This is a genomic window from Nesterenkonia sp. K-15-9-6 (assembly GCF_052656005.1).
Genome location: NZ_JBQYEY010000022.1, coordinates 1 through 54975, shown reverse-complemented (window position 1 = coordinate 54975; position 54975 = coordinate 1). Strand labels below are relative to the sequence as shown.

The window sequence follows — 54975 nt, the reverse complement described above, 5'->3', positions numbered from 1 at the left end:
GCGGGGGTCATGGCATGTGGGTGGGGCGCCCGGGGGGTTAAGCAACCCCGCCGGGCCCGGGACGACGCGTCGTCCCGGGCCCTGCGTGTTCCCGGAGCCGCATGCCGGGTGCCCAGCGGTGCTTACGTCACACAACCATCCCGTGGGCGCAAGGACCTGCGCGTGTCAGTGGTGGTCTATAGACTCATGTGCGATCGCTGAGAATCGCATGACGAGGGGGACGATCATTGATGAAGCCTGCGTTGAGAAAGTCTGCAGGGCAGACGAAGAAGAGGACTGATCTGCGCCGTCGTGTCGCCGGACTCGGAGCCGGGGCGGCGTCATTGGCCCTGGTGCTCTCCGGCTGCGGGGGTCTCACGGGCAGCGGCGGCCCGACCACCGAGGACGGGGACCCGCTCGAGAACGCCGCTGAGTTCCTCCAGCAGGCCTCCGCGGAATGGGAGGAGTCGCGCCCGACGCAGAACGTGGAGGTCAGTGAGGACGCCGGGTGCTTCTTCGTGCTGGGTGAGGACGAGGACGTGACGGGCGAGCTCGCCTGCGGAGGCGTGCGCACCAGCACGGCTCAGGAGGGTGAGGTCTGGGACATCGGAACCTTCGAGATCCGCCCGAACTCGGACAGTGAGATGGAGGCCCGTCTCCCGGAGGGATGGACCGCCGGTCTGGAGCGTGGACGGACCCGGCCGGAGGGTCCCGTGGTGGATGCCGACGGCGACGAGGCCCCCGACTCCATCGACGCCCTGGCGGCGCCGCCGATGCCGCAGACCGATTCGGGGTTCATCCTCAGTGGGGAGTCCCTGCCCGGTGACCTTGTGCAGCCAGGTGACGAGCAGGTCAGCCCGGGCGACGACGGCCTGGTCATGACTCCCGGGGGGCGCGTGACGATCACCTCTGTCGCGACGCTCGAGACCGTCCCGGTCGCCGGCGCCCCGACTCATGAGGAGGGTATGGAGGATCATCTCGACGGCGACACGGATGACGGCGACATCGGAGTCAGCCTGGACGGGGAGCCCCATGCTCCCGCGGACGGTGAGACCTTCGTGTTCGTCGAGTACGACTACCAGCCCACGGAGCGGCCCGGCGAGGACGAGACGTCCACAGCGGCGTTGGCGCTGAACGCCGGCGGTCAGCAGAGGACGCTGGCGGAGTTCGGCGAGGACGACGGCTGGAGCGGACCCAGCGAGCAGTCGGGAAGCTTCCTGGCCTCCGTCCCGGAGGACGACGCGCACCTGGTCGTCTCGTCGGCGGGCCGGGACCAGGTCGTGGACCTGCCGGAGGGCCAGCGCGAGGCGGACCCGGTGACCCGTGCCTACTACCGTGACGTGACCCAGCAGGACACGAACCACGAGTTCTCGATCGCCGACCAGCCCTTCGCGCTGGATGAGAGAGACTATGAGGCCTCGATGTATCTGAGCCTGCAGTCCGCCTGGCTCACGGCCTACTCGGAGGTCGGCGGCGCTGACGGCTGGGCGGAGGAGGACGAGGCCTGGCTGCTCCTGGAGTTCGACGCGATCCTGGACAGCGATGACTTCAACCCCCGATTCAAGGAGCTCACCCCCAGCCTGACGGTCACCGATGGGGCAGGAGAGACGTACTCCGCTTCGCGGACGATCGACATCGACACCCGCACCTGGAACTCGACCTATTGGATGGCGGTGGCGATGCCCGCCGACGTCACGGAGGTCACCCTGAGCCAGACTTTTGAGACACGGGTCGAGGATTGGGATGACAACATCGCCACCCTGACCTTGGAGACCGACTCCTCGACGGTGGATTTCCCGCAGTCGGAGCCGGAGGCGTCCGACGACGACTCCGACGACCCTGACGAGGACGATGACGCCGACGCTGAGGCCGACGACGCCGACGACTCCGACGCTGACGCCGACGAGGACTCCGACGCTGACGACGAGGCCGACGAGGACGAGTGACTCGCCGCCCGGCCGGTCCCTCGTGCTCGTCAGGGATCGGCCGAGGCGACGGGGATGAGCAGATGGCTGGCTGCCACCGGCGGCCGGCTGTGGACGACACACACCTATGAGGGGGAGGCCGATGGATACGATGACGACGAAGCGAGGGCGCGTGCTGCGCGCCGCAGGGGCGAGCGCGGTGCTCACGCTGGCGGTGACCGCCTGCGGGAACGACCTGCCGAGCGGGCCGATGGACGAGAACGAGCTGGAGACGGTCTTCCTGACCGGACGGGCGGTGCCCGAGGGGTGGGACCTGCAGGGCAGCCCGTCATCCCGGGACAGGTTCGGCGAGACCCTCGACGGCTTCGGTCCGCTCGACGGCCAGCTCGGTGACCCCTCGGAGGGCTGCGTCGAGGCACGAAGCGCCGGCGACGAGGAGCTGGCCGAGGCGGGGATGGTCGCCGGTGCCACCGCCACCTACGTCACGGACCAGGCGATGACCGAAGTGGAGGTCTTCTCCACCGAGGACGACGTCGAATTCGCCTCGCTGACGCATGACATGCTCGAGGCCTGCGAGAGCGAGATCGTCGAGGACCTGGGGCGCAGCACCGGACTGGACGGCGACGACTTCGAGGTGTCCTCTCCGGACACCTCTGGAGAGGGGATGCTGCTGGTCAACGATGGTGCTGACGGCGGCGTTGTGCTCCTGGTGATCGAGAGCTACGGCAACAACCACTTCACCGCCGTCGGCTTCTCCGCTGACCCGCGGGATGTCGAGACCCTGGAGGGGTTCATCGACGAGGCGCAGGAGCGCTTCGAGCAGGGCCCGGACGAGACCGCTTCGGAGGAGGAGTCCGAGGACTGATCACCGGCCGGGCCCGCGGCGGACGCTGACGGCCCCTGACCTGCAGGACACGAGTCCTCAGGTCAGGGGCCGTCAGCATGTCCGTCGGGCTGCTGCGGAGGTCGGCATGACTCCGGCCGGCCGGCGGCAGCGTCGGCTTCCCCCGCCGGAGTGCCTCAGCCGGCGCGCTTCGGGCGCGTGCCGGAGTCGAACTCCACCTGCACCTGGTCGAGCTGCATGAGGGTGCGCTCGTAGACGATCTGCGCCGAGCGCATCCGGTTCTGAGACTTGTGCTCGGTGTACTCCTGATACTGCTGGGTGACCCACTCCGGGTCGCCGTCGGCCAGGAGACGTCCCTGCTCGATCCACAGGACCCGAGAGCACATCTGCTTGATGGTTCCCAAGGAGTGCGACACCAGGAAGACGCAGCCGGCCTGCTGCCGGACTTCGTCGAGGCGGCGCTTCGTGCGCGCGCGGAACTGCGCATCACCGGTGTTCAGGGCCTCATCGATGATGAGGATGTCGGGGTCCACCGCTGTGGCGATCGCGAACTGAAGGCGGGAGGCCATGCCCGAGGAGTAGGACTTCAGCGGCAGGTTCAGCGAGTCCTCCAGCCCGGAGAGCTCCACGACCATGTCATACTTCTCCGCGGCCTCCTTGGGCGTCAGCCCCATGGCCAGGCAGCCCAGTTTGATGTTCTCCCGGCCGGAGAGCTGCTTCACCAGTGCCGCGTTGACGCCGAGCATGATCGGGGTGGAGGTCGCATAGATCTCCCCCGTGGTCGGGCGGATCTTCCCGGTCAGCAGCTTCATCAGGGTGGATTTGCCCGACCCGTTGGTGCCGATGACCCCGACGGATTCGCCCTGACGGACCACGAAGCTGAGGTCCTGGAGGGCCGGGACGTTCGCCCACCCGGAACCGGTGATCCGCCGCAGCTGCCGGGAGAACCGGCCGGTGGAGTTCAGGTACTCGGTGGAGGAGCGGATCCGGTAGATCATCGAGGCGTGGTCGACGGCGACGGCGATGTCCGAGGAGTCGAGGCGCTCGACCACGGGCGCGGAGTCCTCCTCCGCCCACGAGATCTCCTCGAAGAGCTGCTCATCCTCCAGAATGTCCAGCTCGCCGGTGGCGGTAGGGGCGGGAGCCTCCGTGGCCGGTGCTCCGGAGGACCGCCAGTTCACGCGTCGGGGCGTGTAGTTGCGCACCGGGGTGCTCATCGCTCCCTCCCGTACTTCTCCTCGCCGTGCCAGAACACGAGGAATCCGATGATGAAGATGCTTACCGAGGAGACGGTCAGCACGACCCAGCGATACGGGTCCGCCATCTCGCCGTAGAGCCACGTGGAGCGGATGATGTCCAGCACGCAGAACATGGGGTTGTGGTACATCACGAACTCGATGTACTCGCCTCCCGGCGACCCGGCGAAACGGTCCACGGTGAAGAACACGGCCGAGGTGTAGAACCAGATGCGCATGCCGAAGCTGATCATGTGCTTCACATCGGTGTAGGCCGAGACCGCGCGGGCCAGCAGCATGCCCAGACCCGTGCTGAGCAGGAAGTTCAGCGCCAGCACCGGGAAGATGAACAGCCACAGCCAGTCCACGCTGACCGGAGTCGGAGGAGTGTCCGCCAACGGGATGTCGCCGATGGTGATGACCAACAGGGCCATCACGATCAGCATGGGCACATTGGCGAAGAGCTCGCGGACGTTGATCGCGAACGGGAGGCTCGCCCGGGGGAAGTTGAAGGCTTGGACGACCGACTGGTTGCTGACCATGGAGCTGGCGCCGGAGGACACCGCCGAGGTGGTGTACCGGAACATGAACACGCCGATGATCAGGTAGCCGATGAAGTTGCTGATCCCGCGGGAGAGGTCCAGCAGCAGCCCGAACACCAGGAAGTAGGCCAGGCCGCTCAGGATCGGGTTGACCACCATCCAGACACGACCCATCGCGTCATTGGAGTTGGCGGTCTGCACCTTCGAATGGGAGTCGTAGATGATGAAGTGCCGGAACGCCCACAGCCGCTGGACGTAGTCCAGGAGCCGGGGGCGCGCGCCCACGCGGACCAAGGAGCTGCCATCCAGCTGCACCACGTGTCCGGCCTGGCGAGGCTCGTCCACGTGCGTCGGGGCGGCCGAGCGCTCTGCTGTCGGGGTGGCCATCACCACGTTCCTTCCAGGGGCGTCGTCGCGGGTCCGGCCATCCGCCGGGTCCGTTGTTGCGGGGCGTTCACAGGGAGTCTTCTTCCCGCGGAGCGCCAGCCATTGTATCAGCGGGGTCCTCGGCGCCCGGCGGTCGAACCGCCTGGGCCTCCGGCTCGAACAGATGCGGCATGACCTCGCGCACCCGCTCCTCGAGGTACGGAGCCGCCGTCTCCACGTATTCGTTCGTCAGGTGGTGGCTGTCCCGATAGACCACCACGTTGCCGATGACGGCCGCGCATCGACCCGCAGGGCAGAACAGATCCGTGAGGTCCACCGTGGAGGCTCCGGAGGGCAGTTCCAGCGTGCTCAGCGGGTCGACCTCCGCGAACTTGGAGCCGTCGGGGGCGCAGCTGTGGGCATCCCCGCCCGAGGCCAGACAGTCGGGGACGTCGTCGAGCTGGCGAGGCGTGCCGCGCATCAGCAGCAGCTCGGCACCGGCGTCGGTGATCTCCTGCCACCGTTCCGGGGCACCCTCGACGACGAACTCCTCTCCCGGTTCGCGGGGGATGCGGGTGCCGGGAGTCACCACGACGTCGGGTTCCCGGTCCGCGACCACCTCGGCGAAGCCGGCGTTCCACTGGGCGCACTGGTTGTCCTCGACGTCCTCGATATGACGGAACACGCACCCGCCCTTGGTGGCCACCAGGATCTCCCAGTCGTGCGTCTCGGCCAGCATGAGCCAGGCGTGCTGCCAGTGGCCCGCATGGGAGCCGCCCGCCAGCATGATCGTGGCCCGGGGGTCCTCCGGGGCGTCCAGGTCCTCACAGACCAGCACCTCAGAGGTCCCCGGCCGGTTCCCGGTGCGCTGATGGCAGTCCCGGGTCGCGTACTCGGGAACTCTGCGGCTCAGGCCCGTGAGCTCGGGGAAGGCCGGGACCTCGTCGAGCTCCGGAGTCCCGGCGACGGCGGCCGAGGAGCCGGACACCGAGGCTCCCGGGTAGAGCGCCCGGTCCATGCCCTGCATCGCCAGACCGTCCTCCTGCGGGGCCGTGGTCAGGTGGAGGTGGGCCGTCGTCGCCGCCGCTCCCAGGGACAGGGTCGTGGCGGCCAGCGCCAGGGTGACACGCTGGGACCGGGACGCGCCGCGACCTGCAGACGGCCCATGCGTGGGGTGCTGGCCCGGCGTGCTCCGGCCGAGTCGGGCCAGCGGCCGTTCGACCCAGCGGTGCGTGGCCCAGGCCGCCGTCAGGGAGAACGCGAGAACCGCCAGCGCCCCCGGCAGCCCCAGGGACTCCGCCCCGGTGGCCTCGAGGAAGAGGATCAGGGCCGGCCAGTGCCACAGATACAGCCCATAGCCCAGGTCGGCGACTCGGGCCAGCGGACGGGAGGACAGCAGCCGCAGCGGCGCAGGCTGTGCGATCGCGGAGGAGGAGCTCTGCGCCGCCGCGAGGATCAGGGCGAGCCCGAAGAGCGGCCACAGCGCCCACGGACCCGGGAACAGCGCGGCGCCGTCGAGGACGAACCCGCAGCTGACCACCAGCCCCAGTCCCGTCCAGGCGGCGGCGGAGCGGAACCGATCAGGCAGCCGGAACCGGACGGCCAGCAGTGCCATCAGCCCGCCCAAGGCCAGCTCCCAGGCACGGGTGCTGGAGGACAGATAGGCCTCAGCGGGGTCCACGTGCTGACGGTGCGCGGCCCACAGGAACGAGGCGATGAGCACACCAGCAGTGAGCACCCCCATCGTCGCGGCGGCCGAACGGCCCATACGGCGGGCGAGCAGCACCGCCGCCACGGCCACCAGCGGCCAGAGCAGATAGAACTGCCCCTGGACGGACAGGGACCAGAAGTGCTGGAACGGACTCGTCTCGGGCCCGGCCGCCTCATAGGAGAGCTGGGACCGGATGAGCTCCAGGTTCTCCAGCCACAGCAGCGAGGCGCGGGCTTCGGTGAGCAGCTGACCGTGGCGGGTGACCGGCAGGATGAGCAGTCCGGCCACCGTGGTCGTTGTGATCACGAGCGCGGCCGGGGCGAGGATGCGCCGCGCCAGGCGGCTCAGGTAGGGGCCGAGGGCGATGCGGCCCGTGCTCGCCGCCTCGCGCAGCAGCATGCCGGTGAACAGGAAGCCGGAGACGGCCAGGAAGATGTCGATGCCGCCGGAGACACGCCCGGCCCCGAACAGGTGGAAGAGCACCACGCCGAGGATGGCGAGGCCTCTGGTGCCCTCCAACGCAGGCAGCCGACGACGATCCGGAAGGCCCTGAGTCAGCGACGTCGTCGCCCCGCGGCCCGCAGCCGGGTCCTCGCAAGAGCCCGACGTGGATGGGGAGGGCGGAGATGCAGAAGGTCCCACGGGGCGCACGGGTCAGCGCCTCGCGCGCCGCATCATCTGTTCCACCACGGCGTTGGCCGGACGGCGCAGGCTCCCGTGCGAGGGATAGCGATGCAGAGAGATGTCAGCGTCGTCGGCGACGTCGACGACGACCGCGCCGTCGTCGCCGTCGAGGTCGGGGATGAGCAGGTCCACTCCGGCCGCGCGCAGCCCCGGCAGCGCCCACATCGCCTCCACGGCCAGCTCGGCATGGGCCTCGCGCAGCTCGGCCGTGATGTCCACGGTGATCCCGCCCTGCAGCGGATTCGACGTGCCGCTGACGTCACGGTGCTGCCCCCGGGGGAGCACCTCGGAGGCGCGGAGTCCGAGGTCGGCGAGGGCGTCGTCGTCGACCTCCGGCGGGTGCTTGGCCAGATGGGCGTTGCGGGCCCGGGCCGCCACGGCGTCGTCCACGAGGCGCCGCACCGTGGCGCGCCCGTCACCGACGATGAACAGCGGCAGCCGGGCGACGGCCGCCACTGTCTTCTCCCCGACCACGTAGGCGCGCACATCGATGCCGGTGGCCTGCTCCTCGACGAGCAGCGAGAGGCTCCGGTACAGCGGATTGGTCCGGGCGGCTCCGGCGTAGGCCCAGGCCGCGCGGAACTCCTCCTCGGTCCGGACTCCCCAGGAGACGCCGACGCCGGCTGACCCGGTGGCCGGTCTGATCACCACCGGCCCGTCGAGCTGCGCCCGGTGGGCCAGTGCTTCGTCCAGCTCGCGCACCCGGAATCCCCGGCCGTCCGGGGTGGGGACCTCCACGGCCTGCAGGTGCTGTTTGGCCAGCGGCCGGGAGCGGCAGGCACGCTTGGCCTGATCGCTCACCAGCGAATGCGTGCGGTGGTTGAGTCCGCCGATGACGTCTCCGTTGAGTGTGAAGGTCCGGAAGGCGTGCTGCACCTCATGCTTGGTGACCTTCTTGCGCCGAGCGGCGGCGAACATCTGCCGTGTGGCCGATGGGGCGCCCTCGAACTCGCGGGGGGCCGCCCAGTCCACGTCGGGGAGGCGCGTGATCAGGCGACGCGGCGGGGAGTCGGGGTCCCGGAAGGCCGCGGCGTGGCGTGCGCGCTGAAGTCGGCGTCCCTGGAGGGCCTCCCCGGAGAAGTCTGCTGAGCTGCTCATCGCCACCACAGTAGCGCAGGGCCGCGCCCGTCCCCGGCCCGGAGGGTCTCCGCCCGCGGGCGCGTCGCAGGGGATAGGCTGGAGTCGGCGACTCCGGCAGCGACGACGCCCACGAGCGAGCAGACGAGAATCACCATCAGAGGGGAAGCACACCGGCGATGAAGCGCATCATGCCGATCTACGGAACCCGGCCGGAGGCCATCAAGATGGCCCCGATCGTGAAGGCCCTGCAGGCCAGCGAGCACTTCGAGTGCCGGGTGACCGTCACCGGCCAGCATCGCGAGATGCTGGACCAGGTCAACGAGCTCTTCGGGATCGTCCCGGACCATGACTTGAACATCATCCAGCAGCGGCAGACCCTCAACGGGGTGCTCACCCGGACCGTCTCCGGCCTCGACGCCCTCTTCGCCGAGGACCGGCCGGACGCGGTGATCGTCCAGGGCGACACGACCACGACCACCGCCGGCGCCCTGGCGGCCTTCTATGTCGGCATCCCGGTGATCCACGCCGAGGCCGGCCTGCGGTCGTTCAACCTGTTCTCTCCGTTCCCGGAGGAGGCCAACAGGAAGATGACCTCGCAGATCACCTCGCTGCACCTGGCGCCGACCGGCCAGTCCCGCGCGAACCTGCTGCGGGAGGCCGTCGCGGAGGAGGACGTCGTGGTGACAGGAAACACGGTCATCGATGCGCTGCTGGAGGTCGCCCAGAAGCAGGTGCCGTTCTCCGACAGTCAGCTCGAGGATGCCGCCGCCTCCGGTCAGGAGGTCCTGCTGGTCACCACGCACCGGCGGGAGAACCAGGGCTCCGCCATGGAGGGTGTGGGCCGCGCGCTGGCCCGGCTCTCCGAGCGGTACCCGGAGAAGCTCATCGTGCTGCCGGCCCACCGCAACCCGGTGGTGCGTGAAGCCATCCTGCCGGCACTGGCCGGCCACGACAATGTCATCGTCACCGAGCCGCTGCCCTACGGGGAGTTCACGCGCCTGATGAGCCTGGCCACGGTGGTGCTCACCGACTCCGGCGGCGTTCAGGAGGAGGCTCCCAGCCTGGGCAAGCCGGTGCTGGTGATGCGCGAGAACACCGAGCGACCGGAAGCGGTCGACGCCGGCACGGTGCGGCTCATCGGAACAGATGAGGACCGTGTGGTGGACGAGGTGTCCACGCTCTTCGACGACGCCGCTGCCTACCGGGCGATGGCCAACGCCGTGAACCCCTACGGGGACGGCCAGGCGGCCGCCCGCACTGTCGCCGCCGTCGAGAAGCTCTTCGGACTCGGTGAGCGCATGCCGGACTTCGCCCCGCAGGGCTGAGCAGCCCGCGGCACGCGGCTGCCGAGAGCCGACTGTGTGACGGAGACGATGTGACCCAGACGATGTGACCCAGACGATGTGACGGAGGAGGACCGGGCGTGCACCTGAAGACGCTCACCATCCGGGGCTTCAAGTCCTTCGCCTCGGCCACCACCTTCGAGTTCGAACCTGGCGTGACCGCTGTGGTGGGACCCAACGGCTCCGGAAAGTCCAATGTGGTGGACGCGCTGGCCTGGGTGATGGGGGAGCAGGGGGCGAAGTCTCTGCGCGGGGGGTCCATGGAGGACGTCATCTTCGCCGGAACCGCCGAGCGGCAGCCTCTGGGACGGGCGTCGGTCAGCCTCACCATCGACAACTCCGACGGCGCGCTGCCCATCGAGTACACCGAGGTCACCATCAGCCGGACCATGTTCCGCACCGGCGGGTCCGAGTACACGATCAACGGTCAGAAGTGTCGGCTCCTGGACATCCAGGAGCTGCTCTCCGACTCGGGGCTGGGCCGCGAGATGCATGTCATCGTCGGCCAGGGCCAGCTGGACCAGATCCTCCACGCCACCCCGGAGCAGCGGCGCGGGTTCATCGAGGAGGCCGCCGGGGTGCTGAAGCACCGACGGCGTCGAGAGCGCACCGTGCGCAAGCTCGAGTCCATGCAGGGCAACCTGGACCGGCTCGAGGACCTGATCTCTGAGATCTCCCGTCAGCTCGCGCCGCTGGGCCGTCAGGCCAAGGTGGCCCGACGGGCGCAGCGCATCCAGCACGACGTGCGGGATGCTCTGTCCCGGCTCATCGCCGACGACCTCGTGCAGGCCGCCACCGCGCTCCATGAGTCCGGGCGCGGCGAGGAGGAGGACAGGGCGCTGGCGGAACGGCTCCGGGCCTCCCTGCAGGGCCAGGACGAGCAGATCACAGCATGGGACGAGCAGGCCCGTGCCCTGCGTCTGCGGGGGGAGAAGCTGCTGGCCGGACACCACCGGCTGGCCCAGGTGCAGGAGCGGCTGCGGTCGGTCGCCTCCGTCGCGGCCGAGCGGGCACGCAGTCTCTACGCCTCCGCCACGGTGGACACCTCCGGCCGCGACCCCGAGCAGCTGCGCGCCCAGGCCCAGCAGGTCACGCAGGAGGCCGAGACCGCCCAGGCCGAGGTGGACCAGGCCCGGAGCCGGCTCGAAGAGACCAGTGAGCGTCGCGCCGCGAGCGAGGACGCGCTGAAGACGGAGGAGACCCGCCTGACGGAGCAGCTGCGCGCCGTCGCCGACCGACGCGCGGGCCTGGCCACGCTGCGGGGCCGCGCAGATGCGGCCCAGGGGTGGATCGAGGCAGCAGAAGCGCGCCGCCGTCGAGCCGAGGAGCAGAGCGAGCAGGCTCGCCAGGCGCAGCAGCGTGCTCGAGCGGAGTTCTCCGACCTGGAACAGCGTGTCGCCGGCATCGAGACCGGTGAAGAGGGCCTCGACGCCGCCTATGAGACGGCTCAGAGCCGCTACGAGACCCTCCGGGCCCGTCACGACGAGCTGCAGGCCCAGCGGCGTCGTCTCGAGGCCGCCGTGAGCGAATATCGGGCCCGGCTCTCGGGACTCTCCGCGGCGCGGGCGCCGCGAGACGGTGCCGGCGCCCTGCGGCGGGAGCACGACGACGTCGAGCCGCTGGCAGACCGCCTCAGCGTCACCGGGGGCTGGGAGAAGGCGCTGGCCGCCTGCCTGGGGTCCCTGGACACGGCATTGGTGGTGGCCCACGCCGACCGGGCCGCTGAGGTCCTGGCGTGGCTGGCGGATCACGACGGCGGGCGCGCCCACCTCGTCCACCCGGTGGATCGCTCGGCGTCGCCTCCCGTTTCCGAGCCCGTGACCGCACCGCAGCTGCCTCCGGGCAGCGTGCCGGCCGCGGAGGCCATCACCGGGCCCGAGGACCTCTCCGTGCCGTTGGCGCATGCCCTCGGCGGCGTCGTGCTGTGCCCGGACCTGGAGGCGGCCCGGCAGTGCCTCGCCGTCGAAGGGGTGCACACCGCAGTGACGGCCTCCGGGGATGTGCTGCGTCTCGGAGAGCACATCGGCGGCACCGCACTGGAGAACTCCGATGTGGCCATCTCGGCTCAGATCACGGAGCTGACGCAGACCGCGGAGACCTCCGAGCGGGAGCTCGCGCAGGTGTCTGCCGAGGCGGACGCCCAGGCCTCCGAGGTCCGCGCCGCGGAGCTGGCGGTGGAGGAGAGCCTGGAGGCCCTGCACGCCAACGATGCCGAGATGACCGCCACCACGGAGCAGCTGGGACGGCTCAGCGCGGAGGTGTCTCGCGCCGAGGAGCGCATCGCCTCCGCACAGACGGAGATCCTCGAGGCCGGAGAAGCCCGGGATGAGGCCCAGGAGCAGCTCGACGAGGCGAGCGCCCGCCTGGCCGCAGCCGAGAGCGACGACATCGATGAGGACCCTTCCACCGCGGAGCGGGACCGCCTGGCGGAACTGGCGTCGACGCATCGTCGTGACGAGGTCGAGGCGCGACTGGCCCTTCGTGCCGCAGAGGAGCAGCTCAATCAGCTCCAGGAGCGTGCCGCCTCACTGCGCCGCAGCGCTCAGGCGGAGGAGTCCCGACGTGAGGAGGCTCGGCGCGTCGCGGAGGCTCGGAACCATCGGGCTCAGGAGGCCGAGGAGGTCCAGGCGGAGGCTGAAGAGGCCGTGGATCGGCTCGCCTCCGTGCTGGCGCGTGCCCAGGACGCCCACGACGAGGCTCAGCAGAGGCACCGCGAGGTCTCTACGGAGATCCAGCGCCTGCGCACCGCGCGCAGCGCCGAGGCTGAGCAGCTCGACACGGTCACTGCGCGTCTGCACCAGGCGGAGCTGACCCGTACGGAGCTGCGGCTCAGCCTGGAAGCCGCGGAGCAGCGGGGCCACGAGGAGCTCAGCCTCAGCCCCGAGTATCTGATCGAGAACTACGGCCCGGACCAGCCCGTGCCCGACCCGGAGGACGAGGAGGCGGAGCCGCGCCCCTACGACCGCGGGGAGCAGGAGGTCCGGCTGCAGCGTGCCCGCCGAGACCTGAAAGCGCTGGGCAAGGTGAACCCCCTCGCCCTGGAGGAGCACGCCGCCCTCGAGGAGCGGCACGCCTACCTGCAGGAGCAGCTTGCGGATCTGAAGGCCTCCCGGCAGGACCTGTTGGACATCATCTCAGACGTGGACCAGACCGTGGAGCAGGTGTTCACCCAAGCCTGGGGCGACACCAAGGAGCAGTTCGAGCGGGTCTTCGCTCGGTTGTTCCCCGGCGGGGAAGGGCGGCTGGAGCTGACCAACCCGGAGGACATGCTCAACACCGGCATCGAGGTCCACGCGCGTCCTCCGGGCAAGCGCATCCGTCGGCTCTCGCTGCTCTCCGGAGGGGAACGGTCCCTGACCGCAGTGGCCCTGCTGGTGGCGATCTTCAAGGCCCGCCCGAGTCCCTTCTACGTGATGGACGAGGTCGAAGCGGCGCTGGACGACACGAACCTCTCGCGTCTGCTGGTCATCTTCGAGGAGCTGCGGGAGTCGTCGCAGCTGATCGTCATCACGCACCAGAAGCGCACCATGGAGATCGCCGATGCCCTCTACGGGGTGTCCATGCGCCAGGACGGCTCCACCCGGGTGGTGTCCCAGCGGTTGGCCCGCGCCCAGGACACCGAGTCCGTGGCACTGCAGAACGCCACGTGACGGCCAGGTCAGCGGCCGGACCCGGCTAGGCTGAGACCATGGTTGTCGATCGTCATGTCCTCCCCGGTTCCTCGGATCCCACACGACGCCTGATGGTCATCCTGGACAGGCTCGTCTCGCGGTTCCCGGGCCAGGGCTGGGGCGTCAGGGAGCTGGCCGAGGAGATGGGCGCCAGCCGCACCACCGTCAACCGGGCACTTCAGGCGCTCGCCGACCTCTCCTTGGTGAGGGCCGAGGGTGGGGGGACCTACGCCGTCGGCCCTCGGCTGCGGGTGATCGCGGGCATGGCTCACCGCAGCCATGGCGTACTGCGAGAGGGCCCCGCGGTGCTGGCCGAGCTGACCCGGGACACGGGCGCGACTGCCATGGCCGTCATGCAGGGACCCCGCCCGACAGAGGCATTCGTGGCGGCCGTCCACCAGGCTCCTGGCGGGATCCAGTATCGCCTGGCTCCCGGTATGGGGCTCCCGCTTCACGCAGGGGCCGCGGGCCAGGCGATCCTCAGCGAGCTGGACCCGGCTGTGCTCGCCCAGATCGCCCCTGAACGGTTCACCGAGGCCACACACGTGGACGTCGCCGAGCTGAGGCAGATCCTGGATGAGGCCGGGGCGCGCGGGTATGTGACCAGCATCGGTCAGCACATCCCGCTGGCCGCCGGAGTGGCGGCTCCCTTCCGTACCCCGGACGGACAGATCGGGGCTGTCTCGGCCACACGTCCACGCACTGAGACCTCCACGACGGACCTCGAGGCGATCGCAGCCCAGGTGATCGCAGCCGCGCAGGCACTCGGATCCTCCGCCGTGACGACGCCGGTGGCGCCGTCCGCGGAGCCGCCGACACCGCGGGACGGCGCGTCTTCGGCGGCAGGCCGCGTGGAGCGGCTCATGACTCTCCTGGCGGCAGGCGCCCCCGGGCTGGGCTCTCCGACAGCGGCCGCCCGGTCTCTGCAGGCCCACTCCGCGACGGCCAAGAAGCTGCTCGCTTCAGCCGCAGACTATGGGCTCCTCCGGTACGCGGAGCCGTCGAACACTGCCGCGTGCGGATCCCTGCTGCTCCGGTGGGCCGCACAGCTGGGACCCCGACCCGGGCTCGGAGACCTGCTCCGCCCCCGTCTCCGCGAGTTGTCCCAGGCCACCGGCGAGACCACGGCGCTGGTGGTCCTCGCCCCGGAGGAGCGGACCGCCACCATCGCTGAGGTCGTGGACGGTCCGAATCCCGTCCGTTACGGGGTCGTCACGGGTGCTGAGGTCCCGCTGCACGCCGGAGCCTCGGGCAAGGCGCTGCTGGCCCACCTGCCGACGAGTACGGCGGAACAGCTGGATCTGCCGCGCCTGGCACCTGGCACATTGGTCACGCGCGATGCCCTCAGAGAGGATCTGGCCGCGATCCGCGAGCGGGGATGGGCCGTGGGGGAGGGCGAGCGCTTCTCCGACGCCTTCGGCTTGGCCGCCCCCGTGTTCGAGGGGGGCTCCGTGGTGGCGTCGATCGCGATCACGATCCCGCGGTTCCGGAAGGACCAGGTCGACGTCGACACGTTGGTCTCAACGCTGCGTCGCACCGCCACGGAGGCCTCCGTCCTGATCAGCGTCGGGTGACGCCGTCAGCCTCAGAGGAGGGACCCGGCGAACAGAGACGCCGTGATCAGGACGATGGTCCCGCCGACGCGTGAGGCGATGGCGGCATAGGGCATCAGATGCAGTCGGCCAGCTGTGCTCAGGGTGATCACGTCGCCGCCGGCTCCCATGTTGGCGGTGCACAGACCGGCCGTCAGGGACGCCTCGAGGAAGTGCATCTTCATCAGGTATCCCACGCCTCCGGCCACCACGGCGATCACGACCACGGTCCCGGTGATGACGACGAGGTACGCGGGCTCCTTCACGACCTCGATGACCTGGGCGAAGTCGACCACGGCGACGCTGACGGCCACCAGGACGGCCGGGGTGACGTACTTCAGGGTGATGTCGAACCACTCCACGGCGCCGTGCTGCACGTAGTCCGGGCAACGCCCGCTGAGCTTGAAGACGACCGCCAGGATGCAGATCCAGGCGAAGTAGTGCAGTCCCGGGGTGAGCGTGGAGTGGATGACCACGCTGACGATGTAGATCGTTCCGGTGATCATCAGACGTGTCAGGACGGATCCCGCACTCGTGGCGGGGCGAGAGTCCTCCTGCTCGAGGGCGCCGTCCCCACCGCGCATGATCGTGCCCTGGCCGTTGAAGCCTCGGAAGGGACGGTCGGGCTTCTTGGCCAGCCAGTTGTAGAGGACAGCGATCATCACGGCGACGAAGTTCGCAAAGATCACGGCGGGGATCATCACGGCGAGGAAGTCGCCCGCCGGCGACCCCGTGGCGTCGCTGTAGATCTCCGCCATCGGGATCGCGCTGGATCCGGTCCCGGCGCCGGCGATGGCGAGACCGACGTTCAGGATCCCGGTCATGAGGCCGAGCCCGAGCACCCAGGCCAGGAAGCCGGCCGTGGCGATGCCGGCAGCGATCGCCGAGAGCAGGGGCACGAGGAACCTGAGGATGGACTTCTTCAGCACGTCGGCGCTGAGCCCCAGGATGCTGCCGACCATGAGGGTGGCGATGAAGAGGTCGAGCACCTGGTAGCCGGAGAGGAAATTCCCGAGCATCGTCCCCAGGGTCTCCGGGATGAGCCCGAAGTGGTTGAGGATCGAGGGGACCAGGATGGTGAACAGGGTCGGGGCGCCGAGGGTGCGCAGCACCCGGGATTGGCGGCCGAGCCACATCAGGACCATGCCGACCAGGGTCGCGAAGACTGCCCCCGGCAGGATGCCGTCCTCGGGGAGGACCCCGGTGAGGGCGGCCAGGACGAACGCTGCGGCACTGATCAGGAAGAGCGGCCAGGACAGGCCGGCCACCTTCGGTGCGGCGGTGGTCTGGGTCTCGGTGGTCATGGTGGGCACCTACTGTCGGTCGAGGGGTGTGGGGCCGGCCGTCGAGGCGAGCGTGGCCGTGGCATCGAGCCGGACGGCCTCCCGGATCCGCTCCTCGGCGGCGTGGATCTGGGGGAGTCGCTCCAGGGCGTGGTCCACCTGGTCCGCGGGGATGACGGCGACGCCGTCGGCGTCGGCGACGATGATGTCCCCCGTGGCGATGGACACGCCCCCGACGGCGACCGGTCGACCCACGGCGCCGGGACCATGTTTGAAGGGTCCAGCCGGTGTGGTGGCGCGGGCGTAGATGTGCAGGCCCTGCTCGCCGAGGGCCGCGGCGTCGCGCACAGCACCGTCGACGACAGCACCGATGACGCCGGTGGCCAGCATGATCTCCCCGATGAGATCGCCGATCACGGCTCGACTGATGTCGCCCTGACCATTGATGACGAGGATGTCCCCGGGGCGGGCGACGTCCAGGGCCATGTGGATCGCCAGATTGTCTCCGGCGCGGGTATGGACGGTGAGGGCTCGTCCGACGACGGTGTCGGTGGACGAGGTCAGGCTCCGGATCTCCCCGTCGAGGACCAGCATGCGCTGGAAGACGTCGCCCACATGGGCCGCGGGGACGCCACGGAGCCTGTCCGCGGGTGCTGGGGAGGCTGCGTGCTCCGGGAGGTCCACCGTGACGGAGGACGTGTCAGGGACTGAGATGTACATGGTCGGTGACTCCTGGGTCGTGGGGATGCGGTATCAGGATGAGGTCTGCAGCGCGGGACCGACGATGACATGGTCGGGGGTCTCCCCGGCCAGCGCCTGGTTGATGCAGGTGATCGCGATCTCGGCGACCGCGTCGAGGGACTCGAGCGTCTGTCCACCGATGTGCGGGGTCAGGATCAGGTTCTCCGTCGCGGCGACGTCGAGCCGAGTGTGGGAGAGCGGATCCGTCGCGTCGACGGCCTCGTGGTGGATCACGTCGAGCGCCGCTCCGCGGAGGCGCTTCTCCTGGAGGGCGCTCTGCAGGGCGTCCTCATCGATGAGGCCGCCCCTCGAGGTGTTGACGACCAGAGCGCTGGGCTTCAGTCGTGCCAGCTCGTCGGCCCCCAGGATCCCGGCGGTGCCGGAGGTCAGGGGGAGATGCAGGGAGAGCAGGTCGGCCTGCTCCAGCAGCTCGGGAAGCTCCACTCGGCGAACCTGCAGCTCCGCGGCGGTGTCCTCGTCCAAGGCGGGGTCGGCGGCGATGACGTGCATGCCGAATCCTCTGCCGATCTGGGCCACCATCCTGCCGATGTGCCCGAATCCGAGCAGACCGAGGACCTTGCTGTGGAGTTCGAGTCCCGTCAGCGTCTGCTTGCCGGCGCCCCAGCGCCCGTGCCGGATGCGTCGGTCAGCCTCCGGCACATGCCGTGCCAGCGCGAGGGCGAGCGCGAAGACATGCTCGGCCACCGCGCGACTGTTGCCGCCGGGGGTGACGGTGATCCAGATGCCCTGCTCCTGCGCCGCCTCGAGGTCGACGTTGTTGGTGCCGACGCCGTGGCGGGCGATGATCGTCAGCCGGGGAGACGCCTCGATCATCCCTCGGTCGAACTGTTCGCCCCGCAGCAGGACGGCCTCGACTGAATCGGCGACGTCGAGGTAGTCGCACCGGTCCGGGCCGAAGCCGACATGGACGGTGTGGCTGCGGTGGAGACGTTCCAGATGGGCGGGGTCGATGGGATCCGACACGTAGATGACAGCCACGGGCCGCTCCTTTCGTCGAGGGTGGGAAAAACGACCGGGAACTCAAAAAATGGGACAGTGTCCTACTTTGTGTCGACATCGTAGCACGAGACGTGGTGGAGGTCACAGGGCTCGAAGCAGGGTGCGGCGCGCCGAGGAACAAGCGGAGCCCGGCGGGCGTTGACGACGAGATGTGAGCGACATGCCTGAGAAGCCTGCTGTCCAGAGTCCACCGATCCCCAACGAACTGCGCGTGCTGATCGTCGCGGCCTTCGTGGTGGCGATCGGATTCGGCATCGTGGCGCCGATCCTGCCGCAGTATGCCGCCGACTTCGGCGTGTCCGCGTTCGCCGTCTCCGCAGTGGTCTCGGCCTTCGGGCTCTTCCGTCTGGTCTTCGCTCCGGCCTCCGGCAGGCTCACGCAGGCGTTGGGGGAGACCCCGGTCTATGTGGTGGGCCTGCTGATCGTGGCGGCCTCGATGATCGCCACGGCCTTCGCCCCCACCTATGAGCTGCTGTTGGCGTTCCGCGCCGTCGGAGGAATCGGTTCCACGTTCTTCACGGTCTCGGCGATGACCTTCCTGGCCAGGAAGTCACCGCCGAGCGTCCGCGGCAAGATCTCCGGCGCCTACGCCTCGGCCTTCCTCATCGGCAATGTGGCGGGGCCCCTGGTGGGCTCTGGGCTGCTCGTCTTCGGGCCGCATGTCCCGTTCCTGGTCTACGGGGGCGCACTGGTGATCGCAGCGCTGATCGTGTTCGTGATGCTGCGGGGCTCGCGTCTGGAGGATCGCGGCCGCCGGGACGCGCGCGAACGGGCGACTCTGAAGGAGGCGTGGTCCGTGCCGGGGTATCGGGCGGCGCTCACGGCAGGGTTCGCCAACGGGTGGGCCACCTTCGGTCTGCGCAACTCCCTGGTTCCGCTCTTCGCCGCCACGGCGTTCGCCGGGTCCGGGTTCGTCATCGACTCCTCCCAGCTCGCCGGTGTGGCGCTGGCGACCTTCGCCGCCGGCAATGTGGCCGCCGTGCTGCTGTTCTCCCGCCGCACCGACCGCTTCGGGCGCAGGCCTCCCATCATCCTGGGGCTGGTCATCACCGCCTGCGCCACCGGCGTGCTGGGGCTGGCGCCGGAGCCCTGGGTGCTGCTCGCCCTCAGTCTCGTGGCCGGCGTCGGCACGGGGCTGGTCAATCCGGCCCAGCAGGCGGCCATCGCCGACGTCGTGGGCGAGGGGCGCAACGGTGGGCCTGTGGTCTCGACCTTCCAGATGACGCAGGACTTCGGCGCCATCATCGGCCCGCTGCTCGCCGGGCTGATCGTGGACCACTTCGGCTATGCGTGGGCCTTCGGGCTCACCGGGGTGATCCTCATGGTCGGGGCGCTGGCCTGGACACGCGCACCGGAGACCCTCGACCACAGCGGTCGACCTGCCGCCGCCCGCACCTGAGACCAGACCACACTGGACACACGAGGACGGGCCGGGCGGAGCGCGATGCGCATCCACCCGGCCCGTCCTGATCTGGGCGAGTGATCGGTCAGATCAGGCTGTCACTCCCGGGCACCGGCCCCGGCAGGGACGGCGTCGTGGGAGTACGCCTCGGTGTGGTGGGCGACGGCGTCGATGCCGCCCTGCTCGACCTCGGCCTCCACCCGGAAGCCCATGGTCTTGTGGATCAGCGTGGCGATGATGTAAGTGGCCACGAAGGTGAACACCAGGGTCACCAGGCAGGCGACGATCTGGGCCCACAGCAGGGAGAAGTCGCCGTTGAGGAAGAGGCTGCCGCGGCCGTCGGCGATGAGCTCCTCGCGGCCGAACAGTCCGATGGCCAGCGTGCCCCAGAGGCCGGCGACCAGGTGCAGGCCGACGACGTCGAGCGTGTCGTCGAACTTGCCGTACTTGAACTCCACGGCGAAGCAGCAGACCGCACCAGCGACCAGGCCGATGACGATGGCGCCCAGCGGCGAGACGAAGGCCACCGCGGGAGTGATGGCGACCAGTCCGGCCACGATGCCCGAGGCGGCGCCGACCGGAGTCGGCTTCTTGCCGCGGGCCCACTCGGTGAGCAGCCAGGCCACCAGGGCGGCGGCCGGAGCGAGCAGCGTGTTGATCCAGTTCAGCGATGCCTCTTCGACGCTGCCGGCCTCACCGATGTTGAAGCCGAACCAGCCGAACCACAAGATCGAGGCACCCAGCAGGACGAAGGGGACGTTGTGCGGCTTGTTCGGGGCGAAGTTGCGGCGCGGGCCGATGACCAGCACCAGAGCCAGGGCGGCGACGCCGGCACACATGTGCACCACGAGCCCGCCGGCGAAGTCCACGGCCTCACCGACGGTGTCACCGATGAATCCGCCCTCGACGAGCAGGCCGCCGTCGCCCCAGACCCAGAAGGCCAGCGGAGCGTAGACCAGCGTGATCCAGATGGGCACGAACACCATCCAGCCGGCGAACTTGGCACGGTCGGCGACCGCACCGGAGATCAGCGCGCAGGTGATGATGGCGAAGGTGGCGCCGAAGCCGACCCACACCAGAGAGTCTCCGCCTTCAGCCAGGGACTCGTAGAGCACGAAGTCAGAGGTGGGGTTGCCGAACAGGCCGCCCGCCACCGGGTCAGCCCCGGCGATGGCGTTGCCCCACAGCGCCCAGGTCAGGGCGACGAGGCCCATCGCGGCGAAGCTCATCATCATCATGTTGACTGCCGAGCGGGTCTGTGACAGCCCGCCGTAGAAGAGCGCGAGGCCCGGCGTCATGAACAGCACGAGCGCACCGGCGACGACCACCCAGATCGCTCCCACGTCTTCGATCACGATTTCCATGTGTCCCTCCAGGAAACAAGTACTCACCGATGTCTTTCACCGATGCGAGCTGATCTCCATGGTTCTCGGTCCGTGTTTCACCGACCGCGCCCTGATGTTTCGGTGACGTAAAAACTCCCGCTCCTGCCCCGGAATCTCAGGGATTCCGGGGCAGGAACGGGAGCTGACGCGCGGCAGCGGGCCGGATCGGAGGGACCGCTCGCACGCGGATCGAGGCAGGGAGGGAGGCTGCTCAGCGCTCCTCGAGCAGGGCGTCGACGAAGGTCTCCGCATCGAAGGGCGCCAGGTCGTCCGGCCCCTCGCCGAGGCCCACCAGCTTCACCGGCACGCCGAGCTGCCGCTGGATGGCCACGACGATGCCGCCGCGTGCGGTGCCGTCGAGCTTGGTGAGCACGATTCCGGAGACGTCGACGACCTCGGAGAAGACCTTGGCCTGGTTCAGCCCGTTCTGTCCGGTGGTCGCGTCCAGGACCAGCAGGACCTCGTCGACCTCGGACTGCTTCTCGATGACTCGCTTGACCTTGCCGAGCTCGTCCATGAGGTTCGCCTTGTTCTGGAGCCGGCCGGCGGTGTCGACCATGACGACGTCGACTTCGCCCTCGATGCCGGCTGCGACGGCGTCATAGGCCACTGAGGCGGGGTCGGTGCCCTCGTCGCGGGAGACTGTGGGCACGCCCACCCGGGAGCCCCAGGTGGTGAGCTGTTCGGCGGCGGCCGCCCGGAACGTGTCGGCCGCACCCAACAGGACGTCCTTGTCCTCCGCCACCAGGACGCGGGCCAGCTTGCCCACGGTGGTGGTCTTGCCGACGCCGTTGACGCCGACGACGAGCACCACCGCCGGGCGGCCGGCTGCGCGGACGTTCAGGCTGCGGTCCAGGGAAGGGTCAACCAGCGTGGTGAGCTCTTCACGCAGCAGCGCACGCACCCGGTCCGGGTCCCGCGATCCCTCGACCTTCACCCGCTCACGCAGACGATCCACCAGTTCCATGGTCGGCTCGGTGCCGAGGTCCGCCATCAGCAGCGTCTCCTCGATCTCGTCCCAGACGTCCTCGTCGATCTGGTCCGAGGAGAGCAGTGCCAGCAGCGACCGGCCGAAGACGTTGTTGGACTTCACCAGCCGGGCACGAAGACGGGCGAGCCGTCCGGCCACAGGCTCCGGCGTCTCGATCGTCGGGGCCGCCTCCTCGGCGACCTCCTCGGAGAGCTCGGGCTCGGCGACCGTCTCGGCCGTCGCCTCCGCGGTGGTCAGCGGGGCGGCGTCGGTGTCTTCGGCAACGGCGGTGCCGGCAGGGGCGTCAGGGCCGTCAGGCTCCGGGAGGTCGTCGGCGTCGCGGGTCTCGGGGAAGGTCCCCTCGGGCAGCCTGCGGCCGCCGGTGAGGAGGAACAGGCCGATGGTGCCGGCGAGGACCACTGCCAGAACGATGAAAAGGGTCAGAACGTCAAAATCCACCCGACCAGTGTGTCACAGTCCGTGACCCTGATCGGGTGGATTTCGCACGTGCCGCGGGCGCCTCGCGGGGGAGCCGGGGCGTCAGCGCCAGATGCCGCGGGAGTCGATCACCGTGTGCCCGGCCAGCCGGGCGGTGTCGATGGCCTTGAACTGGTCGTGATCGACCAGCAGCACGAGGATCTGTGCCGTCTGCAGGGCCTCGTCGATCCCGGCCAGCGTGACGTTTCCGGAACTGGCGAGCTGCGCGGGGAGCTGGTCGATGTGCGGCTCCACGGCCAGGATGCGGGCCTCCGGCGCCCGCTCGGCCAGCCGCTGGGCGATCGACAGCGACGGTGACTCCCGCAGGTCGTCGATGTTGGCCTTGAACGCCAGCCCCATCAGCGCCACCGTGGCCTCCCGCCCGTGGTGCTCCAGTGCCTGCTCGATGCGGCCGAGCACCCACTCAGGCTTGGCATCGTTGGTCTCCCGCGCGGTGCGGATCAGCCGTGAAGCGTCTGGGGCCGCGTCCACGATGAACCAGGGGTCCACCGCGATGCAGTGCCCCCCGACCCCCGGCCCCGGCTGCAGGATGTTGACACGCGGGTGGTGGTTGGCCAGGTCGATGAGCTCCCACACGTCGACGCCCAGCTGGTCGCAGATCACAGAGAGCTCGTTGGCGAAGGCGATGTTGACGTCGCGGAAGCTGTTCTCGGTCAGCTTGGCCATCTCCGCGGTCTTCGCGTCGGTGAGCAGGACCTCACCGGTGCAGAAGTTCTGGTACAGGATCTTCGCCGCCTCGGCAGCCGCCTGGGTCAGGCCGCCCACGATCCGATCGTTGGTGGCCATCTCCACCATGATCCGCCCAGGCAGCACCCGCTCCGGGCAGTGGGCCACGAGCAGGTCACCCGCTGCGAGGTCTGGGCGGGACTTCAGGATCCGCTCGGCCATGTGCTCGGTCGCCCCGGGGGGAGAGGTGGACTCCAGGATCACCAGCTCACCGCCGGTCAGCTTCGGCGCGATGCCGTCGGCGGCGGCCTCGATGTACGACAGGTCCGCCGAGTGGGAGTCGGTGAAGGGGGTGGGCACCGCCACGATGTAGGCGTCCGCCACCGGGGTCTCGGTGGAGGCTGAGAGCTTCCCGGCGGCCACCGCGCGCTCCACGACCTCCCTCAGGCCCGGCTCCACGAACGGCACTTCCCCGTTGTTGACCGCGTCGACATTGATCGGCGAGACATCCATCCCCACGACTCGCACCCCGCTGTCGGCCAGGATGGCCGCGGTGGGCAGACCGATGTAGCCCAGGCCGATCACACCGACGGTCGAGAACTCCCTCGAAACCACAAGAACTCTTTTCCTCGAAGAACAAAAAGTACGCACGCCGGCCCCGCACAGGAGCGAGGCCGTCCGGACAGGGGACCCGCCGACACTGACGCGCAGAGCACAGCAACGCCCGCAAGCTTATATCACGGCTCGGTCACGAGAGGCCCTGCGGCCTCCGGGCTTCAGCGAGCCGCCCGGAGTTGCAGGTCAGCAGTGACTCTGGGGTGCGTCATCTCCGTGCGCATCGGGCGTCCGGAGCGCTCTACGGCGCTGGAAGCAGGCACTGGAAGGAGGCACAGGAACGAGCCACCGGAACGAGTCACCGGAACAGGTCACCGGAAAAGGTCAGGGACGTTGGCCTGCAGCTCGGCGTCCAGCAGGGGGGCGAGGGTCTCGACATAGGAGGTGCTCAGATGGGAGTCGTCATACCAGACCACGACGTTGCCGACGACGGCGTCGCAGGTTCCGTCGGGGCAGATGTGGTCCGTCAGGTCCACGGTGTGCACTCCGTCGGGGAGGTCGAGGTCATCGAGCGGGTCGGCGGCGGCGATCTGCGTGGGGTCGGCACCGCACTCGCCTGATTCCCGACCCTGGGCCAGGCAGTCGGCCACTGAGGCATCCGGGCGGGGCGTCCCACGCATCAGCAGAACCTCCGCACCGGTGCTGCGCAGCTCCCGCCAGCGCTGCGGGGCCCCGTCCTCGATCGACTCCGTGCTCCGGTTCATCACGGTGCCCGGGGTGACCACCAGGTCCGGGGCCCGCTCGGCGACCGCGTCGATCAGGTTCGCGTTCCACGCGGCGCAGGAGGAGGAGCCGGCGTTCTCCGTGGACTGCAGGCGGCACCCGGACTTGTCGGCGATGATCAGCTCCCAGTCGTAGGTGTCCGCCAGCATCATCCAGGCGTGCTGCCACTGGCCGGCGTGGGAGCCCCCGGTGAGCACGACGGTCGCAGTCGGCGACGCCGGCGGGTCGGGGTCCTCACAGATGAGCACCTCGGAGGCTTCCAGCCCCCCGCCCTGCGACTGGCGGCAGTCCCAGTCGTAGTACTGCGGGCGGTCCGCGGCGAGCACCTCGGCGGCGGGCACCGGGGCGACGTCGGGAGGGGCGGGGTCCGCACCCGGCGCCGTCGCCGCCGCTCCGGGATGCAGCGCACGGTCCACCCCGGCCATCGAGTACCCCTCCGGCAGGGTCACCGTGGTGCCGATCACTCCGATGGTGGTCGCCACCGCACCGATGGCCAGCGTGCCTGCGGCCGCCGTCAGCGGCACGCGGGGCGCCAGGGATGCGCGGGCGGCCGTCGGGCGTTCGATCCACCGGTGGGTGGCCCATCCGGCCAGGATGGAGACCACCAGGAGGCCGGCCCCGTCGAGGACGCCCAGTCCGTCCTGGTCGGTGAGCTCCAGATGGAAGATCAGCAGTGGCCAGTGCCACAGGTAGAGGCCGTAGGCGATGCTGCCCACCCAGGCCAGGGGTCGCGTGGAGAGGAGACGGGCCGCTGTTCCGGGAGGATCCTGAAGCCCTCCCTGCGGGCCGGCGGAGGCCAGCACCAGGGCCAGTCCCAGCAGGGGCCACAGCGCCCATGCTCCCGGGAACAGGGAAGCGCCGTCCAGGACGAAGCCGCAGGAGATGATGAGAGCCAGCCCGAGCCATCCCGCGACCCCGCGCACCGGACGGGGGAGGGTCAGACGGGCGCCGAGCAGCGCGAGGACACCCCCGAAGGCCAGCTCCCAGAGTCGTGTGCTGGTCATCAGGTACGCCGCCTCAGGGGCCTGCTGGCGCATCCACAGCGCCCAGGCGAAGGACGCACCCAGCACCAGCACCACGAACACCGCCATCACGTGCACCGCAGGTCGGCGCAGCGCCCGCGCCAGCAGCACGGCCAGCACCGCGAGCACCGGCCAGAGGAGGTAGAACTGCCCCTGGACCGACAACGACCAGAAATGCTGGAACGGACTGCTGGCGGGCCCGGCCGCCTCATAGGCCAGCTGAGAGGACACCAGCTCGATGTTCTCCCAGTACAGCAGTGAGGCCCGGGCCTCCGTGAGCAGCTGGTGGTGGCGGGTGGAGGGCAGGATCAGCAGGCCGGCCATCGTGGTGACCGCGATCGCGACGACGGCCGGGGGCAGGATGCGGCGGGCCAGACGCGCCAGATAGCGGCCCACATCGAGCACCCCGCCGCGGGATGCGGCCTCGCGGAGCAGCATCGCCGTGAAGAGGAACCCGGAGACGGCCAGGAAGATGTCGATGCCTCCGGAGACCCGCCCTGCTCCGAAGAGATGGAAGAGCACCACGCCGAGGATCGCCAGGCCCCGCACGCCGTGCAGCTCCGGGCGGAACCGGCTCGCCGGGACGCCGCGCGACAGCCGCTCCTGCGACGCTGACGACGACGACGGCGGGTCGGTCGGACGGGCTGAGGACTGCGGGGCAGACACAGGGGCGCTCCTGGAAGGGTCGGCGACGCACCACTCTAGTGCCCCGGCCCGGACACGGCGCCCAGCCCGCGGCGAGACGTGGATCACGGCCCGGACGCAGGGCTGGCGTAGAGGTTCGACGAGCACCCTGGGAGGTGGCCGGGAACTTGCTGGGAGTGTGGCCTGCCAGCGGGTCCGCGGGGCGGCTCATCGGTTACTGTTCACCAGGACGCAGCGCCGGTGGGTCCGTCGCCGCTGTCGCGTCCGCGCCGATCCGACCCCGAGACAGGACTGTAGAGCAGATGACCGTACCCTCCACGACGCGCCGTTCATCGGCCGACGCCGCAGGCTCGGCGCCGGAGCGCGCCGAGGACCAGCGTCGGCGCAGGGGGAGCCGCTTCCAGCCGGAGATCCAGGGGCTCCGGGCCCTGGCCGTGCTGCTCGTCGTGCTCTACCACTTCTGGCCCGAGCATCTGCCGGGCGGCTACGTGGGCGTGGACGTGTTCTTCGTGATCTCGGGCTATCTGATCACGGCACACCTCTTTAAGGAGGCGGCCCAGACCGGCACGGTGCGGCTGGGGAGGTTCTGGGCTCGCCGGATCCGTCGTTTGCTGCCCCTGAGCCTGCTGGTCCTGCTCGTCACCGCGGTCTCGGCGGTGCTGGTGCTGCCGTCGACGGCCTGGCAGTCCACGCTGCGGCAGATCGTCGCCTCGACCCTCTATGTGCAGAACTGGATCCTCGCCGCCGATTCGGTGGACTATTCCAAGCTCGACGAGCAGGCCACCGCTGTGCAGCATTTCTGGTCCCTTTCGGTGGAGGAGCAGTTCTACATCCTGTGGCCGCTGCTGCTGGTGCTGGCACTGCTGGTCACCGGCGCCCGGGCGGCCCGGACGGCGCAGGCGGTGCGCACCACGTTCATCGTGGTGCTCGTGGCACTCGGGGCCGCGTCCTTCGGGTTCTCGGTCTGGTACACCGCCCATGAGCCGGCCCAGGCATACTTCGTGACCCCCACCCGCATCTGGGAGTTCACCCTCGGTGCGCTGCTGGCGCTGTGGATGGGCTCCAGCCAATTCACCGGACGAGCGGCCAATCTGGTCGGATGGGCCGGCCTGGGGATGATCCTGGCGTCGGCATGGCTCTACTCCGACGCCACCGCCTTCCCCGGTGGGGCGGCGCTGATGCCCACTCTGGGGGCCGTGCTGCTGATGATGTGCGGCGGGCGCGAAGCCGGCACGGGCGTGCATTGGTGGTTCTCCCTGCGCCCCGCTACGGCGATCGGCGACTGGTCCTACGCGATCTACCTGTGGCACTGGCCGATCGTGGTCTTCTCACCGTATCTGAGCGAGGAGGCGAAGCACTGGTACATCAAAGTGATGCTGATCCTCGGCGTCGTCGGCCTCTCCGCGGTGACCACGCGGTACGTGGAGGCGCCGCTGCGCCGTGCGCGGTTCCTGCTGCCGACCTGGCGCGCCGTGGTGGCGGCGGCGGCCGGGATGGTCCTGGTGATCTCCACCGCCCATGCGGCCGTGGCCGCCGTCGAGCGGGGCTTCGCCGACACAGAGCTCTCGGAGGACCACCCCTGTTACGGGTATCGGGCGCTGGCCAACCCCGACCAGTGCGGTGACCCGCTGGAAGGTGACCTGGGCCTTGCTCCCCATCCGGCCGAGGTCACGGCGCAGAACAACGAACCGATCTACCCGGACTGTCAGGCTGACACCGAGGAGGAGGGCGTCAAGGAGTGCTGGCTGGGCGCGGAGGAGACCGATGCCGACGGGACCGTCGCCGTGTTCGGTGACTCGCATGCCACCATGTGGCTGCCGGCGCTCGACGAGATCGCCCAGGAGCATGACAAACGTCTGCTGGTGCTCACCCGCTCCGCCTGCTCGCCGCGGGTCAGTGCGCTTGACGACGACTCCAACGCCTGCGTGAGGGCCAATGCCGAGATCATGGACCGGCTGGCCGAAGATGACGACGTCGAGACGGTGGTCGTCGCCGGCAGCCAGATCCACAGCAGCTTCTCCGGGCCCGATGACGACCTCGAGCTGCCCGAGACGGATCTGGAGCTCACCGACACGGCGCGAGCCATGTACGCGCCGATCGACGCCTGGCTCGAGGCCGGCAAGGAGGTGGCCGTCTTCGGCGAGGTGCCGCGGATGAACAAGGAGACCGAGGACGAGCAGACGCTGCCCGAATGCGTCGCGCTCCACGAGGAGGATCCGGCGGCGTGCCGGGACGAGGTCGACGACACGCACGTGGGCGACCGCTGGCTGACCCGGTCGGTCGAGGTGTTCGGCGACGAGGACAACTTCCACTTCATCCCCACCGAGGACATGCTCTGCGACGACGAGTTCTGCTACGCGGTGCTGGGCGGCGCCATCACCTTCCGCGACAACAGCCATGTCTCCGAGAACTTCGTGCGGTCAGCGACTGGCGAGATCGGTCAGCGGCTCGAGTCGGCGATCCTCAGCTCCACCTGATCCTCATCCGGGCCGCGGTCGTCCGGACGGGACTCTTCAGGGATCGACACCTCGGCAGTTGCACCCTCGGCGCCTGTCTGGTCGGCGCCTGTCTGGTCGGCGCCTGTCTGGTCGGCGCCTGTCTGGTCGGCGCCTGTCTGGTCGGCGCCATTCCCGTCCGTCCCCAGTCGGACCACGTCCTCCGGCGGGGTGTACCACTGCAACGGGTCCGCCTGGAGCCGCGGCCACCGGGAAGGACCTCCCTCCGTGCCTGCCGGCTCTCCGCCCCTCGGCTCCGGATACCACCACTGGTAGGGCTCAGAGCCGAACAGCGTCCCGCTGGGCCGCCCCCGCGCCAGGTCTCGGGCCAGCCTCAGGTCGGCGCGCATCCACGCGGCGCCCAATCGCAGGTCGTGGTTCAGCCGGTACTCCTGGACGCCTCCGGGCATCGGCGTGAGCTCCCCGAGCACCGGGCCGTCAGGGGTCGAGTAGAGGTCGACACGGACGAAAGGGAGCCCCACGGCGATGGAGAGGCGGCGAGCGGCCTCCATGAGATCCTCCCACCCCTCCGGCGCGGTGATCTCCGGGTCCTCCGGCCTGCCGGGCAGCACCTCGCCCAGCGGGCGCGCCTCGGCGTCGAAGTAGCGCCGGGTGAAGCGGCTCCGGTTCATGACCTTCACCCCGTGGGTGCGCATCACCAGCACCTGCATGATCTCGCCATAGGCGGTGTAGACCTTGATGTCCTCCGGGAGGCGGACCTCGGCTCCCTGGGGCGGGCCGACCAGCGCCAGATCGGCGGATCCCTGACCGGCGGCCCCGTGATCCGCGCCCGCCCGGGAGTCCGTCGTCGCGAAGGGCTGCGCGAAGGGCTCCGCGAAGGGCTCCAGGAAGGACTCCAGGAAGAACGGCCCTCGAGCTCGCTCGAGCCGGCTCAGCAGTCGATCGCCGGGTCGCCCGTCGACGAGCGTGTCGCGTCCGGTGAGCGTCTGCCAGCCTTCGGCGGTGCGACGCAGCGGCACGACTCCGAGACCGCTGTGGCCGCCGTCGGCCTTGAGCACCACCCGGTCTGCGGGCAGGTCGTCGGGGATCCGGATGTCCTCGGTGCGTGACCACACCTGGTGGATCCTCGGCACGGCGATTCCGTGGCTCTGTGCCAGAGCGTAGCTGCGGAGCTTGTAGGGCAGCTGCAGCGCCGGAGTGGTCGCCTGCCAGCCGCTGAGCTTCGCCGCGTTGACCGCCGCCATGTGGGAGGACAGCTTCCCCTTGAAGGAGGAGCGGCGGAATCGGGCATGCTCCGCCTCAGCGGCCTCCGCGCGGAGGATGGCCTCCTGAAGATCATCGGAGAGCCTCGTGATCTCCTCCTCGCGACGACGGAGCTCATCGCGGCCGGAGCTGCGCGCCTCCCGCAGCAGACGCCGCACCCTCTCGCGGGAGGCCTCGAGGTGAGCCACCCTGGTCTCCAATTGGAGAATCTTCCTGTCCCGCCAGGCGATGCCCGGCAGGCGGCGACGCACTGCGGCCGGGATGCGGACCATGCGGCTCCCTTCTGCGGCTGATCAGGGGCGACGAGCGTGTCCCAGGGTCTGGCTCATCGCCTCCAACCTACTGCTCCGAGCCTGATCGGGGAAGGTCCCGGCCGGGTGCAGGTGGCGTGCTCAGCCTGCCCCGGTCCTCTCGCCGGCACGACGACGGCGCGACGATTCGCGCCGTCGCGCCAGGTCCAGGTCGTCCCAGAACTCCAGCGCCGCCGGGTCCGTCCACTCATGATCCCCGTAGCAGGCCAGCAACTCCGCGAGGTTCTCAGCGGCGTCGAACCACTCCTCGGGCCGGACCCTCTTCAGCTTCGGCAGGTGCCAGGAGACGAGGAACCTCTCGAGCCGGTCGCGCCGGTAGGCCTCCAGGAGCCCCACTTCCTGAAGCCATCGGGCGCGGGAGGAGTCCAGCGGGAGGTACTTCTTGAAGTACCCCGGATTGAGCGTGTTGATGGTGGAGCTGCTCACTGCCATGTAGTACGTGTGCACTCCGACGTCGAGGGTCCGGATCCGTCGGGCATAGTGGAGCATCTGCTGGAAGAAGTAGGAGTCCTGTCCCACCGCGCCCAACGGCTGGCTGATGCCCAGAGACTTCAGCCACCCCGTGCGGGCCACGACCGTCTGGATGCCCAACGGCCGGAACCGCAGCGCCTCCAGGGCACGGTCCGGGACCACGAGGGTGCCGTCCGGCTCAGCATGGTCGGCGAAGGTCTCCTCAAGGATGCCGGCGTAGGGCAGACGGGTGTGGTGCCGGGCCCACTGCGACATGTTGCCCAGCACGAAGTCGACGTCCTCGTGGGCGCGGAGATCCTCCAGCAGCTGCGCGTAGCCGTCCTCGATCGCCTCGTTGTCCGGGTCCAGGTAGGTCACGAACGGGGTCTGGGCCAGGTCCAGTCCGGTGTTGCGCGGCCGGGAGGCCGAGCCGGAGCCTCCCCCGCCGTGGTGGAAGGACGTCACATTGGGGTGCTCCGCGGCCAGCTCCTCGACCGTGTCCACCGTCGAGGGGTCGGTGGAACCGTCGCTGATGAGCAGGACGTGCATCGTCTCGAAGATCGACGAGCGCCGCAGCGAGGCGAAGGCCTTGTGCCGCAGATGGTCGCCGTTGTCGTAGACGGGCACGATGACGGAGAGCTGCAGCCCCTCCCTCTCTGCGGTGGCGGCGACCTCGCGCCGCACGGTCTCCAGGTCGTCTCCGTCGGCGAGCCCGGAAGGGGTCCGGGGGCCCGGCACGGCTCCGCCGTCGGACGTCACCACGGTGTGCCCCCGGCGAGGCCGGTGTCCCAGATGATCGGACAGATGCACGCGCTGGAGCGACGCGATCAGCGTCTCCGGCGAGAGCGACGCGTCAGCCGGGGGCTGGAACCAGGCCGAGAGCGCCAGCTCGGTCAGCGGCCGGCCCGACGGCGGGACCTCCTCGGCCGCGAGGGCGCCCGCCCCATGATGCCGCTGGGCGTGCGGATCACCGGCGTCGGCGCGCCGGACGTCCATCTTGGCGGTCACCGGGCAGGACTGGTGCGCCAGCGCGGCCAGGTGGTCCTCCACATAGGTGGGAGCGTAGCTGTGAGCAGAGGAGACCGGCACCAGCACGTCGTAGTCGCCGTGGCGGCCCGTCAGCTCGTCCCACGTCACGGTCTCGACGGCCCCAGCCGTCTGCAGGCGCAGCTGCTCGGCCAGCACAGGGTCGGCGGCGTCGTCCCCCGAGGCGACCGCCAGCACGCGGTCCGGGGCTTCCGGCACGGAGATGCCCGCCATGCCCAGCGCGGTGCGCAGCACATCCACGGCATGATGCCGACGGAACGCGTGGCGGACGCCGTCGCCCTGGGCCCGCCGGAGCTCCTCGAGCTCAAGGGACTCCAGCCCCACCGCCACATCCTCGGCCGAGTTCGCGATGCGCACTTCCGGATAGTGCGAGTTCAGCCCCTGGTTGTAGGTGGAGAGCACCAGGGAGCCGGAGGCCAGCAGATCCAGGGTCCGGGGGGAGAAGAAGGTCTGAGAGCCGGCCACGGCCTGAGTGACGACGCCGACCGGGGAGAGCCGGTCGAGACCGGGCGCGTGGGAGATCGCCGACGGTGCGCAGTAGGGGCGGTGCCGGACGGGGAGAGTCTCCCGCCGTGCGCCCGGCCCGCGGACCTCCAGGCCCAGGAGCAGCGGCGACCCGGAGGAGACGATGCCGTCGTGGATCCACTGCAGACCGCGGCGGGCATCCGCATCCAGCGCTCCGGCGCGGCGGCGCTCCAGATGCGTCACCAGCCGATGCGTGTGCGTCCGGGACCCCAGCGGCGACCGGCGCAGCGGACTCACCGGCTGGACCACCGTGGCCACCGGCACTGAGCTCGGCACGCCACGGCGGTACTCCTCGGCGCCCTCCTCGGAGGTCGTGAGCACGACGTCGCAGCGTGCCGCGAGCTTCACCTCGGGGCGCCCAGGCTCCGGCAGCGTCGTGTCGCAGTAGATCAGCGGGATGGCCGCCTCCCGGGCGGCAGTGATCACCCGGCCGCGTGCCCGGGGGGCCTTCACGGTGCGGGGGGAGAGCAGCACCGCGTCGGCGGCGGACAGCGTCGACTCCCAGTCGTCCGGGTCGATCAGCCGGAGATCGGCGGCACCGGCCAGGACCTCCATCAGGTCAGGATCGCCCAGCACCGCCACGGTCTTCGGAAGCGCCGGACGCGAGACTCCCGCCTCGAGCGGCGGCAGCGCCTCCAGGGCGGGCATCAGCTGGTCCAGGAACGCCTCGGCCCCGGCCCGCCCGCCCCAGAAGGGAGAGGAGTCACGGACACCGAGCGACTGCAGGGCCCCGGGCTCCAGCAGCTGGCGCAACGGATCGCGGGACGCCACGAGGCCGACGATCCGCTCTCGAGCCTCATCCAGCTCCGACTGGCGGGCTGAGGGCCCCAGGAGTCGAGCCCGGCTCACCGGGAGATCCCCGCGCGCCGGGCGACCTTCCCCACCTGGCGGCGCACACGACGGGAAGCCGCCCGGACGGTCCGCTCCGGATCCTGGACGGCGGACTCCAGCCGTCGCCGCATCCTGCTGGCCGGAGATTCGTCAGGGGAGCTGCCCGTCACCGGGGGAGTCGGAGCCTGTCGGCGGGCCGCCACGCGGTGCTCCAGCTTGGCCACCCGGGAGCGCAGCTCGGCGATGTCGGCCTCCTGGGTGCGTTCCAGCTGGTCGTAGGCCCAGCGGAGTTCGGCCAGGAGGGCCTCCTGCTGCCCGAGCAGTGCGACGATGACGTCACGCGCGTCCTCCGACAGGGGCTGCTCGGTCGCGGCTTCTGCACTCATGCGTGTCCTCGGTACTCCTTGTCATGGGGCGGGCCGCAGCGCCTCCAGAGGCGGCGGACCGCACAGGGCGGGCTGTGCTTCACGGTAGCGGGCCTTGCGGGGAAGGGCCACAGCAGGATGGGCGGGCGGAACAGACAGGTCGGCTGACGCAGGCGGGCCGCAGGTCAGCCGGACCCGCTCTCGAAGAACCTCCTGGCCTTCGGTGACGTCCAACTGTACTCGCCGTAGGCTGCGGCGATCTCACGCAACACGGCCGCGGCCTCCGCCCGCTGGTGGGGGAGGACTCGCTTGTACTTGTCCAGGTACCAGGTGACGAAGAACTTCTCGAACCGCTGCTCCATGTAGGCCTCCAGCAGCCCGGTCTCGCGCAGCCAGGCCGCCCGGGCCTGCTCCAGGATGAGGTACTTGCGGAAGTAGCCCGGGGAGACGACATTGACGATCGAGGTGTCCACCGCGCCGTAGTAGGTGTACACGGGGCGGTACACCGGAGCGTAGGCCTCGGTGTGGAAGAGCATCTGCTGGAAGAAGTAGGTGTCCTGACCGACGGCCCCTTCCGGCTGGACGAGTCCCAGCCCCTTGAGCCAGTCGGTCCGGGCGACCAGGGCCTCGATGCTGGCCGGCCTGAAGCCGACAGCCGGCAGCGACTCCCGGTCCACGCGGAACAGTCCGTCGCGGTGTGGTATCGCTCCGGCGAACCACGCGTGGTAGTCGTGCACCGAATGCTTCCTGGTCCACACCGCCATGGTGCCCAGGGCGAAGTTCGCCTCTGGGGCCTGTTCGAGCGTGTCCATCAGCTCCCAGTAGCCGTCGTCGAGCTCCTCGTCATCCGGATCCAGGTAGGTCACGTACGGGGTGAAGCTCAGGGCCAGCCCCGTGTTGCGCGGACGGGAGGCGGAGCCCGAGCCCCCGCGGGCATGGTGGTAGGCGGTCACGTTCGGCCACCGGTGAGCGAGCTCCTCCACCGTGTCCACCGTCACCGGGTCGGTGGACCCGTCGTTGACCAGCAGGACGTGCATCCTCTCGAAGATCGAGGAGCGTCGCAGCGAGGCGAAGGCCTTGTGGCGCAGGTGGTCGCCGTTGTTGTAGATGGGCACGATCACCGCCAGCTGAAGGCCGAGCTCGTGGGCCGTGCGGCGAGCCTCCTGCTGGACCGCCTCGAGATCGTCTGCGGTCAGCGGCGACGGCGCCGGTCGACGTCGCGGTGGGGCGTCCCGTGTGCTCGGAGCCGCGGACTCCGGGGATGGCCGCGCCGCCTCGGACGACGAGCCGTCCGGCGGCGCGGGCGTGCCGGCGCTGCCGGACGCTGCGGACTCCCGCTCCAGGTTCGGGGTCATCGGGGTGCTCACCTCCGAGGCGGCAGCGACGCCGCGGACGACGTCCCAGAAGGACGGACGTGCGGAGGCCGGCGTCTCCGGGTGCTCGGCAGGGGCCGCATGCGGGGTCGTCGACCCCGCCGATGCGGTGCCCGACGCCTCTCGGGCGTCCCGACGCGAAGCGCCGGTGGTGAGCGGACCAGCCGGGCGATGGCCCAGGTGGTCCACGCAGTAGACCCGGCTCCGTTCGGCCGCCCGGAGCAGCTCCTGACGTGTCCCGAGGAGGTCAGGGGCCGGGCGCCACCAGGCCGTGAGCTCGAGCGCGAGGACTCCGCGGCGATGGCGGTGGGCCTGGGAGTCGCTGTCCGCGGCGTCGCCGGAGAGCTTCTGGGTCACCGGTGCCGACTGATAGCGGAACGCCGCCACATGGTCGGCCACGTAGGTGGGGGCATGGTGCCTGGTGGGGGAGACCGGCAGCAGCACGTCGAAGCTCCCGGCCGCGGCCTCCGCCCCGGACTCCTCCACCCGCCCGGCCAGCTCCTCCCACGTGATCAGCTCGACGTCGGCATGAGTCTGCTCGGCCATCTCGCGGGCGAGGTCGTCCGTGCGCTGCTCGGCGACCGCCAGGACCCTCTCCCGCACGGGCGTCACGTTCAGCCCCGCGCGCTCGCAGATGCGCCGCAGCACGTCGGAGGCGTGGTGGTCGGTGAAGACCTTGCGGATGCCGTCGCCCTGGACGCGGCGCAGCTCCTCCTGCGACATCAGCTGCAGGGTCTTGGCGACGTCCTCCGCGGAGTTCGCGATGTAGGTGTGCGGGTGGTAGGAGTTCAGGCCCTGGTTGTAGGTGGAGAGCACCATCGTGCCGCTGGCCTGCAGCTCCAGGATCTGCGGGTCGAACACCGCCTGCGAGTCGACGACGGCGTTGATGGTCAGCGCCACATCCATGGCTCGCTGCAGCGTGTCGGTGCCGTAGGTGAGGTCGATGTCGGCGGCCTCGTCCGCCGAGACCGTCCAAGGCCCGTAGCGGGTGGGGATCACCCAGTGCTCCGAGTCCGGCGCCTGCGCGGGGTGGGGCTGCAGGAGGACGACGGGACGACCGGAGATCAGGGCACCGTCGAGCAGCGCCGGGGCGTAGGGTGGGTCAGAGAGGTGGCCCGCCGGGTGCGTCTGCTCGCAGCCCAGCAGCGCCACCAGGTCGGTGCGCGCCGGGCGCGTGCCGATCGGACTGTGGATCAGCGGATTGACGCCCGCCGGGATCACGTCCACGCCGGTCGACTCGGTCTCCTGAGCGCGGTACAGGGCCGCGGCTTCGGCGTCGGTGGTGACGATCCGCGAGCATGCGCGCGCCAGCTCCGCGGTCTCCTCGACGGCGGTCCCTGCGGTGGACACCAGCACGGTGGGGACCCCTCTGCCCCGGAACGCGGGGATGACGGTCTCCGCGAGATGGCGCATCGTCAGCGCGTGCTCCAGCTCGGCCCGCGCGTCAGCAGCCTCGGCGGCCTCCGCGCCGTCGAGCGCGTCGCGAGCAGCGGGGGAGGCCGCGGCATCCTCGAAGCCGTCCTCCCAGAGCAGCGGGAGAGGCCCCGTGTCGGTGGCCACCAGCAGCAGGTCGAGGTCCTCAAGGTGCTCCCGCCACGTGGAGCCGGTCAGTGCCACGACGTCGGCGAGTCCGCTGAAGCGGGCCTGGACCCGGGGAGCCCCGATGATCCCCAGTCGCACCGGCAGGCGAGGACGAGAGATGCCCATCTCGCCGTCGGGGAGGCCCTGGGCGGCCTCGAGGGCCTCCTGGAGGCGATGCGCAGGCGTGTGCAGGGCCTGAGGCCCGATGGTGTCCGCAACGGTGAGCGCCTGCAGGTCGTCCGCGGTGAGTGAGGAGACCGCCCCCGGGGAGATGGTCGCGATCTGGGCGAGGAACTCGTGCCGCTGGCGGTGCTCCTCAGCGCGGCGCAGGTGGTCCCGAGCGTGGTCCCGGCGCAGCCGATCCGTCGGATGCGCCCCCGCGTCGGCCTCTGCGGCGGTCCTGGGTCGAGGTTCGGCACCGGTCTTGCGGACGTCGCCGTCGTCTCCCGCCGCGTCGTCGGTGCACCAGCTCCCGGCCGCCCGCCGATGGGCGTCCTCCACGGTCCGCAGCGCCGCGCGATGGGTGCGCAGAGCGGCGCCGAGCACATCCGTCTCGCGGAGTCGGCCGGGTCGGGGGGAGGGGGCAGCGGGGGAGCCGGTCAGGGAGCCTGTCGGCTCCTGCGGCCCCGCCGGGGGAGTCTCTGTCCAACGCACATTGCTACTCTAGAGGTTCGGCAGATGACACGCCCGGTCGGCCACGCGGGCCGGAGCGGCTCTGCCCTGCCTGCCCCAGCTCTGTCGATCTAAGGATCTGCACCCAGTGTTCAACTCCCTCTCCGATCGCCTCACAGCGACATTCAAGAACCTCCGCGGCAAGGGGCGCCTGACCGAGGCGGACATCGACGGCACAGCCCGTGAGATCCGTCGGGCCCTGCTGGACGCCGACGTCGCCGTTCCGGTGGTGCGTGAGTTCATCGCCCGCGTGAAGGCCCGTGCGCTGGGCTCTGAGGTTGCCGAGGCACTCAACCCAGGCCAGCAGGTCGTGAAGATCGTCAACGAGGAGCTCGTGGGCATCCTCGGAGGTCAGACGCGCGAGCTGCAGTTCGCCAAGCAGCCTCCCACCATCATCATGCTCGCCGGTCTCCAGGGCGCGGGAAAGACGACCCTGGCCGGGAAGCTCGCGTACCGACTGAAGAACCAGGGTCATACCCCCCTGCTGGTCGCGTGCGACCTCCAGCGCCCCAACGCGGTGAACCAGCTGCAGGTCGGCGGGCGGCGGGCCGGCGTGCCGGTGTATGCGCCGCATCCCGGGGTGTCCTCTGAGGAGGAGACGCCCACCGGGGACCCGGTGGGCGTGGCCCGCGACGGTGTGGCCGAGGCACGTGAGAAGCTCCACGACGTCGTCATCATCGACACCGCCGGCCGTCTGGGCGTCGACTCCGAACTGATGCAGCAGGCTGCCGACGTCAAGGCCGCCGTCGGTGCCCACGAGGTGCTGTTCGTCATCGACGCGATGATCGGTCAGGACGCGGTCACCACGGCGCAGGCCTTCAACGAAGGCGTGGACTTCACCGGCGTGGTGCTCTCCAAGCTCGACGGCGACGCCCGAGGCGGAGCCGCGCTCTCCGTGGCCTCGGTGACGGGGAAGCCCGTCATGTACGCCTCCACCGGTGAGGGGCTGAAGGACTTCGAGGTCTTCCACCCCGACAGGATGGCCCGGCGCATCCTGGACATGGGTGACGTGCTCTCGCTCATCGAGCAGGCCGAGGCCAGCTGGGACAAGGCCGAGGCCGCCAAGATGGCCCAGAAGTTCGCCGACCGGGAGGACTTCACCCTCGAGGACTTCCTCGCCCAGATGCAGCAGCTCAAGAAGATGGGCTCCATGAAGAAGCTGCTGGGCATGATGCCCGGCGCCCAGGGCATGCGGGAGCAGCTTGACCAGTTCGACGAGTCCTCGATCGGCCGCGTGGAGGCGATCATCTACTCGATGACCCCGCATGAGCGGGTCGCTCCGAAGATCATCAATGGCTCGCGTCGGGCCCGCATCGCCCGGGGTTCGGGCGTCCATGTCTCCGAGGTGAACCAGCTCCTCGAGCGGTTCACTCAGGCGCAGAAGATGATGAAGAAGATGGCCGGCGGGGGCGGGATGCCGCAGATGCCCGGCGGCGGAGGGGCGCCCGGCGGCGGGATGCCCGGGATGCCCGGCATGCCCGGTATGGGTGCCGGCAAGGGGCGGAAGAAGCCCGCCAAGGGCAAGGGGAAGAAGAAGGCGAAGTCCGGCAACCCGGCCCGCGCCGCGCAGGAGGCCCAGGAGGCGGAGCGCCGGAAGGCCGAGGCGGCCAAGAAGCGCATGGACGGTTCGAGCTTCGGAGCGGCCGGTGACGACGCCTTCGACCCGGCCCAGCTGAACCTGCCGAAGGGCTTCGAGAAGTACCTCAAGTGAGGCGCCGTGCGTCCGGGGCGCGTCGAATCGCGCCCTGAGGGTTTGTCTGGCACAATGGGCAGGTACTGTGATCGGCCGTGGCGACCCTCTGACCCTGCGGCAGATCACTGTTCCTTGAGCGGTCGCATCGACTGAGCAGCAATCCCCACGCAGCACGATGCTCGGCCGCGCCCCTGAAAACAAGAAACAGGAGTGGACCACTCAAGTGGCAGTCAAGATTCGTCTGAAGCGGATGGGTAAGATCCGCGCACCGTACTACCGTGTCGTCGTCGCCGACTCCCGCACCAAGCGTGACGGAGCGGCCATCGAGCAGATCGGCAAGTACCACCCCACCGAGGAGCCCTCGTTCATCGAGATCGACTCTGAGCGTGCCCAGTACTGGCTCTCCGTCGGCGCTCAGCCGACCGAGCAGGTCATGGCACTGCTGAAGATCACCGGTGACTGGCAGAAGTTCAAGGGCCTCGACGGCGCCGAGGGCACTCTGAAGACCAAGGCTCCCAAGGAGGAGTACCAGGTCCCGCAGAAGGGCTCGGTCATCGTCGGAACCTCCGAGAAGGCTCCCGAGAAGCCCCAGGCCGAGGAGTCCGCGGAGGCTTCCGCCGAGGAGACCACCGAGGACAAGGCTGAGTGATTCCGCGTGGCTGATGCAGTGCTGACCGATGCTCTCGAACACCTGGTGCGCGGCATCGTCGACTCACCTGATGACGTCGACGTCCGTCGTCGCAGCGGGCGCCGTCACGATGTGCTCCAGGTCCGGGTCCACCCGGACGACCTCGGCCGGGTCATCGGTCGAGCGGGGCGCACTGCCAAGGCACTGCGCACCGTGATCGCCGCGCTCCCAGACGGCGAGCACGTCCGCGTCGACGTGGTCGACACCGACCGGCGTCGCTGAGCGACGTCCCAGGCTGCGACCACTATGAGCACTGCCCAGAACGGGAAGCGCCCAGAGACGAGCGACCCGCAGGCACCGCCGGAGACGGCGGAGCGCCTGCGGGTCGCTCGCGTGGGCAAGCCGCACGGCGTCCGTGGCGAGGTCACGGTGCAGCTGTTCACCGATGAGCCCTCCGAGCGGCTCGCCCCCGGAGCCGAGCTCATCCGCACGCCGGGGCGGGACACCCTCGACCGGAGCACCACGTCGTTGACTGTGACCGGTCAGCGGTGGAACAAGAGCATCTGCCTGCTGCGGTTCGCCGAGGTCGACGACCGCGATGCCGCAGAGGCGCTGCGCGGCTCGTTCCTGCATATCGACGTCCCGGCGGAGCCGGAGGACGACGACGGCTGGTACAGCCATCAGATCGCCGGTCTGCGCTGCGTGGGCCCGGACGGTGAGGAGCTCGGCACCGCGCGGGAGCTCATCACCGGCGCCGCGCAGGACCTGCTGTCCGTGGGGACGCCTTCGGGTGAGGAGGTGTTGGTTCCCTTCGTCGTCGAGCTCGTTCCGGAGATCGACCTCGAGGCCCAGCTCATCCGCCTCAACCCTCCCGCCGGTCTCTTCTGACCCCACGTCCCGAGCCGTCAGGCCTCTCAGCCGGCCCTCCGTGACCGATGACCAGGAAGGCATCCGTTCTGATGCGCATCGACGCCGTCTCGATCTTCCCCGAGTTCTTCGACGTGCTGGACCTCTCGCTCATCGGCAAGGCCCAGCGTGACGGACTTCTGGAGCTGCGCCGCCACCAGCTGCGCGACTTCACCACCGACCGGCATCGCACGGTCGACGACACACCGACCGGCGGCGGCGCGGGCATGGTCATGAAGCCGGAGCCGTGGGCCTTGGCCTTGGAGAACGTGCTCGCGGCTCCGAGCCCCGCTGAGCGCCCCGTGCTGATCATCCCCACGCCCGCCGGTGACGTCTTCACCCAGCGCACCGCCGAGGAGCTGGCCGCACGGGAGCATCTCGTGTTCGCCGCTGGTCGCTACGAGGGCATCGACCAGCGCGTCACGGACTGGGCCCAGGAGCACTTCGACGTCCTGCCTCTGAGCATCGGCGACTACGTGCTCAACGGGGGGGAGGCGGCCATCATCGTGATGGTGGAGGCGATCACCCGTCTGCTTCCCGGAGTGCTGGGGAATCCGGAGTCCCTCGACGAGGAGTCCCACGCCGACGGCCTCCTCGAGTATCCCGTCTACACGAAGCCGGCCGTCTGGCGCGGGCATGAGGTGCCGGAGATCCTGCTCTCGGGCAACCACGCGAAGATCGACGAGCACCGGCGCCAGGAGCAGCTGCTGCGGACCCGGCGCATCCGCCCCGATCTCTACGCGAAGCACATCGTCGCCCAGGAGGAGGCGGCGCGGCGCGCCGACGAGGCCCAGGGCTGAGGGACTCGTCCCGGTCCGGTCGCCCAGGCGTCGACGATCTGGCATAATGGTCCTCCGTGCCTGCTGGACGGGTTCATCTGCCATGGGGGATGACCGTCAACAGTGAGGCCGCCGGTGCCGCTGATCCTGTCGGCGCCGGAGATCACACCTGATGACCTGCGCCCCGAGGGCATACGCCCGCCTCCGGGTGAGAGGTCTGTCGATCAGGACGAGTGACCTGTGGCAGTCGTCCGAGGAGAAACACCATGCACACTCTCGACTTCGTCGACGCAGCAAGCCTGCGTGATGACATCCCCGAGTTCGCCCCCGGCGACACCGTGAACGTGCACGTCAACATCGTCGAAGGCAAGACCACTCGTGTCCAGGTCTTCAAGGGTTACGTGCTCGGCCGCCAGGGTCGCGGCGTCGGCGAGACCTTCACCGTCCGCAAGGTCTCCTTCGGCGTCGGCGTGGAGCGCACCTTCCCGGTGCACTCCCCGGTGATCGAGAAGGTCGAGGTCGTCGCCCGCGGTGACGTCCGTCGCGCCAAGCTCTACTACATGCGTGACCGCCACGGCAAGGCCGCTCGCATCCGCGAGAAGCGCGAGTCGGCCATCGCCCGGCAGCAGGGCGAGGACGTCGAGGCGACCGAGGCCTGATCGGTCTGGACCAGGTCTGACCGGCTCCGGTCTGTCGGACCCGGTCCGATGTCCGACGAGCCGATCGGGCTGCGCCCATGTCGTCATCTCCGAACCCCGAGTCTCCCGGCACTGCCGATGAGGCTCGGGGTTCGTCGTCTGCTCAGCGACGCGTGAGGCTCTGGCATCTGATGCTGCTGACCGTGCTGGCGGCCGTGCTGGCCACCACGGCGGTGCGCACCTGGGTGGTCGACGTCTACACGGTCGACCAGAACTCGATGCAGCCCACCCTGGACGACGGCGAACGGATCCTGGTGGACCGCTCTTATCCGGGAAGTTCGGGTGCGGACCGTGGGGACGTCGTCGTCTTCGACGGCACGGGGTCCTTCACTCCGTACCAGGCAGACCATGGTGCGCTCGTGGAGCTGGCTGAGAGGGCAGGTCACTGGTTCGGCATCGGGTCGCCCCCACAGACCTATGTGAAGCGCGTGATCGGCGTCGGCGGCGACACGGTGGCCTGCTGTGACGAGCAGGGGCGTGTGACGGTGGACGGCGAACCGCTCGAGGAGCCCTACCTGGGGTGGCGTCCCAGCCCCGAGGAGCCGGCCTCCGAACAGTCCTTCGACGTCGAGGTGCCCCCGGGACGCCTGTGGGTCATGGGCGACAATCGCGACGAGTCGGTGGACTCGCGAGCCCTGCTCGGGGCTCCGGGCGGCGGTATGATCAGCGAGGATCGGCTGATCGGCCGCGCTACCGATGTCTTCTGGCCCTGGAGCGCGCGGCGTGACCTCGCCGAGGACAGCACGTCCGCAGCGGACCCGCATCCCCTGCTGGGATCCGCCGACGACCACGAACGCCAGGAGGGCACGGATGAGCAGTGAGGACGAGCCGCGCGGCGTGTCCGAGGAGCCCGCTTCGGGTGAGGGGACGGGAGGTCCGGACCGGCCCGGGGCCGACGGTCCGCAGGAGCGCCGCCGGCTGCGGGATCGCAGTCCGGCCGCCGCCTTCCTGGTCGAGATCGCGACCATCGTGGTGCTCGCGCTGATCATCTCCTTCGTGGTGAAGACCTTCCTGATGCGGGCGTTCTACATCCCGTCGGAGTCGATGGAGTCGACGCTGGAGGTCGATGACCGCATCGTGGTGAACCTGCTGGCACCGGAGGTCATGGACGTCGAGCGGGGAGACGTCGTGGTCTTCGAGGACACGCGCGGATGGTGGGGTGCCGCGGAGGCCGCCGACACGACGGCGCTGCAGGACACACTGATCTTCCTGGGCCTCATGCCTGACACCTCGGCGCACTACGTGGTCAAGCGGGTGATCGGGATGGACGGCGACGAGGTGGAGTGCTGCGACGACTCCGGCAGGATCAGCGTCAACGGCGAACCCATCCACGAGCCGTACCTGTTCCCCGGAGACGCCCCGAGCCAGACTGAGTTCTCCGTGACGGTGCCGGAGGGTCACGTCTGGCTGCTCGGTGACCACCGATCGGCCTCGGCGGACTCGAGAGCTCATGTGCAGGACGGTGACATGGGAGCGGTGCCGCTCGACGACGTCATCGGCCGCTCGACGGCGATCATCTGGCCCTGGGACCGGTGGGCCGGTGGCGGGTCGGACCGCGACCCCTTCATCGAGGTGCCGGAGGCGCCCTGATGCCGGAGAACGCGACGCTGCTGCCGGAGCTGGCCCTGGCCTCGTCGATCGGTGCGCGCTACGTCGCCGGAGTGGACGAGGTGGGCCGTGGGGCGTTGGCCGGGCCCGTGACCGTCGGCGTGACGGTCTTCGACCTCTACGAGCCTGGACTTGAGTACTGTCCCACGACGGGCGTGGTCGAGGGGCTCGACGGGGTGCGAGACTCGAAGCTGCTGACCGCCGCAGCTCGGCAGCGATGGGCTCCGGTGGTGCTCGAACGGGCAGCCTCGTGCAGCGTCCAGCACCGAGAGGCCGCCCGCATCGACCAGATCGGCATCACGGCGGCGCTCCGCGAGGCGGGCCTGGCGGGCCTGGACGAGGTGGAGAACTCGCTGGGGCTCGCCGTCGACGCGGTCATCCTCGATGGCTCCCATGACTGGCTGACGGGCGGGGCGTCCCCGCGCGTCCATCCTCTGGTGAAGGCTGATGTCAAGGCCCTCTCCGTCGCGTCGGCCAGTGTGGTGGCGAAGGTGCGCCGCGATGCCCTGATGGCGGACCTGGCGCAGCAGCACCCCGGCTACGGCTGGGAGTCGAACCGCGGCTATGGCTCGGCGGCCCACCGTGCAGCCCTGGTGGAGCGGGGGCTGACCCCTCAGCATCGGCGCTCCTGGAAGCTGGTGCCGGGAAGGCATTCCCTCCGGGACGCCGCCCTCCGCCGGTGACTCGGGCCGGCACGTGGCGTCTTCCGTTCCTCCACAGGAGCGACCGGTGGGCTGACGACACGCCCAGCCCTCCACAGACCGCGTCGCGGAGCTCGTGGGCTTTTCGGCGGCGGGGCAGAGTGGTGCGCACCGAGGAAGGGAGCACCACAGATGGAGATCACTCCGTCGCGGCACCAGCACCAGGCGCCGCCGAGCAAGGACGAGCTGGGACTGCTGGGGGAGGAGTACGCGGAGACGCACCTGGTCGCGGCCGGCCACATCGTGCTGGACCGACGCTGGCGCAGCCGCCACGGTGAGCTGGACCTGATCACTCTCGACGACGGCGTCCTGGTGGCCGTCGAGGTCAAGACCCGCCGTGGCCGTGGCTGGGGTCATCCGTTCGAAGCCGTGACCCCGGTGAAGCTGCACCGGCTGCACCGGCTGCTCCGCGAGTACGCCGCTCAGCACAGCGGCGTGCGGGTGCCTCTGCGTGTGGACGCCGTCTCGGTGCTCTTCCCCGCCGAGCGCGACACCGCACTGGGTGTGCCGCAGATCGAGCACCTGGAGGACCTGCGGCCATGAGCATGGGACGCGCCCGCTCGGTGGTGCTCGTGGGAGTCCAAGGGCACCTGATCGACGTGGAGGCCGACATCGGCCAGTCGCTGCCGGCCTTCATCCTCTTGGGGCTGCCGGACGCATCGCTGCGGGAGAGCCAGGACCGCATCCGGTCCGCGGCGAAGAACTCCGGACTGGACCTGCCCTCCCGGCGGCTGACCGTGAATCTGCTGCCTGCTTCTCTGCCGAAGTCCGGCTCAGCCCTGGATCTGGCGATTCTGATGAGCGCGTGGGCGGCCGACGGGCTGGTCGCCGGCACCGACGAGGTGGTCTTTCTGGCTGAACTCGGTCTGGACGGCCGCCTGCGCCCGGTGCGAGGCGTTCTGCCTGCGGTCGCGGCTGCCGCGCGGGCCGGGGCGGTGCGTGTGGTGGTCTCCCGACAGAACGCGGCCGAGGCCGCGCTGGTGCCCGGCATCGAAGTCTGGGCCGCGTCCCATGCCTACGAGGTTGCCCAAGGCTTCGCCGTGTCCGGACGGCGGGATCGCGGCGTCGCCGGCGTGGATCCACGCCGTCTTCCGGTGGACCCGGATGTGGTGATGGACCGCCACACCGGCAGCGCCGCGGCGGACCAGGACGTGGAGCCGGGACCCGAAGCCCTGCCCGATCTCGCAGAGGTCCGTGGGCAGCCCCAGGCACGGTTCGCGCTGGAAGCGGCCGCCGCCGGTGGTCACCATCTCCTCCTCATGGGTGCACCCGGCGCCGGGAAGACCATGTTGGCGGAACGACTGCCCGGCGTCCTTCCACCGCTGGGCGACGATGAGGCGATGGAGGTGACCGCCATCGGCTCGGTGGCGGGGCCGACGGGACCTGTCACGGCCCTGACACGACGTCCTCCCTTCGAAGCGCCGCATCACAGCGCCAGCACGGCGGCGATCGTCGGCGGCGGCTCCCGGCTGCCCCGCCCGGGCGCGGTGACGCGGTCCCACCGGGGCGTCCTGTTCCTCGATGAGGCGCCGGAGTTTCAACGCTCCACCTTGGATGCCCTGCGTCAGCCTTTGGAGACGGGGGCGGTGACTCTGCACCGATCGGCGGGCACCGTCACGTATCCCGCGCGTTTCCAGCTGGTCATGGCTGCGAATCCGTGTCCATGCGGGATGGCTGTGGGCACCGGGCGGGACTGTACCTGCACGGTGCTGCAACGCCGGTCCTACCTCGCGCGGCTCTCTGGTCCGCTGCTGGACCGCATCGACCTGCAGGTCCAGGTGGAACGGCCTCGATCCGCCGCCATGGCCCTGGCGGAGCCCGGAGAGAGCTCCGCCGAGGTGCTGCGGCGTGTGATGGGGGCTCGCGGCGCCCAAAGGGAACGGCTCGCCCCCTGGGGCTTGAGGACGAACGGGGACCTCCCGCTGCGACTGCTCACCGGACCGCTGCGGCTGACACCCGCCAGCACCCGGGCGCTCGATGCGAGCCTGGATCGGGCGGTGCTCTCGCTCCGCGGCTATGTCCGGGTGCTCCGTCTGGCTTGGACGCTGGCCGACCTCGCCGGCCAGTCCTGCCCAGGGACCGAGGAGGTCGATGCGGCGATGCAGCTGAGGCAGACCGCGGAGGAGAGGAGGGCGGCATGAACGGGGCCGTCGGACAGGACCGAGGGAGACCTGCTGTCGACGAGGATCTGCTCCGGGTGCGGGCCGAGCTGAGTCGCCTGGTCGAACCCGGTGACGCACTCGCCGGGCTGCTGGTCGCTCATCTGGGGCCGGTAGAAGCCCACGCCCTGATCATGTCGGAGGCAGATCCTGGGGCGACGCTGACCACTCAGATCGGGGAACTGGGGGCACAGTCCGGGCTCGGTGCGAGACAACGCGATCTCCATGCTGGGCTGGCCCGTTGGCGCACTCGCCGGAGGCAGGCCCAGGGGGCGCGTGACCTGGAGACCATCTGGAGGTTCGGAGGGGGCCTGACTGTGCCGGAGGACCCATGGTGGCCCAGTGAGCTCGAGGATCTCGGCGGGGCCGCGCCGCTGGCGCTCTGGCATCGTGGCGCCGGGTCGCGCATCGAGGCCGCATGGGGCCGGCTGCCGCGTCTGCCCCGTCGGGTCGCCGTCGTCGGCTCGCGGGAGGCGAGCGACTACGGGCTGCGGGTCACAGCCGAGATCGTCGAGGACCTGGTGGGCCACGGTGTCTGCATCGTCTCCGGAGGGGCCTACGGTATCGATGCCGCCGCCCATCGTGCCGCGCTGCGCCGCGACGGTGCGGCGCCGCACGGTGCGGCAGGCCCGACAGCGGATGGGGCGATCCTCAGAGGTGCCGAGGCGGCCGCTCCGACCGTCGCGGTCCTCGCAGGGGGCCTGGACCGATTCTATCCCGCCGGCAATGACTCCCTCCTGCGGGCGGTCGGGGAGCACGGCCTGCTGGTGAGCGAGATGCCGCCCGGTGGGAGTCCGACCAGACACCGCTTCCTGCACCGGAACCGGTTGATCGCTGCGCTGACCGCGGCGACGGTCGTGGTGGAGTCCCGATGGCGGTCCGGGGCGCAGAACACGGCCCACCACGCCTTGGGGCTCGGTCGACCGGTCGGTGCTGTGCCGGGCAGTGTGCATGCGGCGAGATCCGCAGGCTGTCACCGGCTCCTGCGCGAGACCCCCGCCGAAGTGATCACAGATGCCGCTGACGTCGTCAGCCTCATCGCTGAGGTGACCCCGACAGCCACCAGCGCCGGGCCTGCGGATCCGCGCATCGGAGGACTCGACCAGCCGAGACTTCCGCTGCCGGAACGGTCGGGTCCCACGGTCTCCGTGCGCACAGCGGGCGATCGGGGCGGCCGAGGGCAGGACGCCGGGGACAGCGGAGCCCCGGGGGAGCGCGCGAGGATCACGGAGGTGCTGGATGGCCTGGACCAGACCGACAGGCTGCTGTTCGATGCGTTGCCGCTGCGGCGGCTCAGCACCGCCGGAAAGCTGTCGGAAGTGGCGGGACTGCCCATGCCGCAGGTGCTGGGCGGGCTCACCCGGCTCCAACGGTGCGGCCTGGCGCGGGAGTCGGGCGGCCGCTGGGGGCGGAGCCACGGTGTGCCGCCGACGTCGTGATCGCACCGATAGACTGCCGACATGGAGGACAGGGACGATCCGGCCACAGGCCGGAGAGCCAGACCGCCGGGCGGCAGTCCGGACGGCGACCTCGCGCGCGTGCCCGCCGACGATGCCGTGGGTGCCGTGGGTGCCGTGGGTGCCGTCGATGCCGCGGATGCCGCGGATGCCGAGCAGGACGCCCTGCTCCGGGACTACCTGACCCATCTGAGCGCAGAGCGGGGACTCTCGGCGCACACTGTGCGCTCGTACCGCACTGACCTTCGTCAGCTTCGGCAGGCCGTGGGTCCACTGGCTCGGCTGGACCTGCTCCGTCTGCGCACCTGGCTGGCGGACCTCCACGACGCCGGTCTCGGACGGGCGACCGTGAACCGCAAGATCGCGGCGGTCCGCAGCTTCACCGCGTGGGCGCACCGTCGTGGTTCCCTGCCCGAGGACCCCTCAGTGCGGCTTCGGACCGCGCGGACGGCCCGCCGCCTGCCGGACGTCCTACAGGACTGTCAGGTGGATGAGCTGATCACCCGGCTCACCGAGCGGTGCCGGGACACTGCGGAGTGGCGCGCGGAAGCCCCGATCGACCACGCCGTTGCCCTGCGGGACCTCGCCATGGTCGAGCTCCTCTACGCGACCGGCATGCGTGTGGCGGAGCTGGTCGGGCTCGACGTGCCGTCGTTCGCCGCCGATCGCCGGATGGTCCGCGTACTGGGCAAGGGGGACAAGGAACGGATGGTGCCCTACGGCGTGCCCGCCGAGCAGGCCGTCGAAGCCTATCTGGAGCAGGGGCGCCCGCGTCTCGTCACGGAGCGCTCCGGGCAGGCCGTCTTCCTGGGACGTCGCGGGGCGCGCATCGACCAGCGCACGGTCCGTCGGGTGGTCGATGTTCTGCTCGAAAGCCTCGGCACCACGGCGGCCCGGGGTCCTCACGCGCTGCGTCACAGCGCCGCCACCCATCTGCTCGACGGTGGTGCAGATCTGCGGACAGTGCAGGAGCTGCTGGGACACGCCTCCTTGTCGACCACTCAGCTCTATACCCACGTCTCCGTCGAAGGCCTGCGTGCTGCCTATGGACAGGCGCATCCTCGGGCCTGAGCCTGCGCGGACGTCCTGCGGGAGCGTGAGCGCCCGCCACAGGTGACCGGGGCGAGGGGTGACGAGACACAGCCCTCACAGATGGTGTCGCGGCGCACGCTCACCTGTTAAGCTGTCCACGGAGTCCAGGCCGCTCGGCCGGCGTTCGTCAGAGCGCAGGCGTTCGGTCGGCCCTGACTCCACTTGGCAGATGAGTCATCGCTCATGCACAATTGTCGAGTCACAGCTTCATACTGCAGATGCACTCATCCGGTGCCGCGCTGTCGGTCGTAGGGGAAGACGTACCAACAGCACAACGGAGGATGGATATGTCTGCACACACGGCCCGGGGTGTCCTGCACATCCACTCGGCGCCTGCTGCGCTCTGCCCGCATGTCGAATGGGCGGTGTCGTCAGTGGTGGATGCGCGAGTGGACTTCCAGTGGGAGCCCCAGCCCGCCTCGCCCGGCACGTTCCGCGCCGAGCTGAGCTGGCGCGGCACCCAGGGGGTCGGAGCCACGTTGGCCTCCACCCTGCGGAGCCTGGCGCAGTTGCGCTTCGAAGTCACGGAGGATCCCAGCCCGGGCTGTGACGGCAGCCGCTGGTCCCACACTCCGGAACTCGGGATCTTTCACGCCACCACCGACGTCCACGGCAACATCCTGGTCTCCGAGGACCGGATCCGCTATGCCTATGAGATGGGGGCCGGCGACCCCTCTGTGGTCTATCAGGAGCTCTCGCTGGCCCTGGGCGAGGCCTGGGACGAGGAGCTGGACCCCTTCCGCCACGCGGCCGAGGGCGCACCGGTGCGATGGCTGCACCGCGTCGGCTGATCGGCTGACGCCTGTCGGTCCGGTGGAGCCCTCCTCCGTCCACCGCCGACGTCTGAACCTGCCGCTGAATCGCCTTCGGGCGATCGCTTCCCACGCGGCACCGCTTCCCACAGCGTGACAGAAGGGCGGTCTGTCCAGGATCAGCAGATCCCGGGCAGGCCGCCCTTCGCACGTCCTGTGAGATCCCCGGTGGGGAACGCTCAGAGTACGATCGGAGCCGAGGCTGCGATCAGACGGTGCGGAACGCCACCACCGAATTGTGCCCGCCGAAGCCGAAGGAGTTGCACAGGGCGACCTGATCGCCGGCCGGCAGTTCACGCGCCTGCCCGGTGACCACGTTCAGCGGCATGTCCGGGTCCTGGTTCTCGAGGTTGATGGTGACGGCGGCCTTGCGGTCGTGGAGAGCCAGCACGGTGAGCAGGGACTCCACGGCACCAGCGGCGCCCAGCAGGTGACCGGTCTGGGACTTGGTCGCCGAGACGCAGACCTCGTCGAGGCGATCCCCCAGGGCCGACTTCAGCGCCGTGTACTCCGGCTTGTCGCCGACCGGCGTCGAGGTGGCGTGGGCGTTGACATGCGTGACGTCCTCCACCGAGGCGCCTGCGTCGGCCAGCGCCTTGCGCAGTGCCCGAGTAGCCCCCATGGCCTCCGGGTCGGGTGCGGTGATGTGGTGAGCGTCAGAGGTGACGGCGGCTCCGGCCAGTTCGGCATAGATGGTGGCGCCACGGGCCTTGGCATGCTCCTCGGTCTCCACCACCAGGGCACCGGCGCCTTCACCCATGACGAAGCCATCGCGGTCGACGTCGTAGGGGCGAGACGCCGCGGCAGGGTCGTCGTTCCGGCGGGAGAGCGCCTGCATCGAGGAGAACGCCGCCAGCGGAAGCGGGTGGATGGCGGCCTCGGTGCCGCCGGCCATGACGACGTCGGCCTCGCCCTCCCGCAGCATCCGGATGGCCATCTCCAGGGCTTCGGTGCCCGAGGCGCAGGCCGAAACGGCGGTCCGAGCGCCGGCCCGGGCGCCCAGGTCCAGGCTGATGGCCCCGGCGGCGCCGTTGGGCATCAGCATCGGCACGGTCATGGGCATCACGCGGCGAGGCCCGCGTTCACGCAGGGTGTCCCACGAGTCGAGCAGGGTCCACACACCTCCGATACCGGTGGCGAAGGACACCCCGAGGCGTTCTGGATCGACGTCGGCCTCATCCAGGCCGGCATCCTTCCACGCCTGACGGGAGGCGACCATGCCCAGCTGCGTGGAGCGGTCCATGCGCCGGGTCTCGGGCCGGGCGAGCACTTCCGCGGGCTCGACCTGGACCTCGGCTGCGAAGGTGACGGGGAGCTGGTACTGCTCGACCCAGTCGTGCTCGAGGGTCTTGGCGCCCGGCGTGCCGGTCAATGCGTTCTTCCACAGGGTCGGCACGTCGCCGCCGATGGGTGTGGTGGCGCCGAGGCCGGTGATGACGAGACGGCGTGTCATGGATCTACCTCTGGTCAGTGGTGGATGGTGGGTCTTCAGTCGGGAGCGGGCCGGCGCACGGCCCGAGATCGTCGGAACCTGCGGCGCCTGCCCGCTCCCCGGACACTGAGGCCGGGCAGGTCAGCCCTTGGCGTCGGCGATGAAGGTGACGGCGTCGCCGACGGTGGAGAGGTTCTTGACCTCTTCGTCGGGGATCTTCACGTCGAACTTCTCTTCGGCGTTGACCACGATGGTCATCATCGAGATCGAGTCGATGTCCAGGTCCTCCGTGAAGGACTTCTCCAGCTGGACCTCTTCGGTCTCCAGTCCGGTCTCCTCGTTGACGATCTCAGCCAGGCCGGCGAGGATCTCGTTCTTGTCAGCCACGGGGCTGCTCCCTTCTGTTCGGTCGTACGAGTCGCTCGTACGGTGTTCTGGTGTGTGCCTCAGGTGTCCCTGACGCTGTCGGCCTGGCCGGGCGGCTGTGCGACGCCTCGACCAGGACATCTGTGGTGGTCCTCCGCGCCCGGGTCAGGGCAGGCGGACGACCTGGGCGCCGTAGACGAGCCCGGCGCCGAAGCCGATCTGCAGGCACAGCCCGCCGGAGAGCTCGGGGTTCTCCTCCAGCAGCCGGTGGGCGGCCAGCGGGATGGACGCGGCGGAGGTGTTTCCCGCATCGGCGATGTCGCGTCCGACGAGCACGTGCTCCGGGAGCTTGAGCTGCTTGACCATCTCGTCGATGATCCGGATGTTGGCCTGGTGCGGCACGAAGGCGGCGAGATCCTCGGCCGTGATGCCCGCGGCGTCGAGGGCCTTCTGCGCGGTCTTGGCCATCTCCCAGACGGCCCACCGGAAGACGGTCGGTCCGTCCTGCCGCAGAGTGGGCCAGAGGGTGGTCTCCGGATCCAGCAGCTCACCGGCGTCGCCGGTCTCCCGAGCTCGCGCCAGCGCGTCGCGCAGCGGGATCAGCGAACCGTTCATCGACACGGAGTCCCACTTCTCGCCGTTGGAGCCCAACAGGCTGGGGGAGATGCCCGGCGTCTCGGCCGGGCCGACGACGGCCGCGCCGGCACCGTCTCCCAGGAGGAAGGAGATGCTGCGCTCATGGTTGTCGATCACGTCGGAGAGCTTCTCGACGCCGATCACCAGGACATGCTTCGCGAGTCCGGAGCGGACGAAGGAGTCGGCCTGGGCGATGCCGTAGCAGTATCCGGCGCAGGCCGCGGAGATGTCGAAGGCCGCCGCCGGGGTGGAGCCGATCCGGTGGGCGACCGCGGCGGCCGCTGAGGGCGTCTGATAGGGGTGCGTGACGGTGGCGACGATGACGGCGCCGACGTCCTCGCCGGTGAGTCCGGCCTTCTCCAGGGCTTCCCGGGCCGCGCCCTCTGCCATGTCCACCACGGAGACGTCCGCGGCCGCACGGTGGCGGGTTCGGATTCCGGTGCGCTGGCGGATCCATTCGTCGGAGGAGTCGATCCACTGGCAGATCTGCTCGTTGTCGACGATGACATCCGGGCGGTAGGCGCCCATGCCCATCACCTGGGTGCCGGCGACGGTCTCGGTCTGATTGAGTGTGGCTGTCACGGAAGCTGTCCTTGCTGTGAATCGGCGCTGCCGGAGGGCAGCTGCGGGGATCGGGGCGCGGCTCGGCGCATCGGACGGTGAGTGGGGCTCAGGCGTGGTCGGCGACGAACGTCCGGGCGGCGTCGAGGTCGTCGGGGGACTTGACGGCCAGAGCGGCCACACCCTTGAGGCCGCGCTTGGCGAGCCCGGTGAGAGTGCCGCCGGGAAGAAGCTCCAGCACACCGGTGACGCCGGCGGCCTTCATGGACTCCATGCACAGGTCCCACCGCACGGGACGTGTGACCTGTTCCACGAGTCGGTCCAGGACTTCGCCCCCGGATGCGACGGCCTGGCCGTCGCGGTTGGAGAGCAGACGTGCCATCGGGTCCTGCACCGAGAAGTCCGCCACGGCGGCGGCCAGAGTCTCCTGGGCGGGGGCCATGTGCTGGGTGTGGAAGGCGCCGGCCACCTTCAGCGGGATCACCCGGGCGCGGGCCGGGGGCTCAGCCTCCAGGGCCGCGATCCGGTCGGCCGTGCCGGCTGCCACGATCTGTCCGGGGCCGTTGGCGTTGGCGGCGGTCAGGCCGTGGGCCTCGATGCTCTCACGCACCTGGTCCTCGACGCCGCCGAGCACCGCCGCCATGGAGGTCGCCTCCGCGGCGGCCGCCTGCGCCATGCCCTGCGCGCGGACTCGGATCAGGCGCAGCGCCTGATCCGCGCTGAGCACTCCGGCCAGGGCGGCGGCCGGCACCTCACCGACGGAGTGGCCGGCGAAGAGCAGCTGGTCGGTGTCCACAGCCTCGGTGGTGTGACCGGGGGTCAGGCCCAGGGCGCGCGCCGACAGAAGAGACGCGGCGACGATGAGGGGCTGGGCGAGTGCGGTGTCGCGGATGGTGTCCTCGTCGGACTGGGTGCCGTGGAGGACCAGGTCGGTCTCCGCGACCTCCGACCATTCCTGCAGCGTCTCGCGGGCGGAGTCGTCCTCGAGCCACGGCGAGAGGAAGCCGGAGGACTGGGAGCCCTGTCCAGGGCAGATGATCGCTAGCACACTACCAACCTTCCATATCGCAGCTGCTCGGAGCGGGGCATGGGTGGACCAAGCTCTCCGGGGACCTTTGTGGGGTCTCTACAAACCCGAGGCCAGGACGAGTCTACAGGCGTCCGACGGCCAGAGCGGTCTGCAGCACGTACGCGTCGCGCGGCTCCGTCGGGTCCCAGCCCGTGATTTCTGTGACGCGGCGGAGCCGATACCGCACGGTGTTCGGGTGGACGTAGAGCGCGCGGGCCGTCCCCTCCAGCGACCGGCCGGCGCTGATGTATGCCGTCACGGTCTCGAGCAGACCGTTGCCGGCAGCGGCCAACGGCACGAAGGTCGCCTCGCGGAGCATCTGCCGGGCCGTGTCGTCCCCGGCCAGCGCACGTTCCGGGAGGAGGTCGTCGGCAGCCACCGGATTCGGGGCCAGGGTCCAGGCCGGGGCGGCGCTGTGTCCGGAGTAGGCGGCCTGGGCGCAGCGATGCGCCTGCTCGATGGAGCCGGAGATGCGCGAGTAGACCACGTGCCCCTCGCCGAAGCTGGACATGATGCGTTCCAGACCCCCATCGAGGTCGGTCACGCCGCCGAGCAGCAGGACCAGCCTGTCGCCCTGGACGCCGACCACCGCATCCGCCGCGAAGCGCACGCACTGCCGCCTCAGGTGGCTCATGAAGGCGGCGTCCGCCTGGTCGGGCGCGGGTCCGACCACGACCACGACTCCCGACGAGCTGCGCCAGCCGACGGCGGAGGCACGGGAGGCGATCTGCTCTCCGGCCTCACCGCGCAGCACGGCGTCGACGAGCAGGGCCTCCAGGCGCGAGTCCCAGGCGCCGCGGGACTCGGCGGCACGGGCGTAGACGTCGGCGATGGCGAAGGCCACCTCGCGCGAATAGCGCAGCACGGCTTCGAGCATGCCCTGCTGATCGTCGGCGGGCACCAGGCCGGGGAGCCGATGCTCCACCGCTTCGACGATCGTGCGGATCAGCTGCAGGGCACGCTGGAGCGAGATGGTCCGCATGAGGTCCTGCGGCGCGGAGCCGAGGAGCTCGTTGACCAGGGGCAGGGAACGTGTCTGCGGGTTGTCCAGCCAGTTGACCAGGCCGAGGATGCCGCGCTGGGCGATCAGCCGCAGGGAGGCGCGCTCGTCGGTGGTGAGCTGCCGGTACCAGGGCAGCGTGCCCTCCAGGTGGAGGTTCACCGCCGTGGTGAGGTGGTCGGTGTGCCGCCGCAGGACCTCCAGGGAAGCCTCGGAGACCCGGGCGGGCGGAGGCAGCTGAGGGGCGGAGGCGGTCATGGGCCCTGAGCCTAGTCGGTCAGGGATGTGACCGGCCAGTTGTGCCTCTCCTACAAAAACAGGCGTCGACGGGCCCGGAGCCGAACACAGATCAGGGGCCGCTCGACCGGTGTGCGGTCGCGCGGCCCCTGATCTGCGGGACGGACCTGTGGGGACGTCAGCCTCGGCGGCGTGCCTCCGTGTCCTCGGTCCTCAGCCCAGGCGATGGTCCTCAGCCCAGGTGTTGGTCCTGGGCTCAGGCATCGCCTCCTGTGGACCCCGAGGTCCCAGCATTGGGATCAGAGAGCTGGTACTTCTCGATCGC

41 protein-coding genes are annotated in these 54975 nt (G+C 70.1%); 21 read left to right on the top strand and 20 right to left on the bottom strand.

From position 1 onward, the window contains the following. Window positions 1–242 precede the first annotated feature (242 nt). Both SD455_RS13060 and SD455_RS13055 read left to right on the top strand, forming a co-directional pair. Window positions 243–1925, top strand: coding sequence for a hypothetical protein (locus tag SD455_RS13060; protein ID WP_445508358.1), 1683 nt, complete (start codon window positions 243–245; stop codon window positions 1923–1925). A gap of 130 nt (window positions 1926–2055) precedes the next feature. Then, on the top strand, window positions 2056–2769 hold the full coding sequence (locus SD455_RS13055) for a hypothetical protein (RefSeq protein ID WP_070160424.1): 714 nt from the start codon (window positions 2056–2058) through the stop codon (window positions 2767–2769). Between the two features lie 155 nt (window positions 2770–2924). Here the strand turns inward: SD455_RS13055 and SD455_RS13050 are convergent, their stop codons facing one another. The 4 genes from SD455_RS13050 to SD455_RS13035 form a co-directional block, all read right to left on the bottom strand. Then, a complete protein-coding gene (locus SD455_RS13050; protein WP_083277532.1) occupies window positions 2925–3965 on the bottom strand; it encodes an ABC transporter ATP-binding protein in 1041 nt (346 codons plus the stop codon). Beyond that, window positions 3962–4912, bottom strand: a complete 951-nt coding sequence (locus SD455_RS13045) for an ABC transporter permease (protein WP_083277531.1) — start codon at window positions 4910–4912, stop codon at window positions 3962–3964. Before SD455_RS13045 ends, SD455_RS13050 begins: the two co-directional genes overlap by 4 nt. A 67-nt stretch (window positions 4913–4979) precedes the next feature. Then, the gene (locus tag SD455_RS13040; RefSeq protein WP_445508357.1) at window positions 4980–7121 is read right to left on the bottom strand and encodes an acyltransferase family protein; all 2142 of its coding nucleotides are present in this window, start codon (window positions 7119–7121) and stop codon (window positions 4980–4982) included. Window positions 7122–7256: 135 nt separating this feature from the next. Beyond that, the gene (locus SD455_RS13035; protein ID WP_070160421.1) at window positions 7257–8384 is read right to left on the bottom strand and encodes an ATP-binding protein; all 1128 of its coding nucleotides are present in this window, start codon (window positions 8382–8384) and stop codon (window positions 7257–7259) included. A gap of 158 nt (window positions 8385–8542) precedes the next feature. On the opposite strand from SD455_RS13035, the gene wecB reads away from it, so the two are divergent. From wecB to SD455_RS13020, 3 genes are all read left to right on the top strand, one after another. Next, entirely contained in the window at window positions 8543–9691 is a 1149-nt protein-coding gene (wecB, locus tag SD455_RS13030) for a non-hydrolyzing UDP-N-acetylglucosamine 2-epimerase (RefSeq protein WP_070160420.1), read from the top strand. A gap of 98 nt (window positions 9692–9789) precedes the next feature. After that, the gene (gene smc / locus SD455_RS13025) at window positions 9790–13359 is read left to right on the top strand and encodes a chromosome segregation protein SMC (RefSeq protein ID WP_445508356.1); all 3570 of its coding nucleotides are present in this window, start codon (window positions 9790–9792) and stop codon (window positions 13357–13359) included. A gap of 38 nt (window positions 13360–13397) precedes the next feature. Continuing rightward, window positions 13398–14954: an IclR family transcriptional regulator gene (locus SD455_RS13020; RefSeq protein WP_445508355.1), complete on the top strand. Its 1557-nt coding sequence runs from the start codon at window positions 13398–13400 to the stop codon at window positions 14952–14954. Between the two features lie 11 nt (window positions 14955–14965). Here SD455_RS13020 and SD455_RS13015 read toward each other — a convergent pair whose 3' ends face one another. From SD455_RS13015 to SD455_RS13005, 3 genes are read right to left on the bottom strand one after another with little or no spacing between them, the layout of a single operon-like run. After that, the gene (locus SD455_RS13015) at window positions 14966–16276 is read right to left on the bottom strand and encodes a 2-hydroxycarboxylate transporter family protein (protein ID WP_445508354.1); all 1311 of its coding nucleotides are present in this window, start codon (window positions 16274–16276) and stop codon (window positions 14966–14968) included. Between the two features lie 9 nt (window positions 16277–16285). After that, entirely contained in the window at window positions 16286–16975 is a 690-nt protein-coding gene (locus SD455_RS13010; RefSeq protein WP_070160407.1) for a methyltransferase, read from the bottom strand. A 33-nt stretch (window positions 16976–17008) separates the two neighbouring features. Next, window positions 17009–17995, bottom strand: a complete 987-nt coding sequence (locus SD455_RS13005; protein ID WP_070160405.1) for a hydroxyacid dehydrogenase — start codon at window positions 17993–17995, stop codon at window positions 17009–17011. Between the two features lie 181 nt (window positions 17996–18176). On the opposite strand from SD455_RS13005, the gene SD455_RS13000 reads away from it, so the two are divergent. After that, window positions 18177–19415 (top strand): MFS transporter, encoded by a 1239-nt coding sequence (locus SD455_RS13000; protein WP_445508353.1) that lies wholly within the window; start codon window positions 18177–18179, stop codon window positions 19413–19415. 101 nt (window positions 19416–19516) lie between these two features. On the opposite strand, the gene SD455_RS12995 is transcribed toward SD455_RS13000, so the two are convergent. The 4 genes from SD455_RS12995 to SD455_RS12980 all read right to left on the bottom strand — a co-directional run bounded on the left by SD455_RS12995 (window position 19517) and on the right by SD455_RS12980 (window position 25963). Then, window positions 19517–20782: an ammonium transporter gene (locus tag SD455_RS12995; protein ID WP_070160403.1), complete on the bottom strand. Its 1266-nt coding sequence runs from the start codon at window positions 20780–20782 to the stop codon at window positions 19517–19519. Between the two features lie 232 nt (window positions 20783–21014). Then, complete coding sequence (gene ftsY / locus SD455_RS12990) at window positions 21015–22232, bottom strand: signal recognition particle-docking protein FtsY (protein ID WP_445508352.1); 1218 nt, start codon at window positions 22230–22232, stop codon at window positions 21015–21017. 81 nt (window positions 22233–22313) lie between these two features. After that, window positions 22314–23552 (bottom strand): UDP-N-acetyl-D-mannosamine dehydrogenase, encoded by a 1239-nt coding sequence (gene wecC, locus SD455_RS12985; protein ID WP_070160400.1) that lies wholly within the window; start codon window positions 23550–23552, stop codon window positions 22314–22316. Between the two features lie 311 nt (window positions 23553–23863). Beyond that, window positions 23864–25963, bottom strand: coding sequence for an acyltransferase family protein (locus SD455_RS12980; RefSeq protein ID WP_445508351.1), 2100 nt, complete (start codon window positions 25961–25963; stop codon window positions 23864–23866). A 281-nt stretch (window positions 25964–26244) separates the two neighbouring features. On the opposite strand from SD455_RS12980, the gene SD455_RS12975 reads away from it, so the two are divergent. Beyond that, window positions 26245–28419: an acyltransferase family protein gene (locus SD455_RS12975; protein WP_445508350.1), complete on the top strand. Its 2175-nt coding sequence runs from the start codon at window positions 26245–26247 to the stop codon at window positions 28417–28419. On the opposite strand, the gene SD455_RS12970 is transcribed toward SD455_RS12975, so the two are convergent. The 4 genes from SD455_RS12970 to SD455_RS12955 all read right to left on the bottom strand — a co-directional run bounded on the left by SD455_RS12970 (window position 28383) and on the right by SD455_RS12955 (window position 36798). Beyond that, the gene (locus SD455_RS12970; RefSeq protein WP_445508349.1) at window positions 28383–29933 is read right to left on the bottom strand and encodes an ATP-grasp fold amidoligase family protein; all 1551 of its coding nucleotides are present in this window, start codon (window positions 29931–29933) and stop codon (window positions 28383–28385) included. The two genes, SD455_RS12975 and SD455_RS12970, sit on opposite strands and share 37 nt — an antisense overlap. Window positions 29934–30053: 120 nt before the next feature. Next, on the bottom strand, window positions 30054–32843 hold the full coding sequence (locus tag SD455_RS12965; protein WP_445508348.1) for a glycosyltransferase: 2790 nt from the start codon (window positions 32841–32843) through the stop codon (window positions 30054–30056). Then, the gene (locus SD455_RS12960; RefSeq protein WP_070158633.1) at window positions 32840–33211 is read right to left on the bottom strand and encodes a hypothetical protein; all 372 of its coding nucleotides are present in this window, start codon (window positions 33209–33211) and stop codon (window positions 32840–32842) included. The genes SD455_RS12965 and SD455_RS12960 overlap by 4 nt, the downstream gene beginning before the upstream one ends. A 164-nt stretch (window positions 33212–33375) precedes the next feature. Continuing rightward, complete coding sequence (locus SD455_RS12955) at window positions 33376–36798, bottom strand: glycosyltransferase (RefSeq protein WP_445508347.1); 3423 nt, start codon at window positions 36796–36798, stop codon at window positions 33376–33378. Between the two features lie 106 nt (window positions 36799–36904). Between SD455_RS12955 and ffh the strand changes: the two genes are divergently transcribed. The 14 genes from ffh (at window position 36905) to SD455_RS12885 (ending at window position 49328) form a co-directional block, all read left to right on the top strand. Then, entirely contained in the window at window positions 36905–38527 is a 1623-nt protein-coding gene (ffh, locus tag SD455_RS12950) for a signal recognition particle protein (protein WP_070161403.1), read from the top strand. A 205-nt stretch (window positions 38528–38732) separates the two neighbouring features. Next, window positions 38733–39158 carry a 30S ribosomal protein S16 gene (rpsP, locus tag SD455_RS12945; RefSeq protein WP_311024747.1) on the top strand — a complete coding sequence of 142 codons (426 nt, stop codon included), beginning with the start codon at window positions 38733–38735 and terminating at the stop codon, window positions 39156–39158. 18 nt (window positions 39159–39176) lie between these two features. After that, window positions 39177–39419: an RNA-binding protein gene (locus SD455_RS12940; protein ID WP_070161407.1), complete on the top strand. Its 243-nt coding sequence runs from the start codon at window positions 39177–39179 to the stop codon at window positions 39417–39419. A 24-nt stretch (window positions 39420–39443) separates the two neighbouring features. Further along, a complete protein-coding gene (rimM, locus tag SD455_RS12935; RefSeq protein ID WP_083277662.1) occupies window positions 39444–40025 on the top strand; it encodes a ribosome maturation factor RimM in 582 nt (193 codons plus the stop codon). Between the two features lie 71 nt (window positions 40026–40096). Further along, window positions 40097–40843 (top strand): tRNA (guanosine(37)-N1)-methyltransferase TrmD, encoded by a 747-nt coding sequence (gene trmD / locus SD455_RS12930; protein WP_070161409.1) that lies wholly within the window; start codon window positions 40097–40099, stop codon window positions 40841–40843. Window positions 40844–41088: 245 nt separating this feature from the next. Further along, window positions 41089–41481, top strand: coding sequence for a 50S ribosomal protein L19 (rplS, locus tag SD455_RS12925; protein ID WP_070161411.1), 393 nt, complete (start codon window positions 41089–41091; stop codon window positions 41479–41481). 152 nt (window positions 41482–41633) lie between these two features. After that, a complete protein-coding gene (gene lepB, locus SD455_RS12920) occupies window positions 41634–42341 on the top strand; it encodes a signal peptidase I (RefSeq protein ID WP_070161413.1) in 708 nt (235 codons plus the stop codon). Beyond that, window positions 42331–43110 (top strand): signal peptidase I, encoded by a 780-nt coding sequence (gene lepB, locus SD455_RS12915; RefSeq protein ID WP_083277663.1) that lies wholly within the window; start codon window positions 42331–42333, stop codon window positions 43108–43110. Before lepB (SD455_RS12920) ends, lepB (SD455_RS12915) begins: the two co-directional genes overlap by 11 nt. Next, entirely contained in the window at window positions 43110–43811 is a 702-nt protein-coding gene (locus SD455_RS12910; protein ID WP_070161415.1) for a ribonuclease HII, read from the top strand. The genes lepB (SD455_RS12915) and SD455_RS12910 overlap by 1 nt, the downstream gene beginning before the upstream one ends. 150 nt (window positions 43812–43961) lie before the next feature. Further along, the gene (locus SD455_RS12905) at window positions 43962–44372 is read left to right on the top strand and encodes a YraN family protein (protein WP_070161417.1); all 411 of its coding nucleotides are present in this window, start codon (window positions 43962–43964) and stop codon (window positions 44370–44372) included. Next, window positions 44369–45970: a YifB family Mg chelatase-like AAA ATPase gene (locus SD455_RS12900; RefSeq protein WP_070161419.1), complete on the top strand. Its 1602-nt coding sequence runs from the start codon at window positions 44369–44371 to the stop codon at window positions 45968–45970. Before SD455_RS12905 ends, SD455_RS12900 begins: the two co-directional genes overlap by 4 nt. After that, a complete protein-coding gene (locus tag SD455_RS12895) occupies window positions 45967–47427 on the top strand; it encodes a DNA-processing protein DprA (protein ID WP_445508346.1) in 1461 nt (486 codons plus the stop codon). Before SD455_RS12900 ends, SD455_RS12895 begins: the two co-directional genes overlap by 4 nt. A gap of 21 nt (window positions 47428–47448) precedes the next feature. After that, window positions 47449–48516, top strand: coding sequence for a tyrosine recombinase XerC (locus SD455_RS12890; protein WP_445508345.1), 1068 nt, complete (start codon window positions 47449–47451; stop codon window positions 48514–48516). A 308-nt stretch (window positions 48517–48824) separates the two neighbouring features. Continuing rightward, on the top strand, window positions 48825–49328 hold the full coding sequence (locus SD455_RS12885) for a DUF3145 domain-containing protein (RefSeq protein ID WP_070161423.1): 504 nt from the start codon (window positions 48825–48827) through the stop codon (window positions 49326–49328). Window positions 49329–49557: 229 nt separating this feature from the next. Here SD455_RS12885 and fabF read toward each other — a convergent pair whose 3' ends face one another. The 5 genes from fabF to SD455_RS12860 all read right to left on the bottom strand — a co-directional run bounded on the left by fabF (window position 49558) and on the right by SD455_RS12860 (window position 54671). Next, complete coding sequence (gene fabF / locus SD455_RS12880) at window positions 49558–50802, bottom strand: beta-ketoacyl-ACP synthase II (RefSeq protein WP_445508344.1); 1245 nt, start codon at window positions 50800–50802, stop codon at window positions 49558–49560. Window positions 50803–50922: 120 nt separating this feature from the next. Then, a complete protein-coding gene (locus tag SD455_RS12875; RefSeq protein ID WP_070161425.1) occupies window positions 50923–51168 on the bottom strand; it encodes an acyl carrier protein in 246 nt (81 codons plus the stop codon). 144 nt (window positions 51169–51312) lie between these two features. Further along, the gene (locus SD455_RS12870) at window positions 51313–52317 is read right to left on the bottom strand and encodes a beta-ketoacyl-ACP synthase III (RefSeq protein ID WP_085437112.1); all 1005 of its coding nucleotides are present in this window, start codon (window positions 52315–52317) and stop codon (window positions 51313–51315) included. A 136-nt stretch (window positions 52318–52453) separates the two neighbouring features. Then, on the bottom strand, window positions 52454–53392 hold the full coding sequence (locus tag SD455_RS12865; RefSeq protein ID WP_445508343.1) for an ACP S-malonyltransferase: 939 nt from the start codon (window positions 53390–53392) through the stop codon (window positions 52454–52456). 103 nt (window positions 53393–53495) lie between these two features. After that, window positions 53496–54671 carry a PucR family transcriptional regulator gene (locus SD455_RS12860; RefSeq protein ID WP_070161427.1) on the bottom strand — a complete coding sequence of 392 codons (1176 nt, stop codon included), beginning with the start codon at window positions 54669–54671 and terminating at the stop codon, window positions 53496–53498. Window positions 54672–54975: the final 304 nt, after the last annotated feature.

Coding starts and splice junctions, on each gene's coding strand:
- SD455_RS12890 (WP_445508345.1), top strand. CDS start 47,449: ATGGAGGACAGGGACGATCCGGCCACAGGCCGGAGAGCCAGACCGCCG.
- SD455_RS13015 (WP_445508354.1), bottom strand. CDS start 16,276: ATGACCACCGAGACCCAGACCACCGCCGCACCGAAGGTGGCCGGCCTG.
- SD455_RS12960 (WP_070158633.1), bottom strand. CDS start 33,211: ATGAGTGCAGAAGCCGCGACCGAGCAGCCCCTGTCGGAGGACGCGCGT.
- trmD (WP_070161409.1), top strand. CDS start 40,097: ATGCGCATCGACGCCGTCTCGATCTTCCCCGAGTTCTTCGACGTGCTG.
- SD455_RS12975 (WP_445508350.1), top strand. CDS start 26,245: ATGACCGTACCCTCCACGACGCGCCGTTCATCGGCCGACGCCGCAGGC.
- SD455_RS13035 (WP_070160421.1), bottom strand. CDS start 8,384: ATGAGCAGCTCAGCAGACTTCTCCGGGGAGGCCCTCCAGGGACGCCGA.
- SD455_RS13055 (WP_070160424.1), top strand. CDS start 2,056: ATGACGACGAAGCGAGGGCGCGTGCTGCGCGCCGCAGGGGCGAGCGCG.
- fabF (WP_445508344.1), bottom strand. CDS start 50,802: ATGACACGCCGTCTCGTCATCACCGGCCTCGGCGCCACCACACCCATC.
- SD455_RS12995 (WP_070160403.1), bottom strand. CDS start 20,782: ATGGAAATCGTGATCGAAGACGTGGGAGCGATCTGGGTGGTCGTCGCC.
- SD455_RS12900 (WP_070161419.1), top strand. CDS start 44,369: ATGAGCATGGGACGCGCCCGCTCGGTGGTGCTCGTGGGAGTCCAAGGG.
- SD455_RS12910 (WP_070161415.1), top strand. CDS start 43,110: ATGCCGGAGAACGCGACGCTGCTGCCGGAGCTGGCCCTGGCCTCGTCG.
- SD455_RS13010 (WP_070160407.1), bottom strand. CDS start 16,975: ATGTACATCTCAGTCCCTGACACGTCCTCCGTCACGGTGGACCTCCCG.
- SD455_RS12970 (WP_445508349.1), bottom strand. CDS start 29,933: ATGGTCCGCATCCCGGCCGCAGTGCGTCGCCGCCTGCCGGGCATCGCC.
- SD455_RS13045 (WP_083277531.1), bottom strand. CDS start 4,912: ATGGCCACCCCGACAGCAGAGCGCTCGGCCGCCCCGACGCACGTGGAC.
- rimM (WP_083277662.1), top strand. CDS start 39,444: ATGAGCACTGCCCAGAACGGGAAGCGCCCAGAGACGAGCGACCCGCAG.
- SD455_RS12895 (WP_445508346.1), top strand. CDS start 45,967: ATGAACGGGGCCGTCGGACAGGACCGAGGGAGACCTGCTGTCGACGAG.
- SD455_RS13050 (WP_083277532.1), bottom strand. CDS start 3,965: ATGAGCACCCCGGTGCGCAACTACACGCCCCGACGCGTGAACTGGCGG.
- wecB (WP_070160420.1), top strand. CDS start 8,543: ATGAAGCGCATCATGCCGATCTACGGAACCCGGCCGGAGGCCATCAAG.
- SD455_RS12870 (WP_085437112.1), bottom strand. CDS start 52,317: ATGGGCATGGGCGCCTACCGCCCGGATGTCATCGTCGACAACGAGCAG.
- SD455_RS12905 (WP_070161417.1), top strand. CDS start 43,962: ATGGAGATCACTCCGTCGCGGCACCAGCACCAGGCGCCGCCGAGCAAG.
- rplS (WP_070161411.1), top strand. CDS start 41,089: ATGCACACTCTCGACTTCGTCGACGCAGCAAGCCTGCGTGATGACATC.
- SD455_RS12885 (WP_070161423.1), top strand. CDS start 48,825: ATGTCTGCACACACGGCCCGGGGTGTCCTGCACATCCACTCGGCGCCT.
- SD455_RS13000 (WP_445508353.1), top strand. CDS start 18,177: ATGCCTGAGAAGCCTGCTGTCCAGAGTCCACCGATCCCCAACGAACTG.
- lepB (WP_083277663.1), top strand. CDS start 42,331: ATGAGCAGTGAGGACGAGCCGCGCGGCGTGTCCGAGGAGCCCGCTTCG.
- SD455_RS13020 (WP_445508355.1), top strand. CDS start 13,398: ATGGTTGTCGATCGTCATGTCCTCCCCGGTTCCTCGGATCCCACACGA.
- SD455_RS12860 (WP_070161427.1), bottom strand. CDS start 54,671: ATGACCGCCTCCGCCCCTCAGCTGCCTCCGCCCGCCCGGGTCTCCGAG.